The sequence below is a fragment of the Allobosea sp. FW305-C-101 genome (assembly GCF_058783685.1).
Map to the genome: position 1 here is coordinate 1059236 of NZ_JBYSYT010000002.1, position 56936 is coordinate 1116171.

Here is a 56936-nt window from a genome sequence, read left to right on the forward strand (position 1 = left end):
GGCGATGCCACTGCGCAATCGCGAGACGCCGCCGATCGACCTGACGAATGCGCCAACGGTCGACGTCTTCGTGCCCTCCTACAACGAGGAGCCGGAGCTGCTGGCGACGACGCTCTCGGCGGCGCTGGCGATGGACTACCCGCCGGACCGCCTGCAAATCTACCTGCTCGACGACGGCGCCACCGACGAGAAGTGCAATGCCGACGATTTCGCCGCGGCCAGCGCCGCCCGCGAGCGCCGCGCGACGCTGCAGAAGCTCTGCGAGGGGCTTGGGGTCAACTACCTCACCCGCGAGCGCAATATCAGCGCCAAGGCCGGCAATCTCAACAACGGCATCGCGCATTCCAAGGGCGATCTGATCGTCGTCTTCGACGCCGATCATGCTCCGGCACGCAGCTTCCTGACCGAAACGATCGGCTATTTCGGCCAGGACCCGAAGCTCTTCCTGGTCCAGACCCCGCATTTCTTCATCAACCCGGACCCGCTGGAGCGTAATCTCCAGACCTTCCGCTCGATGCCCTCCGAGAACGAGATGTTCTATGGCATCATCCAGCGCGGCCTCGACAAATGGGATGCCTCCTTCTTCTGCGGCTCGGCCGCGGTGCTCAGGCGGGCCGCGCTCGAGACCACGAACGGCTTCTCCGGGCGCAGCATCACCGAGGACGCGGAAACCGCGATCACGCTGCACGCCACCGGCTGGCACAGCGTCTATGTCGACAAGCCGCTGATCGCGGGGCTCCAGCCGGCGACCTTCACCAGCTTCATCGGCCAGCGCTCGCGCTGGGCGCAGGGCATGATGCAGATCCTCATGTTCCACCGCCCGATGTTCAAGCGCGGCCTCTCGCTGCCGCAGCGGCTCTGCTACTCGTCCTCGGCGCTGTTCTGGCTCTTCCCCTTCGCCCGGCTGACCTTCCTCGTCGCGCCGCTGTTCTACCTGTTCTTCGGCCTGGAGATCTTCGTCGCCTCCGGGCCCGAGTTCATCGCCTATGTGCTGAGCTACATGGTGGTGAACCTGATGATGCAGAACTACCTCTATGGCCGCTATCGCTGGCCCTGGATCTCGGAGCTCTACGAGTTCATCCAGTCGGTCTACCTGCTGCCGGCGGTGATCTCGGTCTTGCTCAACCCGAGCAAGCCGACCTTCAAGGTCACCGCCAAGAACGAGTCGCTGGAGACAAGGCGCGTCTCCGAACTCGGCCGGCCGTTCTTCATCATCTTCGCCGTGCTCACGCTCGGCCTCGTCGCGACTTACTGGCGCATCATCACGGAGCCCTACAACGCCGATATCACCTTCGTCGTCGGCATGTGGAACATCCTCAACCTGCTGATGGCGGGCTGCGCGCTCGGCGTCGTTTCCGAGCGCCCGGAAGGGCGCGGCGCACGGCGCTTTGCGGTGAAGCGCCGCGGCGAGATCAGCATCGACGGACGCAAGGCCCGGATCGTCACCGAAAACGTCTCCGTCGACGGCATCGCCGTCCGGGTGATGTCGAAGGAGTTCGACAAGCTGCCGATCGACACCGCCGGTGAGATTGCATTCGAGACCACGATCGACATGCCCGCGGGCGCGCTGCCCGTCCGTGTCCGGCGGCGCGAGCTGGACGACAAAGGCTTGCTGCTCGGCTGCAGCTATGAGCCGACCGAGCCCTTGCATAGCCGCGTCATCGCGGACCTCGCCTTCTCGGACGCCGAGAACTGGAGCCGCTTCCAGAAGGCCCGGCGCCACAACCCCGGCGTGATCCTGGGGACGCTGCGCTTCATGCGCCTCGCCATCTTTCAGGCAAGTCGCGGCCTTTCCTATTTCTTCGGCCTGTACCGCCTGTCCCGTTCGACCACCCGTCCGGGGGCTGCGGAATGACGCGCTTCCGATTTTCCACGCAGCTGGCCGCAATCGCCGCCTCGGCCTTGCTGACCGCCGCGCCGCTCCCGGCGCAGGAAGCCCCGCCCGCCCAGCCGGGGCCGGCGCCGTTCATGATCGCGCCGCCCGCGCAGGCTCCGGCGAGCCCTCCTCCGCCTGCGAGCTCCGCGCCTGCCGCAGCGCCGACGGAGAGCCCGGCAGCACCGCCCCCGGCCCTCCTGTTCAAGCCGCTCCTGCCGGCGGCGCGTGTCACGCTCGAAGGCGAGAGCGACATGCGCAACTGGGCGTTCTACCTGACGCAGGACGAGGCCGCCGCCGAGCTGAACCTCGATATCGCCTTCCAGAACGCGCTCGTGGTCATGCCGGAAGCCTCGCGCCTCACGGTCCGGATCAACGGCGAGCGCGTCAGCGAAATGCCGATCGCCTCGTCCGACCGGCTGAAGCGGACCTCCGTCGCCCTGCGCAAGGGCCTGCTCCGGGCAGGCCAGAACACGATCGGCTTCGAGGCCGTCCAGCGCCATCGCACCGATTGCACGGTCGGCTCGACCTATGAGCTCTGGACCCGCATCGACGGTGCCGGCACGCGCCTGAGCTTCAGGAATGCGAGCGCCCGGCCATCCGCCTTGCGCGGCATCGACGACCTCGCCGCCATCGGCGCCGATGAAGGCGGGCAGACGAACATCGTCATCGTCGCGCCCGGCGCCTCGCGCGGGGTTGCCGCCGGCAGCATCCTCGCCACCGCCCAGGCGCTCGCGCTGCGCGGCCGCTACGGGCAGGTCGCGGTGACGGTGGCCGAGCAAATGCCCGCGCGCATCCGGCCGGGCACGCTCACCGTCGCGCTCGGCACGAACGAGGAGATGCGCACGCTGCTCGGCACGCTCCCCGCCGAAGCGAACGGCCGCAGCTTCCTCGGCTTCGTGCCCGCGCAGAAAAGCGCCGATCTCCTGCTCGTCACCGGCGAGGGCTGGCCCGATCTCGAAGCTCTGATCGCGAAGCTCCTGACCGCGCCGGTATCCCGGCCCGCCAACATCAACCGCAAGACCATGGACACCGCGAGCTGGCACCTGCCGGACGCGCCCTTTATTTCCGACCGCCAGGCGATCCGCTTCTCCGAGCTCGGCATCCCCACGCAGGAATCAACCGGCCGGCGCATGCGCCTGCGCGCGGTCGTCGCGATGCCCGGCGATTTCTATGCCAACGCTTATGGCGAGGCGACGCTCTATCTCGACGGCGCCTATTCGCAGGAGGTCCTGCCCGGCGACAGCCATATCGAGATCTTCGTCAACGGCAATGTCGCGGCGACCGTGCCGCTCAATGCGGCGACGGGCGGGCTCTTCCAGCAATTCCCGATCACCATCCCGCTGCGGCATTTCCAGCCTGGCATCAACGAAATCTGGTTCGAGGCGGTGACGCTGACGAAGTCGGACCTCGCCTGCGGCCCCGGCGCGACGCTGCCGGGCAAGAGCCGCTTCGCCCTGTTCGACACCTCCGTCCTCTCCATGCCCGACTTCGCCAAGATCGGCGTCAGCCCCAACCTCGCGGCGATCGCCGGCACCGGCTTCCCTTATTCGGTCGCGTCGCGCGTCGCCCTGATCATGGGCCGGCAGGACACCGCCAATCTCAGCGCCGCGGCGACGCTGCTCGCGCGCATCGCGCGCAACGCCAGCCGGCCGCTCGCCGTCGATGTCGTGAGCAACCCCGCGCTGGTCGGGGACAGGCCGGCCCTGATCGTCGGCACCGCCGGCCAGATGCCCGCGGGACTGCTGCCGCGCGTCGGCATCGCCGACAATGTCCGCGCCACCTGGCCGCAGCGTGCCGATGCCGTGGTGGTGACGCCGGATGCCGAAGGCGCGGCCGTCTTCGACGCGGTCATCAACCGCCTCCAGGGCCGCGAGGCGACGCCCGAGGCCTCCGGCGGCGCGGCACCGACCACCGAAGCCGTCCGCGACCGCTGGCGCGGCTCGCTCGGCGGCCCGCTGGCCCGTTATTTCGTCGGCTTCGACCAGTGGCTCCAGAGCACCTTCGACCTCTCCTTCGCGCAGTTGCGCGCGCCGTCGCGCGCACCCACGCTCTACGAGCCAGCGGAGGGCACCGAACTCATCGCGGCCCAGGCCGCCGACCCGGAAACGCGGCAAGTCTGGACCGCCTTCATCGCGCGTCGCGACGAGACCCTGCAGAGTGCCGTCAGCCGCGTCGTCTCACCCGGCAACTGGGCCGGCATGGCCGGGCGGATCACCGCCTTCCGCGGCGCCCAGGACGCCCATGTCATCTCGGCCGACAAGACCTCCTTCGTCATGACCCGGCCGTTCAGCCTCACCAATATGCGGCTGGTCTTCGCCAACTGGATGTCCAGCAATATCGGCATCTACGCGCTGGCGCTGCTGCTTGCCTGCATCGGGCTGGGCATCGGAACCTCCCTGATGCTCGGGCGGTTGGGACGGCGATCATGAGATGGATTCTCGCAGCCATGGCAGCCGTCTTCCTCGGCCTCGTGCCGGGCGCATACGCGGCCATCCCCGCCGATGCCTGGACGCTCTACCGGCAGAAATTCGTGACGCCCGAGGGCCGCGTCGTCGACGATGTGAACGGCGGCATCAGCCATAGCGAGAGCCAGGGCTACGGCCTGCTGCTGGCCTGCCTCGCCGACGACCGCGCGACCTTTGCCAAGATCTTTGCCTTCACCCGCACGGAGCTTCTGATCCGCGACGACGGCCTCGCGGCCTGGCGCTGGGACCCGAAGGCGAGCCCCCATGTCACCGACATCAACAATGCCAGCGACGGCGATCTCCTGATCGCGCAGGCCCTGGCCTGCGCCGGTGCGCGCTGGAACATGCCGGCTCATACCGCAGCCGCCCGCCAGATCGCCAACGCGCTGGCCAAGGTCGCGCTCAGGCAACATGCCGGGCAGACCTGGCTGATGCCCGGCGCAGTGGGGTTCTCGGAGAAGGACCGGGCCGACGGGCCGGTGATCAATCCGTCCTACTGGGTGTTCGAAGCCTTTCCGGTGCTGGCCAAGCTGACCGGCGACCAGCGCTGGATGCAGGTGCAGGCCAGCGGGTTGAAGCTGCTCGACGACCTCGCCAAGCGGAAGATGCCGGCGCCCGAATGGCTCTCGATCAAGGCCGCTCCCAAGCCGGCCGAAGGGTTCCCGGCCCAGTTCGGCTACAACGCCATTCGTATTCCGCTTTACCTGTTGCGCGCGGGACTTGGCGACAAGGCGCGCCTTGCGCCGTTCCGCCAGGCCTGGGCCGATGGCACGGCCGTCGTCGATGTGGTCAGCGGCAAGCCGGTCGAGCCGCTGCCGGATGCGGGCTATCGCATCCTCTCCGCCGCGATGGCCTGCGCGCTCGATGGCACGCCGGTGCCGGCCGAGCTCAGGACATTCCAGCCCACCGCCTATTACCCTTCGACGCTGCATCTTCTCGCCCTCTCGATGCTCAGCGAGAGGTATCCGCAATGCCTGTGAAACCCGTCCTCATCGCCGTCACCGTCTCGGGCCTCGCCTTCTACGCGCTCGGCCGCTACGGCCACGACACCGCCTCGCGCGATCCGGCCCAGTCGATGATCCAGCCCGCGCTGGCACAGGCTCCGCAGCAATCGCCGCAGAGCCCGCCCGCTCCGGCAGCGAACGAAATCGCGCAAGCCGCGGCGCAGGACCGCCCGGCAGCGCCCCCATCGCCCGCGCCCAAGGTCGATGAGACCGCCTTGCGCTATTTTGCGGCGCAGGGCGATACCCGCCGCTACGAGGCCGAGCTCGCGCGGCTCAGGGCACTCTATCCGGAATGGAAGCCATCGACCGATCCCGCCTCCCAGGGGCAGGCCGGCGATCCCGAGCTCGAACGGATGTGGCGGCTCTTCGCCGAGGGCAAGCACGGTGAGGTCCGCGCTGCCATCGCCCAGCGTGGCAGTGCCGATCCGAACTGGCGCGCGCCCGCCGATCTCATCGCCCAGCTCGACGCGGCCGAGGCGCGCCAGCGCCTCGTCAACGCATCGAACGCCCGGCAATGGGAGCAAGTCATCCGCCTGGGCACCGAGACGCCGGCCCTGCTGACCTGCGCCAGCGTCGATGCGCTCTGGCGCGTCGCCGAGGCCTTCGTCCAGACCGGCAAGCCCGAGCGGGCCCGCGACGCCTATGCTTACGTCCTGACCAACTGCACCAACCCGGCGGAGCGCGCTGGCACGATGCAGAAGGCGCTCGCCATCCTGCCCGAGACTCTGGTCGATGCGCTTCTTGCCCAGGAGCGGCAGAACGAGTTCGCGAGCATCCGCGACGAGATCGCCCGGCGCCATATCGGCAAGGCCGCCGATGACCCGACCCAGAAGGCGACGGTCGCCGAGATCCAGCGTATCGAGGTCCTCGCCAACGCCGCGACCACGCCCGACGACGCCATCCTGCTCGGCTTCTACACCCTGCATCACGACGAGCCGGGCAAGGCCGCGACCTGGTTCCAAACGGCGTTGACGCGCAATGGCGGCGCCAAGGCGGCCGAGGGGGCCGTTCTCGCGCTGGGCGCGACCAAGAAATATCAGGAAGCCGAGACGCTCGGCGCCCAATGGCTGGAGGCCGGCGCAGCCAACCGCAAAGCCTATCTCGACGTCATCACCGCATTGCTGACCCAGGAGCCGCCGCCGCGTCTCGACCGCACGGTGGTCGAGCGCATCGCCCGGACGGTCGGGCAGGACAAATACGCGCCCGGCGCCGGCGCGCTCGGCTGGTATGCCTATAATGCCGGGCAGACCGCCCCAGCCGGAACCTGGTTCGAGACCGCGCTCTCCTGGGATCGCAACTATGAGCCTGCGGCCTACGGCCTGGCGCTGGTCCGCGAACGGCAGCGTGATCAGGCAGGACTTCGCGCGCTCGTCGCCGAATGGGGCAGCCGCTCGCAGCGGATCGCGGAGGTGCTCAATCCCCGCCGTGCGCGCCCGGCAGCGACCGCCGAGCGTCCCGTGGAAATCCGTGAAGTCCCGCGTCCGGACACGGTCGCCGAGCCGATCGGACAGCGTCCAGTTCCCAGGGCACGCACCCGCCGCGAAAGCCCGGTCGAGCGCGAGGAGGTGGCAACCGCCGGGCGCACGGCGGCGCCCCGCACCGTTAGCGGCAATTGCGGCAACGGCAGCTCCGGCGCTGCCGCCTTGCAGCGCGGCTGGTGCCTGCTCAATCTCAAGCGTCCGGTCGCCGCGGCTCAGGCCTTCGAGGCGGCGCGGCGCAGCGGCAATGCCGAGGTTGCGGCCGATGCCGCCACCGGCCTGACCTATGCGAAGATCCAGCAAGGCCTGACCAGCGAAGCTGTGGCCGCGGCCGGCGCCACCAACCTGCCGCCCGCACGTCGCCGGGAACTTGCCACCTTGCTCCTGTCGGAACGGTTCTATGCCCAGTACGACGCGAAGGATTTCAACGGCGCGCTGCTCACCCTGTCGGAACGGCGCCGGCACGCGCCCGAGACGACCGACCTGATGCTGATGCGTGGCTGGGCCTATTACAATCTCGGGCGCTACGACGATGCCGGACGCATCTTCGAGACCCTGTACAAGGTGAACAGGTCGTCCGAGGCCCTGTCGGGCATCACGGCGATCCGCGACGCCACCCGCCTCAACCGGTACTGAGGCGGGAATCGGCCACTTTCCGGGTGATGACGGCCGTTGCGACGGGGCGAAACGCCGGCACCAGATTGATCCGCGGCCGCGTCAACAGTATTCCTCTTGTCGACAAGAGGATTCCCCATGAAAGCCAACAAGACCAAGGCCGCGCCCGCCCCGGAGCGCAAGCGCGGCTCGGGCGTGAAATTCGTCTATGACCTGCTGCGCAATGAAATCCTCGATCTCGTCCTGCCGCCCGGCAGCCCGATCGACGAGGTGCAGCTTGCCGAGCGCTTCAGCATGTCGCGCACGCCGATCCGCGAGGCGCTGGTGCGTTTGGCCGGCGAAGGGCTGATCGACACGCTGCCGAACCGCTCGACCATGGTGGCGAATCTCGACTTCCTCAACATGTCGCCCTTCTTCGACGCGCTGACGCTGATGTACCGCGTGACGACCCAGCTTGCCGCGCAGAACCGTCGTCCGGCCGACCTGGAGGCGATCCAGGCCCGGCAGGCGGAATTCGCCGCCGCAGTGAAGGCGCAGGATGCCCTGGCGATGATCGCCACCAACGCCGCCTTCCATGCCGCCATCGCCGACGCCGGCCGCAACCCCTATTTCAACAGCCTGTTCAGCCGCCTTCTCGACGAGGGCCGCCGCTTTCTGCGGCTCTACTACCAGTCCTATGACGACCGGCTGCCCCAGCAATTCGTCGACGAGCATGAGGCCATGATCGCCGCGATCGTGGCGCGCGACATGGCGTTGGCCGATCGCCTGGGCAAGGCTCACGCCGAACAGATCGTTCAGCAGATTCAAAAGCTTATGATCGGAGAGGACAGACTCGACGTTACGCTCTGAGCTTTTTGCGTAATTCTTGTCGACAAAGAATATGCAAAGCGCTATAAAGCGCTCGGGAGGAGCGCGTCGCGTCGCGACGGGGTCTCCGCAGGAACGACAGCCAAAAGGAGACCGAGATGAAGGCCCAGATTTTCTCCGGCGTGATCCCCGCGCTGATGACCCCGTGCAAGGCGGACCGTACGCCCGATTTCGACGCGCTGGTGCGCAAGGGCAAGGAGCTGATCGCCGCCGGCATGTCCGCCGTCGTGTATTGCGGCTCGATGGGTGACTGGCCGCTCCTGACCGATGCCCAGCGGATGGAAGGCGTCGAGCGCCTGGTGAAGGCCGGCATCCCGGTCATCGTCGGCACCGGTGCGGTCAACACCGCTTCCGCCGTCGCCCATGCCGCCCACGCCCAGAAGGTCGGCGCCCAGGGCCTGATGGTGATCCCGCGCGTCCTCTCGCGCGGCTCGGTAATCACCGCCCAGAAGGCTCATTTCAAGGCGATCCTGACCGCTGCGCCGGGCCTGCCGGCCGTGATCTACAACAGCCCCTATTACGGCTTCGCCACCCGCGCCGACCTGTTCTTCGCGCTCCGCGCCGACCATCCGAACCTCGTCGGCTTCAAGGAATTCGGCGGTGCCGACGACATGCGCTATGCGGCCGAGAACATCACCAGCCGCGACGACGACGTCTCGCTGATGATCGGCATCGACACCACCGTCGTCCATGGCTACGTCAATTGCGGCGCGACCGGCGCGATCACCGGCATCGGCAATGTCCTGCCGAAGGAAGTGCTCCATCTCTGCAAGCTCTCGGTCGCCGCCGCTGCCGGCGACGCCGAGGCGCGCCGCCGCGCCCTGGAGCTGGAGCAGGCGCTCGGCATCCTCTCCTCCTTCGATGCGGGCCCGGACCTCGTCCTGTTCTTCAAGCACATGATGGTGATGAAGGGCGACGCGGAATACACGCTGCACTTCAACGAGACCGATGCGCTGAGCGACAGCCAGCGCGGCTATTGCGAAGCCCAGCTCAAGCTGTTCGACGCCTGGTATGCCGATTGGTCGAAGCAGGACGCCGTGCGGAAATACGCGGCCTGATCCTGCAACCCTGCGCGGCGGAAGACCTTCCGCCGCGCGTCGAAAAGCTCCATGCCGGGCGTGTCCGGGCGGCTCGCCGGCCGCGGACGACATTTCAGCCCGCATTCGTGAAACGCATCCGCAGATGGCCAAGCCCGATGTCATCGTCATAGGCGCCGGCGTGGTCGGCCTCTCCGCCGCGATCGCGGCGCAGGGGCGCGGCCTTGCGGTCACCGTACTGGACAAGACCGGGCCGGCCGCGGGCGCCTCCGCCGGCAATGCCGGTGCCTTCGCCTTCACCGACATCCTGCCGCTGGCCTCGCCCGGCATCCTGCGCAAGGCGCCGAAATGGCTCCTCGACCCGCTCGGGCCGCTTTCGGTGCCGCCGGCCTATGCGCTCCGGATCGCACCCTGGATGTTCCGCTTCTGGCGCGCCTGCTCTCCGGCCCGCGTCGCGCATTCCACGACGGCGCAGACCGCCCTGATGGACCTGTCCAAGGCGGAGCTCGAACCCTTCCTGCAGGAAACCGGCACCTTCAAGATGTTGCGCAAGGACGGCAATCTCCAGGTCTACGAGGGCAAGGCCGAGCTGGAGGCTTCCCTGCCCGGCTGGCAGGCCCGCGAGGAGCACGGCATCGCCTTCCGGCATCTCGACGCCGACGGCATGGCCGCGATCCAGCCCGGCCTCGCCCCGCGCTTCACCCACGGCACCTTCACCCCCGGCTGGTATTCGATCGCCGACCCGCAGGGCTATACGCTGGCGTTGGCCGAGCATTTCCGCGCCCGCGGCGGCATCATCGAGCGGCTTGAGGTCGAAAGCCTGCAGCCGCTCGGCGACGGCATAGCGGTCCATATCCGCGGCGGCCGCTCGCGCCAGGCCGCGCAGGTCGTCCTTGCGGCCGGTGCCTTCTCCCATCGCATCGCCCACAGCCTCGGCGAGCGCATCCCGCTCGAGACCGAGCGCGGCTACAACACCACGCTGCCGCCCGATGCCTTCGACCTGCGCACGCAGGTCACCTTCGGCGGCCACGGCTTCGTCGTCAGCCGGCTCTCGATCGGTATCCGCGTCGGCGGCGCCGTCGAGCTCGGCGGGCTCGACCTGCCCCCGAATTTTCGCCGCTCGGAGGCGATGCTGGCCAAGGCCCGCGCCTTCCTGCCCGGCCTCAGGCCCGATGACGGCGTGCAATGGATGGGCTTCCGCCCCTCGCTGCCGGACAGCCTGCCGGCGATCGGCCGCGCTCGCGCCACGCCGCGCGTGGTCTACGCCTTCGGTCATGGCCATCTCGGCCTGACGCAATCGGCCGGCACCGCCCGGCTCGTCGCCGATCTCTTGACCGATCGGCCCCCAGTTATCGATATCGCTTCCTTCTCACCGCAGCGCTTCTGAGAGACGAAGGCCATGGCCAGCCACACCTTCTCCTGCATCGACGGTCACACTTGCGGCAATCCGGTGCGCCTCGTCTCCGGCGGCGGCCCGCGGCTCGAAGGCAACACCATGCTGGAGAAGCGCGCGCATTTCCTGCGCGAGTTCGACTGGATCCGCACCGGCCTGATGTTCGAGCCGCGCGGCCACGACATGATGTCGGGCTCGATCCTCTACCCGCCGACCCGCCCCGATTGCGATGTCGCCGTGCTGTTCATCGAGACCTCCGGCTGCCTGCCGATGTGCGGCCACGGCACCATCGGCACCATCACCATGGGCATCGAGAATGGGCTGATCACCCCGCGCGAACCGGGCAGGCTCTCGATCGACGCCCCCGCCGGCAAGGTCGATATCAGCTACCGCCAGGAAGGTCGCTTCGTCGAGGAGGTTCGCCTGACCAATGTACCGGGCTTCCTCTATGCCGAGGGCCTGACGGCCGAGGTCGAGGGCCTCGGCGAGATCGTGGTCGATGTCGCCTATGGCGGCAATTTCTATGCCATCGTCGAGCCGCAGAAGAACTTCCGGGACATGGCCGACCATACCGCCGGCGAGCTGATCGGCTGGTCGCCGAAGCTGCGCGCCGCGCTGAACAAGAAATACGAGTTCGTCCATCCCGAGCACCCTGAGATCAAGGGGCTCAGCCACATCCAGTGGACCGGCAAGGCGACGAAGCCCGAGGCCCATGCCCGCAACGCCGTGTTCTATGGCGACAAGGCGATCGACCGCTCGCCCTGCGGCACCGGCACCTCGGCCCGCATGGCCCAGCTCGCTGCCAAGGGGAAGCTCGCGGTGGGCGACGAGTTCGTGCATGAATCGATCATCGGCTCGCTGTTCAAGGGCCGCGTCGAGGCTGCCGTGACCGTCGCCAACCGGCCCGCGATCATCCCTTCCATCGCCGGCTGGGCCCGGATGACCGGCTACAACACGATCTTCATCGACGATCGCGACCCCTTCGCCCACGGCTTCGTCGTGACGTAAGGGGGCTCCGCAGCTCGCTTCACTTCACAGAGTGCTTTTCTGTTCGATGCCTTAGGCATCGGCGACGATAACGCGCCCGACGACGTTGGACAGCGCGGTCAGAGCCGGCAACCGCCTCGCCTTCCTGTCGGTCACGATGGCGGAAACCCGGTCGAGCTCGCAGAAGCGAACGCGGCTCGTGACGCCGATCTTGGAATGGTCGGCAATCAGGACGACGCTGGCCGAATTGGCGACCATGGCCCGGGCGATCTCGGCGGTGTGCTCGAAGAAATTGGTCGCTGCGCCATCCACATCGACGCCAAAGGGCGACAGCAGCGCCACATCGGCCTTGAAGCGGTAGATGTCGTTGATCGTGGACGCGCCGCCGGTCTCCGGCGGCTCATGCACGATGGCGCCACCGAGCAGGAAGACGCGGCTGCCCATCCTCTGCTGGGTCGAGGCCATGCTGGTCGCAACCTGCAGCGAGTTCGTGAGGATGTTGAGCTCGGGAACGCTCTTCAGCTCCTCCGCCAGCGCCGCCGTTGTGGTCCCCCCGTCGAGAAACAACGTCTGGCCGCTTTTGATCAGGGCCAGCGCAGCCAGCGCGATAGCGCGCTTTTCCTGCAGCCGGACAGTGGAACGGGCGCCGTAGGACGCATCCTGCTCTGCGGGAAGGCTGACCGCACCACCGTGGATGCGCCGCAACCGGCCGTCCCGCTCCATGGCGACGAGATCGCGGCGGATCGACTCGTTCGAGACATCGAACTCCTGCGCGAGCCGCTCGACCGAAACGCTACCGAACGTCTCGAGAAGCGTGCCGATGCGCTGCTTTCGATCGCCTTGCCACATGTGCAATCGCCTCCTCCGCAACGCTCATGGCACCGCTCGGGGCGGCACACAACCAGAGCCCTCATGAATTACACATAAATACACATTGCCACAGATATCCACAAATGCTAAGCCATCTCCAGAGCGATCGGGGATCACGAATGCGCGCCGGGAACAATCAGGACGAGTGGCTGGCTTTCGCCCTCCAACTAGCGACGGAGAGCGGCGCGATCCTGCGCGAGGCAGCGACCGTGCGCCCCGATGTCGAGGTCAAGCCCGATCGCAGCTTCGTCACCGCACTCGACGCCCGCATCGAACGGCGCATGCGCGAGATGCTGGCCGACCGCTTTCCGAGCCACGGCATCATCGGCGAGGAGGAGGATCCCTCCGATCGCGATGCCGACCTGGTCTGGGTGCTCGATCCGATCGACGGCACCGCCGCCTTCATCGCCGGCCTGCCGGTCTACGGCTCGCTGATCGCGCTGATGCGGGAGGGTGAACCGATCCTGGGGATCATCGACCATCCGATCACCGGCGACCGCTGGATCGGCGTCAAGGGCAGCCCCACCACGCATAACGGCCGCCCCTGCCGCACCCGCGCCTGCGGCGCGCTCGGCGAGGCCATCCTGTCCGCCAGCAATCCCGACTTCTTCGACGCGGAAGAGACCCCGGCCCTCGACGCCATGCGCGCGGCGACCGCCTGGCGCATCTGGGGCGGCGCCTGCATGAGCTTCGGCCTGCTCGCGAGCGGGCGGACCGATGCCGCCTTCGACACGCGCCTGAAACTCTGGGATTTCGCACCCTTCCGCCCGATCATCGAAGGCGCCGGCGGCGTCATCACCGATTGGGACGGACGGCCGATCGACCACCAGACGGGCAAGCGCATCATGGCGGCCGGCGATCCGGCCCGCCATCGCGAGATGCTGGGACTCGTCGAGACCGCGATGAAGCGCTAAGCCGACTACAGAACATTCGCTCCGAGACGGCGCCGATCCGCCGGAGCTTCCTTTTGGAGGGGAACGCCATGGGTATCGCGATCGAGGATCTGGCCGTCGCCTATGGCGGGCAGCGCGTCATCGACGGGCTTGCGCTGACGATCGAGCCGGGCACGTTCTTCACGCTGCTCGGCCCGTCCGGCTGCGGCAAGACCACGCTCCTGCGCACCATCGCCGGCTTCGTCCCGGCCGAGCGCGGCCATATGCGCTTCGGCGGCACCGAGGTGACGCATCTGCCGCCGCACAAGCGCGATATCGGCATGTGCTTCCAGGACTACGCGCTCTTCCCGGACAAGACCGTCTTCGACAACGTCGCCTACGGCCTGCGCGCCCGCAAGCTGGCGGAGAGCGCGATCAAGCCCAAGGTTCAGGCAGCGCTGGAGCGTGTCGGCCTCGGCCATCTGGGCGCCCGTCATCCGGCCGCGCTCTCCGGCGGCCAGCGCCAGCGCGTCGCGCTCGCCCGCGCTCTCGTCATCCAGCCGAAGGTGCTGCTGATGGACGAGCCGCTCTCCAATCTCGACGCCAAGCTGCGCCTGCAGGTGCGCGAGACCATCGTCGAGCTCCAGCGCGAGGCGAAGATCACCACGGTCTTCGTCACCCATGACCGGGAGGAGGCACTCGCCATGTCCGACCGGATCGGCGTGATGAACCAGGGCCGGCTCGAGCAGGTCGGCACCCCCGCCCAGATCTACCGCGAGCCGCGCACCGGCTATGTCGCGGATTTCGTCGGCGGCGCCAATATCGTCGCGGTCGAGACCGCCGCGCGGCAGGCCGGCGAGACCGCGACCATCGCGCTCGACGGCGCCGCCATCACGGCCCGCGCCCCGGCCGCCCTCGCCGCCGGCAAGGCGAGGCTGGTGGCCCGCCCCGAGGACATCCTGCTGGCCGAGCCCGGCACGGCCGGCACGCTGCCGGGCAAGATCGCGCATCGCCAGTATCTCGGCGGCAAGACCAGCTACAAGGTCGCGCTCGACAGCGGCCGCGTGCTCGCGGTCGACCTGCAAAGCGGCGCGCATGACCGCTTCGAGCCCGGCGCGGCCGTCGGCCTCGGCTTCGACCCCGCCCGCACGCTGGTGCTCGCGTCATGACCCGCCAGTTCAGCTCGATCTGGTTCTGGTTCTCTGCGCTGGCGCTGGCGATCCTGGCCGTCTTCCTGCTCTATCCCCTGCTCAACGTCCTGACCGGCTCGATCGGCAGCGGCGGCCGCAACGGCTGGGTGACGCTCGCTGGCGACCCCAAATATTTCGCCGCCATCGTCAACACCATCGTGCTCGGCATCGCGGTGACGCTGACCACGACGCTGATCGGCGTGCCGCTCGCCTATTTCACGGCGCGTTTCGACTTTCCCGGCAAGGGCATCGTCGCGGTGCTGCCGCTGGTCACGCTGGTCATCCCCGAGGTCATCGCCGCCCAGACCTGGCTGATGATGCTCGGCAATAACGGCTTCATCACCCGTTGGCTCGGCGGCCACGGCATCGACATGCCGAGCTTCTACGGCTGGCCCGGCCTGATCACGGTGATGACCTTCACCTATTACACCTACACCTATATCGGCACGCTCGCCGCCATCCGCGGCTTCGACGTGCAGCTCGAGGAAGCTGCCCAAAGCCTCGGCACCTCGCCCGCCCGCTCGCGCCTCAACGTCATGCTGCCGGTGGTGCTGCCCTCGGTTCTCGCGAGCGCGCTCCTGGTCTTCACGCTGGTCGTCGGCAATTTCGCGACCGCCACCATCCTCGGCAGCCGCGTGCCGCTGCTCTCGGTCCTGACCTATCAGGCCGCCGTCGCCGAGGGCGGCTCCGACCCGGTGATGCAGTCGACGCTCGCCACCGTCTCGATCGCGCTCGTGATGATCGTGCTCTTCGTCCAGCGCTGGATCGTCTCGCGCGGCCGCCACGAGGTCACGCAAGGCCGCGGCGCCCGCGCCGAGAAGCTGCGTGGCCTGCCGGGCCTCTTCATCGGGCTTGCCGCCGGGCTCCTCGTCATCGTCTCGCTGCTGCCGCTGGGCTCGATCGTCGTCGGCGCCTTCACCGTCTCGCGCGGCCCGGTCATGCGCTGGGGCGAGTGGACCACGGCCCATGTCGAGCGCCTCGTCAGGATCGCGCCCGATCCGGTGATCAACACCCTGCTCTATTCAGCCGCCGCGACCGCGATCGGCATCACCTTCTCGGCCATCGTCAGCTACCTCATCGTCAAGAAGCGCAACATCCTGACGCCCGCGCTCGACTACCTGACGGCGCTGCCGCTGGCCCTCTCCGGCACGATCATCGGCATCGGCCTGATCATGTCCTTCAACACCGGCTTCCTGCCGCTCACCGGCACGGCCAGCATCATCGTGCTCGCCTATGTCGTGCGCCGCCTGCCCTTCGGCATCCGCAACTCGTCCTCGACGCTCTACAACATCCCGAACTCGATCGAGGAAGCCTCGATCAGCCTCGGCGTGCCACCGGTCTCGACCTTCTTCAAGGTCGTGCTGCCCTTGATGCTGCCGGCCGTCGCCGCCGCGGCGGTGCTGACCTGGACGACCACCGTCGCCGAGCTCTCGGCCTCGATCATCGTCTATTCCGGCGGGCGCGAGACCATGCCGATCCAGATCTACAAGCTGATCGACTCCAACCTGATGGCTCCTGCCTCGGCCTATGGGCTCGTGCTGGTCGCAGTGATCCTGATCCCGATCATCGTCGCGACCCGCGTCTTCAAGATCGACCTGTTCTCGTCGAAGAGCTGAACGAACCGAACAACACAAGGCCGGGCCGGCACCGCCTGCCGCCCGCGCTCAGAGGGGAAGGCGGAATGAAAGGAACGACCATGACCCACCTGATCGACCGCCGCACCGTGCTCGCCGGCCTCGCCGGCATGGCCGCCGCACCCGCATTCGCCCAGAGCGCCTCGGGCACCGTCGTGCTCTACACCTCCAACAACGCGCAGTCCGTCGATGCCGTGCTCGGCGTCGCCAAGGAGAAGCAGCCCAACCTGAAGATCAGCACGATCACCGGCGGCTCGGGCCAGCTGCTGCGCCGCATCGAGGCCGAGGCCGCCAAGCCCCAGGCCGACATCTTCTGGAGCTCCAGCGCCAATACGCTCGGCGCCTTCAAGCAGCTCTTCGAATCCTATGCCTCCCCGGCCGCGTCCGCCATTCCGGCCGCGCTGCGCCACCCGGAGAACCTCTGGACCGCCTCGAACGTCCATCTCGTCGTGGCGATGATCAACAAGAACCAGCTCGGCGGGAAGCCAGCGCCGAAGACCTGGAAGGACCTGATCGACCCCGCCTTCAAGGGCAAGATCATCATCGCCGACCCCGCCAACAGCTCGACCGCCTTCACCATCCTCTGGGGCGTCGACAAGCTGATGGGTCCGGACGGCCTCAAGGCGCTCGCCGCGAACCTGACCGTCTCCAGCGCCGCCTCGACGGTGCTGCGCGCCGTCGGCCAGGGCGAGTTCGCCATGGGCCTGACCTTCGAGTCGAACGCCTATGCCTATGTCGCCGGCGGCCAGCGCGAGATCTCGCTGCTCTACCCGGCCGAGGGCACCTTCTCGACGCCGGAGTTCCAGGTGCTGGTCAAGGGCGCGCCGGCCGGCGCCGCCGCCAAGGCGGCGTATGACCTGATGCTGTCGAAGGAAGCGCAGATCGCCCTGCTGGAGAACGCCTTCCGCCGCCCGAGCCGCAGCGACATCGACGTCTCCAAGCATGTCGAATTGCCCGCCATGGAAAGCGTCAAGGTCTTCGCCATCGACGAGGACGAGGCCGCCGCCAAGCGCGACGAGTTCCTCAAGCGCTGGCAGTCCTACGGCACCGCCACGAAGTAAGCGGGCCGCCGCTTCGGCAGGTCCGGAACGGGGCGGTATCGCAACAGCTCTCAGGCGCCTCCGGGCGCCTGATTTCGTTTGAGGAGCCGCCCGGTTGAAGCCACCTCACTGCGCTTCGTCCTCGCCCCGGCGGATCAGGAAGACCGCGGCGCCCGCACTCATCAGCGCGAGGCAGAACCAGGTCAGCGCATAGATCAGGTGCGTGTTGCGAAAGCTGACCTGGGTCATGCCGCCCTGCGGCAGCGGGCCGGGTTCGGAAGATGTGTCGGCATCGACGAAATAGGGTGCGACCACGCCCAGCCCTCGCGCTGTCGCGATCCCGGCGACATCCCGCGAATACCAGCGGCCGGCAGCGGGATCGTTGCTGCGCAGGAAGCCGCCACCGGGCTCACTCAGACGCAACAGGCCGACCACCTTCGTGTCTGCCGCCCGCCGCTCGCTCGCGTTGCGCCGGTCCTCCGGCACGAAGCCGCGGTTGACCAGCACGGTGAAGCCGGCATCGCTGCGGAACGGCGCCATCACCCAGAAGCCGGGCCCGCGCTCCGTCACCGCCATGGTCAGCGTCTCCGGTGCATCGAGATAGCGGCCTTGCAGCAAGACGCGGCGGTATTCGTCGGTGGCTGCGCTGATCTTCGACCACTCCGCCGACCCCGGCGCCGCGACGGGGGCAGCATGAATCCGTGCTGCGACGCGGGCGATCAGGTCGAGCTTCCAGCTGCGGCGTTCAATCTGCCAGATCCCGAGCCCGGCGAAGACCAGTGCAAACACACCAAGCGCGGTCGCAAAGACAAACCGGGCCACTCGCGGACGGCGCCTCACTCCTGTTTCCAGCGGCGTCATCGTCGCGCTTCCAGAGGCTGCTGGGCTGCTCGCTGTGGGGAGGCGAATGGCGGTATTTTCGAGAACCGGAGCGGAGCGCACATCGGTACGTAAGCGCCGGAAGCGCAGGAAACACCGTCAGTCGGCCGCCACAGCAGAGCGGGCAAGCGGGCTCTCACATCCTGTGCATGTCCGGCATCATGTTGGTGTTGAGGTGGTACATCACCCACAGGGAGCCGGCGAGCACGATCACCACGATGACGATGGTGAAGATCAGGCCCATCATGTTCCAGCCGCCCTCGGAACGGCCGTTCATGTGCAGGAAATAGACCATGTGCACGACGATCTGCACGGCCGCGAAGGCCATGATCACGATCGCCGTCAGCGTCGCGTTCCCCAGCACGTCGTTCATGACGAGCCAGAACGGGATCGCCGTCAGGACGACCGAGAGCAGGAAGCCGGTGACATAGCCGCGCAGGCTGCCATGCGGGGCATGGTCGTCGCCATGGGCGCCATGCGGCTCGGCGTGCGGGTCGACGTGGCTTTGGGAACCGCTCATTTCAGCACGCCCATCAGATAGACGAAGGTGAAGACGCCGATCCAGATGACGTCGAGGAAGTGCCAGAACATCGAGAGGCACAGCAGCCGGCGCCGGTTGGCCTCGATCAGCCCGCGCTTCGAAACCTGCACCATCAGCACCGTCAGCCAGATCAGGCCGAAGGTGACGTGCAGGCCGTGGGTGCCCACCAGCGTGAAGAACGAGGACAGGAAGGCGCTGCGCATCGGCGTCGCGCCTTCGCGGATGAGATGCGCGAACTCGTAGAGCTCGATCGCCAGGAAGGCGAGGCCGAAGAGCCCGGTGACGAGGAGCCAACGCTGCATCAGCGCCTGCTTGCCCTTGTCCATGGCCAGCATGGCAAAGCCGTAGGTGATCGAGGAGAACAGGAGCATCGCCGTGTTGACCGCGACCAGCCTGAGATCGAACAGGTCGGCCCCTGAAGGTCCCGCCGCGTAGTTGCGCCCGAGCACGCCATAAGTCGCGAAGAGGACTGCGAAGATCAGGCAGTCGCTCATCAGGTAGAGCCAGAAGCCGAGCATGGTCGAGCCGCCGGAATGGGCGTGCTCGTCCCCGGTGACGTAGAATGCCGGAACGCTCGCGGCCTGTGCCTGTGCTTTCGCCTTGGCCATCATCGCCCCTCAGGCCCGTCCGAGCTGTCGGCTGCGCGCTTCTTCTTCTTGCACGATCGCCTCAGTGGGAATGTGGAAGTCGCGGTCGTAGTTGAAGCTATGCGCGATCGCGGTCGCGACCACGCCGACGAAGGTCAGCGCCGCCAGCCACCAGATGTACCAGATCAGCGCGAAGCCGCAGATCGTGGCGAGCCCGGCGATGATCACGCCAGCGCCCGTGTTCCGGGGCATGTGGATCGGCCTGAAGCCGCCGAGCGGGCGCCGGTAGCCGCGCTTCTTCATGTCGGCCCAGGCATCGAGTTCATGCACGATCGGCGTGAACGCGAAATTATAGGCCGGCGGCGGCGAGGAGGTCGACCATTCCAGCGTGCGCCCGTCCCATGGGTCGCCGGTCGTGTCGCGCAATGGCTCGCGCCTGATGATGCTGACCGCGATCTGGATGATGAAGCAGAGGATGCCGAGCGCGATCAGCACGGCGCCGAAGGCCGCGATCACGAACCAGATCTGCAGCGAGGGGTCCTCGAAGCGGCTGAGACGCCGCGTCACGCCCATCAGGCCGAGAATATAGAGCGGCATGAAGGCGACGTAGAAGCCGATCACCCAGAACCAGAAGGAGAGCAGGCCCCAGAACTTATCGAGCTTGAAGCCGAAAGCCTTGGGGAACCAGTAGGCGATGCCGGCGAAGACGCCGAAGACCACGCCGCCGATGATGACGTTGTGGAAATGGGCGATCAGGAACAGGCTGTTATGCAGGATGAAATCGGCCGGCGGCACGGCGAGCATCACACCGGTCATGCCGCCGATGACGAAGGTGATCATGAAGGCGAGCAGCCACAGCATCGGCAATTCGAAGCGGATGCGACCGCGATACATTGTGAACAGCCAGTTGAAGATCTTCGCGCCCGTCGGGATCGAGATGATCATCGTCGTGATGCCGAAGAAGGAATTCACGCTGGCGCCGGAGCCCATCGTGAAGAAATGGTGCAGCCAGACGAGATAGGACAGGATGGTGATGACCACCGTCGCATAGACCATCGAGGCATAGCCGAAGAGGCGCTTGCCGCAGAAGGTCGAGGCCACCTCCGAATAAACGCCGAAGATCGGCAGGATCAGGATGTAGACCTCCGGGTGGCCCCAGATCCAGATCAGGTTCACGTACATCATCGGGTTGCCGCCGAGATCGTTCGTGAAGAAATTCGTGCCGACATAGCGGTCGAGCGTGAGCAGCGCGAGCGTGGCCGCCAGGATCGGGAAGGTCGCGACGATCAGCACGTTGGTGCACAGCGACGTCCAGGTGAAGACCGGCATCTTCATCATGTCCATGCCGGGCGCGCGCATCTTCACGATGGTCGCGATCAGGTTGACGCCGGACAGGGTCGTGCCCACGCCCGCGATCTGCAGGGCCCATAGGTAGTAGTCCATGCCCACCCCGGGCGAGTAGGCGGCCCCCGAGAGCGGCGGATAGGCGAGCCAGCCGACCTTGGCGAATTCGCCGACGAAGAGCGACATCATCACCAGCACGGCGCCGCCGACCGTCATCCAGAACGAGAAATTGTTGAGGAACGGGAAGGCGACGTCGCGCGCGCCGATCTGCAGCGGCACGACATAGTTCATCAGGCCGGTGACGAAGGGCATCGCCACGAAGAAGATCATGATCACGCCATGCGCCGTGAAGATCTGGTCGTAATGGTGCGGCGGCAGGTAGCCCTCATTGCCGGCAAAGGCGATCGCCTGCTGGCCGCGCATCATCAGCGCGTCGGCGAAGCCGCGCAGCAGCATGATCACGCCGAGGATCATGTACATGATCCCGATCTTCTTGTGGTCCACGCTGGTGAACCACTCATGCCAGAGATAACCCCAGAGCCTGTAGCGGGTGACCAGCGCGACGAGCGCGAGGCCGCCGAGCGCCACCACGGCGAAGGTCCCGATCAGGATCGGCTCGTGATAGGGGATCGCTTCAAGGGTGAAGCGGCCGAAGATCAGCTTCCACCAGTCGGGATAGGTCATCGCTCACTCGCCTAGTTGGCGGCGCGGGCGGTGACGCCCGCGGTGCCGTAGACATCGGTCGGCGTGCAGATCGCCGTCACGAACGGGCGCGGCGGCATCGGCTGCCCGCCCCGGCGCACGCTCTTGTCGTATTCGAGCTGCGCGACGATATGGATGCCCTCCTTGCCGCCGCCGCCCTTGGCGTCCAGCGCCATCATGTCGCGCGTGCACATCTTGGCCCGGTCGACGCACATGTTGAGGACGGCGCTGAACAGATCGGACGGGATGTCGCGGAAATAGCGCACAGCCTCGCGCTCGCTCGGGCGCTCCAGCACGAGATATTCCTCGCGCCCGAGCGTGCTGCCGTTGCGGATCGCGCCCTGCACCCAGTCGCCGAAGCCCTTGTCGTCGACGCCGCGGAAGCGGAAGCGCATGTCGGAGAAGCCGGCGCCGCTGTAATTGGCCGAGAAGCCCTCGAACTCGCCGGCATGGTTGATCACGGCGTTGAGCTTGGTCTGCATGCCCGGCATCGCGTAGATCTGGCCGGCAAGCGCGGGAATGAAGAGCGAGTTCATCACCGAGGACGAGGTGATGCGGAACTCGATCGGCTGATCGACCGGCGCCACCACCTCGTTGAGCGAGGCGATGCCCTGCGCCGGGTAGAGGAACAGCCATTTCCAGTCGAGCGCGACGACCTGGATGACGAGTGGTTCCTTCTTGACCCCGTTGCCGCCGGCCTTGGCCTCGACCACCGGCTTGCTGGCGCTGATCCGGTTGAGCGGGCGATAGGGATCGAGCAGATGCGTGCCCATCCAGGTCATGGCGCCCAGGATGACGATGATCAGCAGCGGCACCGACCAGATCACCACCTCCAGCGGCAGCGAGTGGTTCCAGTCCGGGTCGTAGCTCGCCTTGGCCGAGGCGCGGTAGCGCCAGGCGAAGAAGATCGTCAGCGCCATCACCGGCACGATGACCAGCAACATCAGCGCCGTCGAGGCGAGCAGGAGGTTTCGCTGCTGCAACGCAACATCGCCGGATGGGCCGAGCAGGACCATCTGGCAGCCGCCGAGCAGCGCGAACAACGGCAAAATCGATAGAGTTCGAAAGATTCTCAAGAGACTCGAGACCTCCCTGATCCGGGACCGCCGTTCTCTATTCCCATTCTCCCGCACTGCACATCGGACAATCTGTCCCATTGCGGCGGTTTGACGGGTGGCTTCTATCCACCGTATCCATTTGCAGGAGGTGCGGGCAAGTCCGGTTCTGACGGCCGGCCCGCCAAAGAGGAATTCGCGGTCATGAGCGCTGACGCGGCGAGCCGTTCATCGAGTCACAAGACAGGCGAGCACGGCCACGGCCATGTGGCACCGACCGATATCGCGCTCGGCGTCATCATCGGGCGAACCTCGGAATATTTCGACTTCTTCGTCTTCGGGCTGGGCTGCGTGCTGGTCTTCCCCGAGCTGGTCTTCCCCTTCGCCGACCGACTGACCGGTACGCTCTACGCCTTCGGCATCTTCGCGCTGGCCTTCGTCACCCGTCCGATCGGCTCGGTGCTGTTCTTCGCGATCGACCGGCGCTACGGCCGCGGGACCAAGCTCACGGCCGCGCTCTTCCTGCTCGGCGGCTCGACGGCGGCGATTGCCTTCCTGCCGGGCTATGCGACGCTCGGCATCTGGTCGATCGTCATCCTCGCCGGCTTCCGCCTGCTGCAGGGCATCGCGCTCGGCGGCGCCTGGGATGGCCTGTCCTCCTTGCTCGCCCTCAACGCTCCGCCGAACCGCCGCGGCTGGTACGCGATGCTTCCGCAGCTCGGCGCGCCCTTCGGCTTCATCCTCGCCGCCGGTCTCTTCGCCTATTTCGAGGGCGCGCTCTCCAGGGAGGACTTCCTCAGCTGGGGCTGGCGCTATCCGTTCTTCGTCGCGCTGACGATCAATGTCGTCGCGCTCTTCGCCCGCCTGCGCATGGTCGCGACCCCTGAATTCGCCGAGCTGATGCAGACCCGCGAATTGATGCCGGTTCCGGTGGTGGAGCTCATCCGCGTCCACGGCAGCACGCTCATCCTCGGCGCCTTCGTCCCCCTGGCGAGCTTCGCGCTCTTCCACCTCGTCACCATCTTCCCGGTCAGCTGGATCAACCTTTTCACCAACCGTTCGGTCTCGGAGTTCCTGCTGGTGCAGAGCGCGGGCGCCGTCGTCGGCGCCGGCGCGGTCGTGACCTCCGGCCTGATCGCCGACCAGATCGGCCGCCGCAACACGCTCCTGCTCTCGGGCGGCATGATCGCGCTGTTCAGCCTGTCCAGCATCGTCGCGCCGCTGCTCTTCGGCGACAGCCTCGCCGGCCAGACGATCTATGTCATCGTCGGCTTCGGCCTGCTCGGCCTCGCCTATGGCCAGACCGCCGGCGCGGTCGCGTCGAGCTTCAAGCCGCAATACCGCTATACCGGCGCAGCCCTGACCTCCGACCTCGCCTGGCTGATCGGCGCCGGCTTCGCCCCGCTGGTGGCGCTGACGCTGTCCAGCGCCTTCGGTCTCGCCTGGGTCGGGCTCTACCTGCTCTCCGGCGCGCTCTGCACGCTGGCGGCTCTGTGGATCGATCGGCGGCTGGAAGCGCGCTACGAATAGCGCGCCACGTCCGTCTCAGCCCTGCCGATACAGGAAACGGTCCGGCTGGACCGGCTCCTCGCGCAGGCCCATGCGCTGCACCCGGTAGAGATGCTTGGTGAAGGCCAGCGCATCGGCGCGCGAAAGTTCGCGGCCCCGATAATAGGCCTCCATCTCGACCCGTACGGCCTCCGGCGGATGGCGCGCGATCTTGCCGGCGACCTCGCGGGCCGTCGCCATCAGGGCATCCGGCGCGACGACCCTGTTGACCAGACGATGCGACAGGGCCTCCTCGGCCTCCATCGGCTCGCCGGTCAGAAGCATCCACATCGCGACCGTATGCGGCAGTTGCAGGCCGAGCCGCGAGGTGCCGCCAGCCCCGCCCATGCCATAGGCGATCTCGGGGAAGCCGAATTTCGCGTTGGTCGAGGCGATCCGGATATCGGTCAGCGAGAGCAGGTAGATCATGCCCTGCCCGAGGCACCAGCCATTGACCGCGCCGATGATCGGCTTGAAGCGCTCCAACGCGAGAACGTCGCGCGACCAGGAAAAATCATGCGGCGTCTCGCCCTCGCCATTATGCGGCCAGAGATGATCGGCGAGCTCGTCGCGCGAGGTGGTGCCGCGCTTGTAGCTGGTCTTGATGTCGTCGCCGGCGCAGAAGCCGCGCTCGCCCGCCCCGGTCAGGATGCCGCAGCGGATCGAGGTGTCCGCCAGGAAGTCCTTCAGCGCGAGGAAGAGCTCCTTGTGGATCATCGGATTGGTCGGGTTCACCGACCCGTTCTCGATGGTGAAGACGGCGATGTCGCCATCCTTCTCGTAGCGAAGCGGCAAGGCGGTTCTCCTTCGGCGCGGAAACTCGAAACGGAAACGATTCAGCCGGCGAGCCAGCCGCGGGACAGCCGGTCATAGGCGCCGGCGCGCAGGTCCTCCCGCTCGCCGACGATGACGTGCTTGGCGACCTTCTCGGACGGGGTTTTCGGCAGGCTCGCGCGGAATTCGAGGAAGCGCGGCACCTTGAACGGCGCGAGATGCGCGCTGCAATGCGCGAAGAAGCCGTCGACATCGAAGGCATCGGCCGCGACGCCCGGCTTCAGCACGATGCAGGCCTTCACCTCCTGCCCGCGATCGATATCCGGGACGGGAATCGCCGCGGCTTCGAGGATATCCTGCCAGCCGAGCATCACCGCCTCGACCTCGCGCGCCGCGATATTCTCGCCCGAGCGGCGGATCATGTCCTTGATCCGCCCGACGATATAGTGGAAGCCGCGCTCGTCGCGCCGGAACAGATCGCCAGTGCGGAACCAGCCGCCCTCGCGGAAGCTGTCGGCATTGGCTTCGGGCTTGTTCCAGTAGCCCTGCAGGATGCCGGGGCCGCGAATCCACAATTCGCCGATCTCGCCGGGGGGAACCTCGTTGCCGTCCTCGTCGCGAACAGCCGCTTCGCGAAAGGGCGAGGCGATGCCGCAGGTGCCGGAGCCGACCATCGAGGTCGCGCCATAGGGCGTGAACAGCGCCGAGCCGACCTCGGTCATGCCGAAGCTCTCGCGCGCCACCACGTTGAAACGCTCCTCCAGCTCGGCATGCATGTTCTTCCGCAGGCCGAAGACCGAGACCATCTTCAGCGGGATATCGCGGTCATCCGGCCGCGGCGCCTGCTTCAGGACGATCTGCGGGAAGATGCAGTATTCGATACCGTAACGCCGAACCCAGTCGAGGAAATTGGTGCCCGAGGCCTTGGCCGCAACGAAGAGCGTGCCCTTCAGGCGCATCGCCATCAGCAGCAGCCATTGCGGGTCCATGTAGTAGAAGGGCTGGGCCGCGATGACATGCTTGACGATGCCGTTGGCGCGCATCGCCGCGACCCGGCCGAGCGTCAGCCAGTAGCGATGGCTGAGCATGCAGCCCTTGGGAAAGCCGGTCGTGCCCGAGGTGTACTGGATGTTGATGAGGTCATCGAGTTCCGGCTCCCGCGTCGGGACGAAATCCGCCGCCGGGGTCGCGGCCAGCTTTTCCCAGTCGCCCGCACCACCGACGACGATCGGCCTGGCGAAAGCCGCGAGATCCCTGACCTCCGGCGCCTCACCGATCTCGGCCAGCACGCCGGCCTCGATCACGATCGTCTCCGCACCGCTATCGGTCAGCACATAGGCGACCTCACGCGGGGTATAGCGGACATTGACCGGCACCATGATCGCGCCGATCCGCGCCAGCGCTAGCCAGGTCAGCGGAAAGGCCGGAATGTTCGGCAGCATCACGCCGACGCGGTCGCCGAAGCCGATGCCGCGCGCCGCCAGCCCCGCCGCGAGCGAACGCGTCTTCTCGGCAAGCTCGCGATAACTCAGGACGATGCCCGCCTCGAAGAAATTCGCCGCCGGGGCATCGCCCATTTCGGCGGCACAAGCCTCGATGAAGGCCGCGAGATTGCGCGGGAACGGCTCGGCCTCGATCAGCGCGCGCAACTCCGCGGCTTCCTGCAATTCCCTATCCATCGGCCTGTTCCGTCCTGAGCCGGCGCAAGCCGGCGCTGCGCGCGATTTCCGCGATGCCGAGCCCGACCATCGACATCGCCACCATCACGCAGGCGGCGGCGGCGACGGTCGGGTCGAGCCTGAGATTGAGGTCGTTCCAGATCCGGAGCGGCAGGGTCTCGATCGCTCCGGAGACGAAGAGCGTGATGATCAGGTCGTCGAAGGAAGCGAAGAAGGCGAACATCGCTCCGGCCAGAATCGCGGGCCTGAGCGCCGGCAATGTGACCAGCAGGAAGCTCCGCCACGGCCCGGCGCCAAGCACGCGCGCCGCGCGCTCGATCGTCTCGTCGAGATTGCGCAGGGCCGCGCTGACCACGACAATGACATAGGGCACAGCGACAACCGTATGAGCGAGGACCAGCGTGGTCAGGCTCTCCAGCCATTTCAGCCGCGCGAACAGCATGAACATGCCGAGCGCGATGACGATGCCGGGCACGATCAAGGGCGCGATCGCGAGCCCGTAGAGCAATCCGGCGCCCGGCAGACGATGGCGCACGATCGCCAATGCGCTGGCCGTCCCGATGGCGACCGACAGGATCGTCACGAGCACGCCGATCTTGACGCTGAGCCAGAGCGCCCCGCTCCAGGACGCATCGGTGAACAGCACGCGGTACCAGCGCAGCGACCAGGCGCTTGGCGGGAAGCTCAGGATCTCCGACTCGTTGAAGGAGAGCGGGATCAGGACGACCAGCGGAAACAGCAGGAAGAACACGATCGCGCAGAACCAGAGGGCGAGCGCGATGCGGACGAGGCGGGGGCTCATCGCGCACCTCCGTAGAGATTGCGCTCCGGCACCAGCCAGCGCAGCAGCGCGACTGCGGCGATCGTCGTCGCCAGCAGCACGAGCGCCATGGCGGAAGCCGCCGTCCAGTCGTTCATCTGGTGGACCTGGAGGTCAATCAGGTTGGCGATGGTGCGGTGGCGCGGCCCGCCGAGCAGCGCTGGCGTGATGTAGAAGCCGAGCGAGAGGATGAAGAGCAGCATCGCAGCCGCGACGATGCCGGGCTTCGTCATCGGCAGGTAGACATGCCAGAAGGCTCGCCAGGGCGAGGCCCCCAGCACGCGCGCCGCCCGGACCAGCCCCGCATCGAGCTCGGTCATCACGCCGACCAGCGTCAGGATCGCGACCGGCAGCAGGATCTGCACCATGCCGAGATGCACGGCCAATGGCGTGAACATGAAGCGCTGCGGCTCGGAGGTGATCCCGAGCCAGATCAGCGAGGCGTTGAGCAGCCCCTCGCGCCCGAGCACAAGCGACCATGTGTAGGTGCGCACGAGCACGCTGGTCCAGAACGGCAAGAGCACCAGCGCGAGATAGATGCCCCGCCGCGAGGCCGGTTGGCCGGCAATGAAGCAGGCGGCGGGATAGCCGAGGACGAGGCAGATCAGCGTTACGCTTAGCGCGAGCTTCAGCGTGTTCAGGAAGACCACCGCGAAGACGGGCGAGGACATCAGCCAGCTGACGCCGGCCCATGCCCCGCCCTTGCCCGCAAACGAGATCCGCATGATCTCGACGAACGGGACCACGAAGAAGATCGCGAAGAGCAGCAGGAGCGGCGCGGCCAGAAGCGGCGCCACCATCGACTTCCTGAGCACGTTACCTGTCCCCGGCCCTTGACCCTCAGCTCAGTAGCCAGGCGGCCCAGCGCTCGGTCAGCTTCGGCCGGTGCTCGCTCCAGTATTCCGGATTGAACGAATACTGCACCGCGACATTGTCCGGATGGATCGGCAGGATTTTCGCAAGCGCCGGATCGACCTTCTCGATCAGGCCGGGCGCGAAGCCGGGATAAGGCGAATCCTGCAGGAGCTGGACGCCCTTGTCGGGATCGAGGCGCGTCTTCATGTAACGCATCGCCTCCTTGGGGTGCTTGGCGCCCTTCGGCACCGCCCAGTAGGAGAGCTGGAGCGCCCCGCCGTTCCAGACGATGTCGACCGGCTTGCCCTCCTTCTTGAGCGGCGGTACGCGCCCATTCCAGACCGTGCCCATCACCGCCTCGCCATCGACGAGGAGCTGGACCTGCTGGGCGCCGGTCGTCCACCAGGCCGCGACATGGCGCTTGATCTGGTCGAGCTTCTTGAAGGCGCGCTCGACATCGAGCGGATAGAGTTTGTCGGCCGGCACGCCGTCGGCGAGCAGCGCGAATTCAAGGTTCTGCACCGGCGAATCCTGCAGCGCGCGCGGCCCCGGAAAGGTCTTCACGTCCCAGAAATCGGCCCAGGATTTCGGCGCCTTCCCGCCGAACTTGTCGGTGCGATAGGCGATCACGGTCGAGAAGGTCGAGGTGACCATGCCGTATTTCTGGCGGGCGATCGGCGGCAGCTTGTTGTCGGGATCGACGATCGACCAGTCGATTTCGGTCAGCCAGTTGTTCTTCACGGCCTCGATCATGTCGGCCCCGCCCATCTCGGTCAGGTCCCATTCCATGTTGCCGGTCTCGACCATCGCCTTGAGCTTGGCGAGCGAGACGGGCGCCGTGGCGCGAACGCCAACTCCGGTCTCGGCGGTGAAGGGCTTCTCGTAGATCCGCTCCAGCGACTTGGCGAGGCTGCCGCCCGAGCCGTTGACGGTGATCGTCACGGCCTGCGCGCGGGCGCTCGCGCCCATTGCGGTCAACGCGGCGCCACCCAATGCCAGGCGGCCCATGTCACGTCTCGTCACTGCGGTCATCGTTCGTTCCCTCCCCTTGTTATGTCGTGGAATCGATCGTCAGCCGTCGAGGAACGCGGCCCTTTCCAGGCTGAATCCTAGCGTCACCGGCGCACCGGCGACCGGCCCGTCGCCGCCATGGCGGCGCTGCTCCTGCACGATCACGCGCCCGGCCTTCTCGGTCTCGACGACATAGCGGTAACTGCCGCCATGGAAGGCGACGTCGCCGATCCGCCCGGCGAGCGCAGGCGCAGCCCCGGCCTCCGCGACCCGCGTGAAATGTTCCGGCCGTAGTGCCACCCGCCCGCGCCAGCCTTCCGGCAAGCGAGTCGGCGCAGGTACATCCGCACCCGCGAAGGCGAGACGTCCCCCAGTCAGCTCGGCGGGCAGGAAATTGGTCTCGCCGACGAATTGCGCGACGAAGGCATTGCTGGGACTGTCATAGACTGCGGCCGGCGCGCCGATCTGCTCGATGCGCCCCTCGCTCATCACCACGATCCGGTCGGACATCGCGAGCGCTTCGCCCTGGTCATGCGTGACATAGATCACCGTGCAGCCGATGCGGCGCTGCACCTCCTTGATCTCGTCCTGCATCGCTTCGCGCAGCTTGAGATCGAGCGCGCCGAGCGGCTCGTCCATCAGCAGCACGCGCGGCTCGAACACGATGGCACGGGCGCAGGCGACACGCTGGCGCTGGCCGCCGGAGAGTTCATGCGGCTTGCGCCCGCCATAGCCCGCGAGCCGGACCATCGCCAGCGCCTGCTCGGCCCGCGCATGGCGTTCGGCCTTCGGCACGCCCCGCATCCGCAGCGGAAAGGCGACATTGTCGCGGACATCCATATGCGGGAACAGCGAATAGCTCTGGAAGACCATGCCGACATTGCGCTTCTCGGTCGGCAGGCGGGTGATCGAGACGCCGTCGATCAGCACGTCGCCGGCGCTGGGCTCGATGAAGCCGGCAAGGATGTTGAGCGCCGTCGTCTTGCCGGAGCCGGAAGGTCCGAGGAAGGTGACGAACTCCCCGCCCACGATATCCAGCGAGAATTCCCGGAGCGCCTCGACCGGCCCGTAGTGCTTCGTGATCCCGGCAAAGGAGATCGGCGCCCCGCCTGTGGAGGCCTGCAACCCTTTCGCGCCGCGATGTGCTAGAGATGGGTGCATCACGATCCTGAAACTGATATCAATGTCAGTATGTGAATCGGAGACGAGACGTGTCAAGCGGCCATCCATCCGCAACGCAGGCGAACGAAGCCCTCGACGCGGCCAGAATGGCCGTTAGCGCAACCGCCGGCTCAAGCGAGCCGCGAGCCGCAACCTCCGGCTTCAGCCTGCCCGAAGCCATGCGGGCCGAGCTCGAAGTCGCGCCGAAACTGTCCCGCTCGGAGATGACCCGCCGAAAGCTGATGATCGCGGCGGCGGAATTGATCCAGGATGCAGGCTTCGGCGGGCTCAAGGTCGCCGATATCTGCAAGCGCGCCGATTTCGCCCACGGCACCTTCTACCTGCACTGGAAGGACAAGCGTGGCGTCGCACATGACGTGCTCACCGCCTTCATGGAAGCAATTCGCGCGCACCGGCCGCAGCGCCAGCCCGGCCAGAGCTTCTACCAGCGCCTCGTCGTCGGCCATCTCTACTATATCGACCTCTATCGCCGGAATATCGGCCTGATGCGCTGCCAGGGGCAGCTCGCCGACGAGCTCGACGAGTTTGCCGCGATCGGGCTCAAGGCCAATCTCGCTCTGGCCCATCGTGTCCTGCGCGCAGCGGAGCGCGAGGAGCCCTCGCTAGCGGCACAGCCACTCCCCCAGCGCCTCGCGACGGCGCTGGGCTGCATCGCCATGGTCGACAAGCTCCTGCACGAGGTTTTCGCCCGCGGCCTCGCCCTCGGCCTCAGCGATGACGACTTCGCCGGGACGCTCTCGCTGAGCTGGCACCGTTCCCTGCTCGGCCGCGATCCCTGATCGCAGCGTCGAGCGCTAGGCCGCCTGCGGCTGCTCCTGCGGCGCCAGATAGGCGCTCTGGAAGGTCTCCATCACATGCCCGACCATGTCGCGTGCGACATGGAGCTGATCGTCCTGGAAAGCGAGCGCCCGGGGCGAGTTGAGCACGATCTCGTAGCTCGGGAAGTAGTCGACGAAATCGAAGCGGCGGAACAATTCCTCCGCCACCGCCCGCAGCACCGATTTCGAGGCGCTGTTGGCGACGATGACATCGGCATCCTTGAAGGTCGCGCCGAACGGCACCGGCGAGACCGTGACGACGAAGCGCATCTCCGGATAGCAGTGCTCGCGGATCAGCCCGATGATGTCGAGCATGTCGGCCAGCGTCGCATCATAGCCGTAATCGACGAAGCGGAAGCGCTCCGGCATGCGCTGCAGCCAGACCGGGCCGGGATGGGCGTTCATCGCGATGCCCGTCTCGGCGTCGAGCCAGGTCTCCGTCAGGCCGAGCGTGAAGAAGCAGACGCGCGCCTGCCTGATCTGCGCGGTGGCAGCGGTGAGGCGCTGGCGGTTGGCGAGCGCCGTCTCGCGATCGAGCAACTTCAGACCGCTGGCTTGTGGATCGAACCACTGCCCGGGGGCAAGTTCGATCAGCCCCTCGTCCGGATAGCTCTCGCCGAGCAGGACGCGCTTGATCTCGTGCGTCATGGAGCGCACCGAGTACTTGTTCAGCGCGCCCCGGCTGAGCTGGCCGCGATCGGCCCCGCCGCCGCGCCCGCTTTCCTCGTTCCAGCTCTCGAAATGCTCAGCCGGCACGCCATGGCCTTCGAGCAGCAGCGGCAGGCCGCGCGCCATCAGGATATTCTCGACCTCGCGCGCGAAGCAGGAGCCCATGGTGAAGATCGGCTCGGACGGATCGAGCCTGAACTTCGACTTGTGCTCCACCGCGACATAGTCGCCCGTGGTCAGGCGCTCCCTCGCCATCTTCTCGGGCTTGCCCGAGGTCCAGCCGCGCACGGGATTGCCGCGCATGATCGAGAGGGCCGTGCCCGCATCGTATTCGATCTTCATGATCGTCTCCTGGTTCGTGGAAGCCGATAGCCGGAGGGCCTTCGCGCCTCTGCGAAGGCCGTTCATGAGCCCTGGCCAGCCTCACATCCGGTGGGGAATGCCGTTCCGGTCGAGGAAGCCGCGCATCCGGTCGTAGGAGCCGGCATAGCTCTTCGCGAGGCCGTTCAGCGCCGCCTCCTGATAGACCGCGCGCCAGCCGCCCTCGGCGAGCGCGGCCTCCGGCACGACCGGAATCTTCAGCGTCTCGGCCAGCTCCTGGCTGCGCGTGTCATAGGCGACGAGCACGCCGGGCACGCCATGTGCGACGGCCGGCAGCACGCCATGGACGCGATAACCGACGGCCAAATCTTGCGAGCGTGCGAAGGCGTCGTAATGTTCGACATCGAAGAACGAGAACAATTGCTTCTCGTAGATCCGGCGCATCGCGGCATCGTCCGCCCCGTTCCACCAGCCGGTGCGGGTGAATTCGGCGACGGCCTTCTCCTTGGCCGCGGGATCGCGCAGGAAGAACGCCTTTTCCTCCTGCTCGCCATGCGAGGACATCACCATCTCGCTTTGGGCATCGACCTTGAGCAGGGCCGCCTTCTGGTTGCGCAGATAGGCTTCCGGATCGGCAGTATAGCTCTTGTCGGCCTCGCGGCGCAGGCTGAACGCGACCTTGCGGATCTCGCGCTGGTCGGGGACGCGGATCTGGAGGTCGCGATTGCGGGTGCGGAAGATCGAGGGGCAGCCGACCACTTCGACATTGCGGATGCCGTTCTGCCGGAGCGTCTCGGCGCTGAAGGCCCCGCGCACGCCGATGGCGGCCGAGCGCTCGGCGACGATCGACCAGAAGCGCTTCGAGCCCTCCGACAATTCGATCCGGCGGTTCTGGCTCGCCTGCGCGCCGACGCCGATGGCATAGACCGGCAGCTTGACCTTCTCCAGCACCTCAACGGCGCGGAACCAATCCATGCTCTCATGGATGAAGTTCGAGCCGCGCACGAAGACGAAATCGAACTCGGTGGCATAGCGCGCGATGTCGGCCTCTGTCGGCGACATGATCTTCATCGGCTCCAGATGCGCGTAGTCGAGGAGCTTCAGCGTCGAATCGTAGACGATCATGTCGCCGATATTGAAGTAGTCGCTGAGCAGCTTCTCCATCGGCGCGCGATACCAGCGCACCTTGTCATGGTCGTAGACCTCACCCGCCGGATAGATCACCAGCGCCCGCAAGGCTTTTGTCTTCGACACCGGGCGCAATTCCGAACCGGGCGCGAGCGCGCCGGTGCGGGCATCAGCAACCGCGATCGAACGCAATCGTGTCTCCGGCAGGGCCGGCAACGGAATCGCGATCTCCGCCACGGTCGCATCGCCGGTGACGAGCGCGCCTGGATTGATCGTGGCGTAATCCTGCCCGTCGAGCAGCAGGCGCAGCGACGGCCAGCTTCCTCCCGGCTCGCGAGCGACGAGGACGACGACCTGCTGCGTGGTGGCGCGCAGGATCTTCATGGTCTGCACGGCCTGGCTGGCCGGGAGCGGATGCGCTGGCGCATTCATGGATTGTCCTTCACGATGCGAACCTTGATGCGGACGAGATCGCGCTGCGGGCCGATCTTGCAGTCGGCGACATGCATCTTGGTCATGAACAGAAAGGGCGTGTCGCCCGTGGTTTCGAAATTGCGCGAGGGCGAGGCAGGGTCCGCGATGGCGCCGTAGCCATAGCGATCGCGGTCGCCGCAATCCTTGCTCCACATCGTCGGATGCGTGACGAGCGTCTGCAGCGGCGACCAGCTCACGAGGTCATTCGACCAGCTATAGGCGACGCGCCCGCCGGCGATGCCCTGGCGCGGATCGGGGCCGAGATGAAACAGCGCAAGCCATTGCCCGCTCGCCTCGTGCCGCGTGACCGAGCCGACCGTCGTCGGCAGGTGCCTGAGCGGCTGGCATGGCCGCGCCTGACTCAGGTCGTCGCGATAGGGATCGACGGCGGGGATCGTGAAATCCTGCCCGTCGAAAGCGCGCCACGCCGTCGCGTCCTTGATATCCGTAGAGCGGAACAGGCAGACGCCATTCTTCTGGCCCTCGCCGCCCGTCGTCGCGATCAGCGCATACCAGGCGCCGTCCTTCTCGACGATGTTCGAGGGATTGAAGAAACCGCGATGCCGACCCTGCCCGACATCCTGCTTGTAGGGCGGTGCCGCCACCAAGGGACGCGGCTCGTCGGTCCTGAAGCTGCGCCCGCCATCATCCGAGCGGGCGGCGGTGACGACATTGTACCAGCAGCTCATCGCCTCCTTGAAGCGGCAGGCGCCGGGATGCTTGTCGGCATGATATTCGGCATGGATCAGCGCCTCGACATGGCGCCCGTCGCCGGTCCATGTCGCGGCGATCCAGCTCTTGTCGCTGAACGCGCTCGGATCGGCGCTGTTCTTGGCCTCGAAGGAAACGGAGCAGCTCTTGCGGATCGAGGCGAGGTCGGCGCCGATCAACGGGCGATTGCGGTAATGGCTGGCGAAGGCGACGACCTCGCCCTTGTCGTTGCGGAAGGCGCGCAGCGGCGCATCCGGCAGGTCCCATTGCTCGCAGCGCTCGCGCGCCCAGGAGACAACCGTCTCCTCCTTCGCATCGGGTGCGAGTTCAAGCCGATAGCCCTGCGCCATCGCGGGCGCCGCCAGCAGCAGACAGGCCGCCGACAGCACCGCGCGCAGGGTGCGGGCGCTCCTCATGCCACCTTCCTTTCCGGCGCGGGCGCCGATTGGGCAGCCGCGGTCGGCTTGACCATCTTGTGGTCGACCTTGTTCTCGCTGAGGAAGGCGCTCATCGCGCGATAGACCTGCCCGTAGGCCGCATTGAAGCGATCGAAGCGCGCCTGCTCCCAATAGTCTTCCAGTCGAAAGTCCTGCCCGCCGAAGACGTCGACGCTCGGGATCTTGAACGTATCCGCGAACTCGACGGTGCGGCTGTCATAGGTGAAGTAGATCGAGGGCGTGCCGTTCGCGAGCGCCATCAGGTTGCCGTGCAGGCGGTAGCCGAGCACGAGGTCGAGCCCGCGCACCAGCCGCTCGTATTCCGCAACCACGTCGGAATAGAACATCCGGGTCTGGTAGAGCCGCTCGACCTGCTCATCGAGATACCAGTTATTGGCCCATTCATTGGCGCGCAGCGCCGTCATCGCCTGCGCCTGCTGGTCGATCGTGCCGAGCGCGAGCTTCTTCTCCTCGACCTCACCTTGCGACATCAGCGTGACCTCGAAACGATCCGCCATCGCCTTCACCAGCGAGCGGTGGAAGGTGAGATAGCGCTTGATGTCCTGCGCATAGGTCTTCGAGACCTCGCGCCGCAGCGTGACGCCGGCGGTCTTGATTTGCTCCAGCGGCGGCAGGCGGATGGCGAGGTTGGGATCGTTGTTCCGGAACGCCGTCGGGCAACCGATGATGCGGACATTCCTGATGCCGAGATCGTTCAGCACCTCCGCCGAATAGGTGCCGCGCACGCCGAGCGAGGCGGTCGAGTCCGCAATGAGCTTGAGGACGGTCTTGGTATCCTCGCTCAGCTCCAGCTTGCCGCTGACCGGCGCCTGCGCGCCGATGCCGAAGGCGATGACCGGAATCTTCAACCGGCGCAGCACCTCCGCCGCCTTCGACCAGTTCATCTGCGCATGGACATAATTGGAGCCGCGCAGGAAGACGTAATCGTACTCGGCATTGAGCCGGTCGATCATCGCGGGGTCGACGCGGTCGATCGGCAATTCGTCGAGCTTCTCGAAATTGAGCAGCTTCAGCGAGGAATCGAAGACGAAGGCGTCGCCGATATTGTGGTAGTGCTCGATATGGCTCTGCAGATCGGCATGGCGATACCAGCGGACATTGTCGTGGTCATAGACCTCCCCGGAGGGGCTGATGACGAGGATGCGGGCCATGGTCGGGTCTCCCCTGTTGTTTCGTTATGGTTTCAGGCGATCATCGCAGCGTGGTCCTGCCGCGTGGCGGCAGGCTTGCTGCGTTCCGCCAACAGGCGGCGGTAGAGGTCGAGATGCGTCCCGGCGCATTCGACATGGCTCATCGGCTGCTTGATGCCGCCGCGCAGCCGCTCCCACAGACCGGGCTCGGTCAGCGCGCGCGTCATGCAGTCGACGAGGTCTTCCGGGCTGCCGGGCCGGAAATGCAGGCCGTCGATCTCGTCGGTGATCTTCTCGGCCATGCCACCGAGATTGCTCGCCAGGATCGGGCGGCCGTGGAAGAACGCCTCCTGGATCACGATCGGCGAGTTCTCCCACCAGACCGAGGGCATCACCATCCAGTCGACCGAGCGCATCAGGTTCGGCATCTCGCGGTTCTGGAAGGCGCCGCAGAAACGCACGCGCCGGCCGGCCGCCTCGACGAGCTTGGCGAACTTGTCCTGATAGGCCTGCGGCTGGCGTTCCAGATTGCCGCCATAGACCAGCAGGATCGAATCCTCGCCCCAGATTTTTTCCGGGATGCGTGTCACCGCATCGATCAGCACGTCGGCGCCCTTGTAGGGCGTGAGCTGGCCGAAATAGGCGAAGCGCGAGCGCCGTCCCTTGCCCTCCGGTAAGGGCCGTGGCGGCGCGGCGGCGGCCACGTCGATGCCGTTCTCGATCACCGAGAAACGCTCCTCGGCGAGACCCCAGTCGACATAGCGGTCGACGAGGAAGCGGCTCGGCGAGACGAAATGGTCGGCGAGCCCCAACATGCCCTTGATGAAGGTCTCGCGGGCGAGGAAGCGAGCCGGCGAGATGTCCGGGAAGCAGGCGTTGCAGTCGGTGGGCGACGACCGGTAGCAGAGCTTGAAGGCGCCGGTCTTCACCATCTGGCCGTGGTGGTGGCAGATCGAGAGATATTCGTGGAAGGTCACCACGATCAGCGCATCCGGCAGCGCATCGCGGACCGCGAACAGGCATTCGAGGCCGAGCCCGATGAAATGGTGGAAATGCACCACGTCGGGCTTCAGGTCGTTCAGCACGCGCACGAAATCGCGGTCGATCTCCTCCGTCGCCCGGTTCGAGATCAGGAAGTGGTCGTAATCCTCGGCGTAGTAGAGCAATTCGCCGCCGCGCTGGCGCAGGCTCATCAAGGCCGTGCCGGCATGGCGCGGCGTCGGCGCGCCGACGCGGGCGAGGAAATGGGAATCGACGCCCTCGCCCGCCTGCAAGCCCTTGTGCAGGTTGTAGGAGGCCACCTCCGCGCCTCCCAGAGATAGCGAAGGGTGGCCGTGCGATATCACGAGAACCCGCATCCTCAGCCTTTCATGTTGGAGATGGCGAGCGCCCAGCGCCGGTCGAAGCTGGTGCGGTCGGCGAGCTGCGCGAGCGCGCCGGCATGGGGCGTCGCGGTCTCCGCGTCGTCGACGGCATAGACCTCGACATCCGGCACCCAGAGCGAGGGCGAGCCCGCCATCCGGAGCTTGAGGCAGAGATCGAGCCCCTTCTCCGCCGTGGTGAAATAGTTACGGGCGAAGCCGCCGACCTCGATGAAGGCGGCGCGCGACAGCACGCAGCACTCGCTGGCGCCGGCGGCGACCTCCATCGGGCCGAGATTGCCGACCGCCTCAAGGGGGTAGCCGACGAAGCGGTTGGCGATGCGCCGGCTCGCCCCCTCGCCTTCCAGCCAGGCGCCGGCCCAGCGGATGGAGTCATCCTCGAACAGCAAGGTCGGGCTCGCGACGCATTGGCCGCCGCGCGCCCGATAGGCCCGCTCCAGCCGGCCGAGCCAGCCGGGCATGCGAATCTGCGCAGAACCCGACAACAGCGCGACGGTATTGAAGCGGCAGGCGCGCACGCCCGCCTCCAGCGCATCGCAGGCATCCTCGACGCCCTCCACCGCGACGAGGCGCACCGACAAGCCATAGAAGCGCGCCAGCCGCCGCGCTTCGGCGCCGACGCGGTCGAAGCTCTCGGAGGGCGCGGCGAGCACGATCGGCAGGGGCCGCGCCTCAGGGTCCATCGCGAGCAATGCGAACAGCGCCGACAATTCACGGTGCCGATGATCGAGCCCGATGACGAGGCCTAGCGGGGCCTCGGGATCGAAGCTGCCGACATCGAGCGTTTCCGCGGCGCGCGGCGGGGCGATCTCGGCTGCCTGCAAAGCCGGCGCGATCTGTCGCTCGACCACGGCATTGGCGGTCGAGGAGCGCGGATCGAGCAGGCCGAGCACGCGCTCAAGCGCGCGACGCGCCGGGGCACGATTGGGTTCGAGCGGCAGGAAGGCCGGGCCCGTGCCCTGAACCTCGAAGGCGAGATGGAGCGGCTGGCCGGCTTCCGGCAGCAGCTTCGGCGCGAAGACGATGAAACCGTGATTGTTGCGGCGAGAGGCCAGAGCCGGGCCGAAGCGCGGGTCCTCCATGAAGGCCGCCGTCACGTCGGCGCGCTGTACCCGCGTCCACACACGGTCGACGGCGCAGGACTGGCCGCCGCTGCGCAGCGAGACGCCACCGACCCGGCGCTCGGGATCGAACAGCCAGCCGATGATCAGCACGCCCGTGCCTTCGACCACCGTGACCGAGTCGATGCCGGCCCGCACCGGCTCCTCCAGCAGGCAGACCGTGTCGCGGCCGTCGAAGCGCTGCGAAGCGCGCTTCAGCTTGTCAGCCGTGGCCTGGGGCGCCGAGCCGCGCTGCAAACCGTCGCGCAGATGGCCGGGCACGGTGATCGGCTCCAGCAGGACATGGCGCTCATAGACTTCGAGCGCGCGCCAGCCGTCATTACCGCGGAAATAGAGCCGCTCGATTTCGCCGGGGTGCTGGGCGTGGCAATCCTCCAGCAGGCCGAAGAAGCCGCGCGCGCCCTCGCCGAGATCGTCGCGCTCGAAGGTCCCGGTTTCGAGATGGGCCGGCGACAATCCACCATGCGAGATCAGCAGCTTCACGCGCCCGGCGGCGAAATGCGAGGTCCAGCCCTGCAGGAAGATGCCGCCGCCCGAGCCTGCGACCTCGTCGAGCTTGCCCATCACCTCGACGAAGCCACCCGGCCGCGCCACGGTCTGCAGCAGCATCGCCACCGCCCGCAGGCGGCGCGGATTGGGCGCACCCGTCAGCAGCACTTCGAGCAGGCCGTCGACCACGCTCGGGAAGGCCTGGCCAGCATCGTCGGCAAGCTCGGAGAGGAAGGCCTGCAGGGGCTGCGGCTTGGGCGCCAGGATCAGGCGTAGCGGCCGGCCGGGGCGGCCGATCAGGAGGGCACCGGTGCCGCTATCGTCGACGCTGGGCGCCGGCGCCAGGCACAGGAAGCCGGTGGCTGCCGAAGGCTCGGAGCCGGGCCGGCGCCAGCTCAGCACCATCGTCTGGGCACGGTTGCGCGGATTACCGTCGACCGCGACCGGCACCTTAGCCGGAATGGCGTCGCAATGGCTGCGGACGAGGATCGCGTTCTCGCCGAGCGGCGTCCAGGAGACGGTCGGCGCCGGCGCGATCGCGGTCCTCTCGGGAACGATGACCTCGCTCATGCCTCAGCCTCCCCACAAGGTGACGGCGAGCGTGACGAAGGACATCACCGCGGCGAGCGCCGAGAGGAAGCCGAGAATGACGGTGACCTGCCGGAGCGGCGCCCGCGCCTCCTTGCGGATCGCATCCAATCGCTCGTCGAAGCCGCGCAAGGTGCCGTCGAAGCGCAATTGGAAGACGTCGAGCTCGCCGAGCCGGCGCACGATCTCGCTCTGGCTCTCGGTCTCCGCCTTGGTCGCCTCGGCCAGCGCATGATTCTCTTCGAGCCGCGCCGCGATGCGGTCGAGCTTTTCGTTGAGCTCCTTCTGGGCAAGCTGGGCGCGCCGGTTGAGCACGATCAGCATCTCGACCTTGTCGAAGAAGCGCGCCAGCGGCACAGCGATTGCCGCCTCCGCCGCCAATTCGTCCGCCGCCGGCAGGCGCAGTTCCAGCTCCACGCCTGTTGCCGCGGAGACACCGACGACCGTCAGCCGGGCGCGTGCTGCGAGCAGAGCCTCGTCGAGATCGATCGAGAAGGCGTGCTTGCCGTCGCCGATGCCGTTGCGGCGCAGGTCGATGCGGCTCTGGTCGGCCTTGGTTTCCGCGACGACCTTGCCGTCCAGGGAGATCCTGACGGTGATCGCTTCGTCGGGGCGGGCCTCGTCCCAGATCCAGCCATGCAGGCGGCTGCCGTCGAGGGCATCGACCCGTCCGTTCAGGCGGGCGGGGTTGACGTTAGGCAGGCGGACTTCGTTGTCCTGATGTTGAGCCGTGGTCATGCGGCCTCCGCGAGCTTGAGGTCATCGAAGAGGGCGAGGTGGCGGCCGGCGCAGTCGGCTAGCGTCGGCTGCTCGGCAATGCCGTGGACGAGGCGCTGCCAGAGGCCGGCCTCCTCCATCGCCCGGCGCAAGGTGCGGGCCAGCGCCGCCGGATCGCCCGGCCGGACATGCAGCCCGTCGATCTCGTCGCGCACCATCTCGGCCATGCCGCCGATAGCGCTGACGATCGGCGGGCGGCGGTGCTGGAAGGCTTCCTGGATGACGAGTGGCGCGTTCTCCCACCAGATCGAGGGCATCACCACCCAGTCGATTTCGGCCATCAGGCCCGGCACCTCGTCGCGGGAATAGGCCCCGCAATGGGTGACGACGCCCTCGGCTCCCGCGAGCGCGCTGTCGAACGCGCTGGTGAAGGCCTCGCTCTGGAACGGCGCGCCGCCATGGATGCGCAGCGAGAATTCGGTCTCGCCGGACGCGCGCAGCAACTGCGCGGCCTGCAGCAGCGGCAGCACGCCCTTCCAGGGGTTGAGATTGCCGAAATAGCCGAAGCTGGCGCGACGGCCGCTCGCCTGCCGGTGCGGCGCCGCCTCCTGCGCCGGCCGCGCATTGGCGATGACTTCGATCCGCTCTCCGGGCAGGCCCCAGTCGACATAGCGCTGGCGCAGGAAGCGGCTCGGCGCGACGAAGCGGTCGACGACGGCCAGATGCGTCTTGATGAAGCGCTCGCGCAGCAGGAAACGGTCCGAGCCGATCTCGGGGAAGCAGCCATGGCAGGCCGAGGGCGAGGAACCGTTACAGCGTTGGCGGTCTCCCGGCCGCACCATCAAACCGTCATGGTGGCAGATCGGGTAGTAGTCGTGCAGCGTCATCACGATCGCGGCCTGCGGCAGCAGCCGGCGCGCCAGCGTCAGGAACTCGGCGCCGATCAGCACGAGATGGTGGACGTGGATCACGTCCGGCCGGAACTCCTCCAGCAGCGTCGCGAGATCCTGCAACGTGCCGTAATGGTCGATCTGGCTCATGTGAAAGCGGTCGTAATGCTGGCTCCACAGCACCACGTCCTCGCCGATCGCCTGCAGTGCCGTACCCGGATGCGGCCCGCGATGCATCGCATTGGTCGCACCGAGAAACAGCACCTCGCAACCCTGCTCGCGATAGGCCTGCGTCAGGTCATGCGCGAAAATCTCGGTGCCGCCCGGATGCAGCGACGGGTGGTTATGCGCGACGACGAGGATGCGCCGGCTCATGCCACGCCTCCCGGTCCCTTGCCCCCCGGTTTCGTCGCGATCAGCAGGTCCTGGTAATGCGCCGCGCTGATGCCGCGCCAATGGCCCGGGCGCAGTGCCTCGACGGTGAGCCCGGCCTCAGCCGTCTGTTCCAGCAGGAAGCGGCTGTCGATGCCGGCGGCCGCCAGCGGCGCCTCGTCGATCGCGTACCAGCCCGGCCCGTCCTGCCAGCGCTTGAACGACAGGCGCTCCTGGCCGGTCGCCGCGCCGTCGATCGCGAAAGCAGTGAGGAACAGGCGCCCGCCCGGCGAGAGCAGGCGCGCCGCCTCCTGCAGATAGACCACGAGTTCCTCAGGCGGCAGATGCGTCGCGACCGAGGTCATCGTCACGAAGTCGAAGCTGCCATTGGCGAAACCGAAGCGAACCTCGAGGCCCGGCAACGAGCCGGCCGGATTATAGAGCGGGTGAGCGATGTCGAGCCGCTGGAAGCGGAAGCGCGGATAGGCCGGCGTGATCGTCTGCGCGCACCACAGGATGCCCTCCATGACAGGATCGACGCCGTCATAGCTACCACGCGCGGGGTCGAGATATTGCGTCAACGGCACCGCCATGCGGCCGATGCCGCAGCCGATGTCGAACACGCGCTCATGCGGCTTCAGCCGGCCGATCCGGATGAAATGGCCGAGGAACTCGGCGCCGATGGCGCGATAATCGCCGTCGCCGACGAAGATCGAGTCCGGCGGAGGGTGCGGCATGAAGCGGTTGCTCTGCAGCGAGGCCAGGAGCCAGTCGAGCTCGGGCCCGGCGGAGGCTTCCGCGGGAACTGGCTCCGGTGCGATCTGTCTCAGGGCAGTCATGCGGCGGTCGCTCTCCTGAAGGTGAAGCGGGGGACAAGGTCGGGCTCGGCAGGCGCAGGCGCCGGCAGGGCAAGCTCAGGCGCGGAGGTCTCGAAGGCCTGCATCAGCGCCTCGATCTGGGCGCCCCAGCGTTGGCTCTGGAGCCAGGCGTTGTGCTGGGAAGCGGCGCCGCGCGTGTAATCGGTGCTGCGCGCGATCGATTGCCGTTCAAGGTGGTAGAGCGCGACATCCGGGACATAGAGGATGCCGAAGCCGGCGCGCCTGATCTTGAGGCAGAGATCGCTGTCCTCGTAATCGCCGATGACATAGCTCTCGTCGAAGCCACCAAGCGCCGCGTAGAGATCGCGCGCCATCACGATGCAGGCGCCTGTGACACCCGGCACCGGTCGCTCGATAGTGGCCGGCGCATAGCTTCCGGGCATGCCCTTGAAGTAATGATGGTTGAGCCAGGTGCCTTTACTGTCGCGCTTGAAGAGCAAACCGGCATGCTGCAGCGAGTTGTCGTCGTAGAGTAGTTTCGGACCGACAGCGCCGACCCGTGCGCGACGGTCGAGCCGGGCCATCAAGCCCTCCAGCCAGCCATTACCGGTCGGGATCACGTCGGAATTGACGAGGGCGAGCACCTCGCCGCGCGCCACGGCAGCGCCGGCATTGCAGGCGGCCGAGAAGCCGCCATTGCGCCGCATCGCGACGAGCTGCATCGGCAGGCCATAGGCGAGATGCAGGCCGCCGAGCAGATGCGCGACCTCGGCCTCGTGCTCGGGCGAATCGAGCACATAGATCAGCTCGGCATTCTCCGTGAACCACGGGTCGCCGGCGAAGGCCGCGACCTGCACGCGCAGGAAATCATAGACGCGGTAGAGCGGGATCACGACCGAAGCCTTCGGCCGCGCCAATGGCTGTCCATACGCCTTGACGACCGGCTCCGGCCGGCTGTCGCGCAGATCCTCCTGGCAGGCGGCGAGGATCGGCGCGAGCGTCGTCTCAATCATCTCCGCGGTCAGGTATTGCGGCGGGATCGCCGCCAGCGCCCGCGCCCGGATCGTCACCGGATCGGCCGGCTGTACCGGCGGCCGCAATGTCAGCGTCGTCCCGGATTTCAGCTTGATCTCGCAACGCGGCTGCAGCACCGGCGCACCGCCGGCATAGTCCGGAGCGAAGCCGGCGAAGCCCGTGGCGGCGCGGGTCTCGCCATCCGCCCCGGTCGGCAGGCGCACGGGGAAGCGCTGCAAACGCGACAGCATCGCGATCGGCTCGCCATTGCCGCGATGGAGCAGCACTTCTTCGAGTAGATCGTCGGGGTCACGCAGCCAGCCGCCGATCAGCAATCCGGCCCGGTTGCAGACGGCGAGGTCGAGCTCGGCCGCAGGCAGGTCGTCGCTGCGGCGGACATGCTGGACGGCGAGCGGCACGCGCCGCTGCATCTCGATCGCCAGCAGGCGGCCCTGCTCGGACAGGCCAGCGAGCTGCTCGACCACCCAATTACGCAACCCGTCGCGACTCGCGGCCTTTCCGGCCCACCAGCGACCAAGCGACGGCGCGGATTGCCGGCCGGGCAGCGCACGCAACACCAGCGAGCGCTCGCCCTGCAAGATCAGCAGCCCGCCGCCACGGCTCGGCGGCGCATCCAGCACGAGATGGACCTCGCGCTTGCCGCTGCGGTCGGCCGCTCCGAGGCGTGACTTGAGATCGAGGCGCGTCAGTCCGGCGCCATCGAGGCGGGCAACACCCTGCAAGGCACCGAACGCGGCGGGCACCGCCGTCTCGAACAGCCACTGCCCGTCGACCAGCACCGCGGTCGGCTGCATCGCGATGGGCTTCGGGAACAGCGTCAGCAGGAACTGGCGCAGGAAGGACAGGTAATTCGGGATCGCGGCGAGGCCGAACAGCGGCGGCCAGGCACGGACCAGCGCATTGGCGAGCGTCAGGCGCGCCTGCGGCGTCAAGTCCTTGAGGATTTCAGCCGGATCGGCAAGGCCGTGGACGAGCGTCGGATCGAAGCCGGCCGTCACCTCGCCTTGCGGGCCGTGATCCGAGAGCGTCGCGACGACATGGTCATGGCCGGACGAACGGAAAGCGACGGCGAGCCGCTCGCGCCCGTCGCGCAAACCGAGCGAGATCGAGGCCGCGGGCAGGCGCCGGCCGCCAGCCGTGAGCGCGATCGCGGACTTGCCGAAGGGCGAGGCCTCCAGCGTCCAGCAGAGCAGGAAGACCGAGCCGCCGAGGCGGTGGAGTTCGAGCTGGGCAGGTGGTGTCGTCGCCATCGCGACAGGCGCGAGAGAAAGCATTGGGGGCGTTCCTGCGGCACGGAGAATCCCGGAGCGCTTGCGGAAAACGGGGGGGCGCTTTCCGGGGGCGTCGCGCTCCGGGAGCTGCAAACCCCTCATCCAGCCATCGGCCCGACGAGGGGTCGCATCAGGATCAGGCAACCGTGAAGTAGGAGTTCGGGTCGGCCTGAACGTCGTCGGCGGAGACACCGACCAGGGTCAGGGTGTCGCCATTGCCGAGATCGACGACGGTGTTGCCGCCGACGGTGGTGGCACGCGCCGCGACATCTTCCGCCGAGCTGATGCCCGTGCCGTTGATGTCGGACGCGATCTGCAGCAGGTCCGAGCCGGTCTCGAAATCGAGGACGACATCGTTGCCGCCGCCACCCTCGAACACGAAGGTGTCGCTGCCCGCGCCGCCATGCAGGATGTCGTTGCCGGCACCGCCGAACAGCATGTCGTCGCCATTGCCACCCTGTAGGATGTCGTCGCCGGCACCGCCATTGAGGATGTCGGCCCCGTCACCGCCCTGCAGGACGTCATTGCCGGCGCCACCTTGGAGGATGTCGTCGCCCGGCCCGCCCTGCAGGATATCGTTGCCCTCGCCGCCGATCAGGACATCGTCGCCGTTATTGCCGCGCAGGATGTCGTCGCCGGCGCCACCGGTGAGGATGTCGTTGCCCTCGCCGCCGAACAGGGCGTCATTACCCTCGTCGCCGGACAGGACATCGTCGCCGAGCCCGCCGAAGAGGGTATCATTACCCTCGCCGCCGAACAGGGCATCGTTGCCGCCGTCACCGAACAGCGTGTCGTCGCCTTCCTCGCCGAACAGGGAATCGACCTGATCCCCACCCTTGACGATGTCATCGCCGGCTCCGGCGAGAATCACGTCACTGAAACGACTCCCAATCAAAAAGTCGTCGAATGCACTTCCTTCGATCGTTGCCATACGGCACCTCCTGGGCGATCTGGTGAACCTGGAATGTTCGGCGGCCGCACCGCAGAACGAGAAGACCAGGACATTTCCGGCAGCGATCAACAGATCAGGCCGCCGCTCGACCACACGAGAATTGCTCAATAGATGCGCTGCAGCAAGGAATTTATTGTGACGATTTTGCGATGCAGCATAATTTAGACTTTATTTTACAATCGATATTCTATCGATAATCGTCGAGAATTACTTTCAAAATCGAAACATGATCGAAATAACCAGCTGCACCGCCCAAAAAGCGCGCTCAATCCTCGCGGAAGGCCCGGTTGAAGCTGTCGGTGATCGGCGAGAGCAGGTAGTCGACCGCGCGGCGTGCGCCGTTGACGATCATCACCTCGGCGGTCATCCCGGCATGCAGCGAGACCTTGTAGTCGCGCAGGCTGTCGGGATCGATCTCCGCCCGCACCACGAAATAGGGCGCGCCGGTCTTCTCGTCGATCAATTGGTCCGGCGCGACATAGCTCACCTTGGCCTGCAAGGGCGGCAGCAGGCGCGAGTTGAAGGCCGTCAATCGCACGCGCGTCGTGGAACCGATCTTCACCGCATCGATGTCGCGCGGATCGACCTTGGCCTCGACGATCAGCGGCTCATGCTCCGGCACGATGTCGAGGATCGCCTCGCCCGCCGCGATCACGCTGCCGGCGGTGCGCATCCGGATATTGGCGACGACGCCTTCCTGCGGCGAGGTCACCACCAGCCGGCGCAGCACATCCTCGGCCTGCACGATGCGCTCGGTCACCTCGGAGAGCAGGAGCTGGGCTTCCTGGATCTCCCCGCCGATATCGTTCTGCCGTTCGAGGCTGATCGAGAGGATTTCGAGATTGGCGCCAGCGACCGCCTGCTCGGCCTTGGCCTTGCGGGCGGTGAGTTCGCCGGCCTTGCCGGACAACTCGCTCTGCTTGGTCTGGAGCTCGACGAGCTGGCTGCGCTTGGCGTAGCGCTTCTCGTAGAGCTCGGCCATGATCCTGGCTTCCTCGTCGATCAGCGAACGCTGCTGCGTCGTGGCGTCGATCTGGGCCTTCAGCGCATCGGATTCGGCTTGATGCTGTTCGATGACGCGCTGCTGGATATGGACCTTGCCGTCATGGACCTGCGCGCGGGACTTGAACAGGCCCTGTTCCGACCGCAACACCTCGCGCGCGATCGGCGAAACCATCTGCGCGATATCGGCGGGAAAGACGATCTCGGCCGCGCTCGTCTGCTCGGCCCGCAGACGCGCGAGCTTGGCTTCGAGCCCGATGCGCTTGGCCTGCAATTGCTGCAATTCAGCACGCTGCCGCGCATCCTCCAGCCGCAAGAGCGGCTCGCCCCTGGCGACGCGCTCGCCCTCGGCCTTGAGCAAGGTCTTGAGGATGCCGCCTTCGAGATGGCTGATCGTCTTGCGCTTGCTGTCGACAGCGACAAGGCCGGGCGAGACGGCGGCATTGTCGAGCCGCGCGGTCACCGCCCAGGCGCCGAACCCGCCAAAGCCGACGCCGATCGCGGCGACGCCGGCCAGCACGAGATTGCGCAGGCTGGGCATGCGCTCCTCGGGAATCTCCGGCTCGATCTGCACTGTCAGCGAATGTTCGGGGCGTTTGATCAGGGAACGTCCGGTCATGCCTTCACCTCGCGAACCGGGGCCGGAGCATTGGCAGCAGGTTCGAGCTCGACCCGTCCGCCGGGTGTGATCATGCCGGCGATGTCACCGCGCGGGCCGAATTGCTGGACGCGGCCCTCGCGCAGCACGAGCAGCTTATCGACGACCTGCATCACCGAGGGGCGATGCGCGATCAGCACGACGATGGCGCCGCTGTCGCGCGCTGCCGCGATGGCGCGGATCAGGCTCTGCTCGCCCTCGGCATCGAGATTGGCATTGGGCTCGTCGAGCACGATCAGGCGCGGCATGCCGTAAAGCGCCCGTGCCAGGCCGATGCGCTGGCGCTGGCCGCCGGAGAGGTTGAAGTCGCTGTCGGCGACATTGGTGTCGTAACCGAGCGGCAGGCGGCCAATCAGCTCGTGCACGCCGGCGATGCGCGCCGCCTCCAGGATAGCATGCGGATCGGGCTCGCGCATCCGGGCGATGTTCTCGGCGATCGTGCCGTTGAGCAGCGAGACCGATTGTGGGAGATAGCCGGCCATCGCGCCGAAGGAGCCGCGCTCCCACAGATAGGTGCTGTGCCCGTCGAGATAGACGCCGCCGACATTGGGCCGGAGCACGCCGACGAGCAGGCGCGCCAGCGTCGACTTGCCAGCGCCGGACGGGCCGACCACGCCGAGCACCTCGCCGGGCTGCAACGAGAAGGAGACGCTCTTGATGACCGTCAGCTCCTGCCCCGCGGGCGCGTAGATCACGCGGTCGACCACGAGATCGCCCTGGCAGGGCGGCGTCGGCACCGTCTGGCGCTGTGAGCTGCGGCCGAGCACGAGCTCGCGCACGCGCTTCCAGGCGGCGGCGGCGAGAACCCACTGCCGCCAGTCGGTGATCATCGAATCGAACGGAGCCAGCAGGCGCCCGAGCAGGATGCTCGCGGCCATCAGCGTGCCCGCGGTGACTTCGTTGCGGATGATCAGGATGGCCCCGGTCGCATAGACCGCGAGCTGCATCGTCATGCGCGAGGAGCGCGTCACGGCGGCAATGAACTTGCCGCGCCGCGTGCCCATGTCGAGCTGCTCGATCATCGCCAGTTGCTGGCCGCGCCAGCGCCGGGCGAGCGCCGGCAGCATGCCCATGGCCTCGATCGTCTCGGCATGGCGCAGGCTTGCGCCGACCTCGTTGATGCTGGCGACGCCGGCCTCGTTCGCCTCCTTCATCACCCGGCGGGTCAGCATGTCCGAGAGCACGCCGAGCAGCAGCAGGATGATCAGCGAGGCGAGGCCGACCAGCCCATAGACCGGGTGCAGGGCGAACAGCACGGCGAGGAAGATCGGCGACCACGCTGCCTCCAGCGGCGTCGCGATCGCCGAGCTCGCGATGAAGAAGCGGATGTCGTTGAGGTCGCGGATCGCCTGCGTCGCCTGGCCCGAGCCCTTCTCCAGCGAGGAGCTCACGGCCGCCTGCAAAGCCGGCAAATTGAGCTTGCGCGCGAAGATGCTCGCCATCGCCTGGAAGGTCAGCGAGCGGATGAACTCGATCGTGCCGTACAGCACGAGCGCCCCGACAGCGATCACCAGGAGCATCGTCAGCGTGTCATGGCTGCGGCTGACGATCACGCGGTCCTGCACCTGCATCATGAACAGCGGGACCGTCAGCAGCAGCAGGTTCACGCACAGGCTGAGGAACCCCGCATAGCTCAGGCCGCCGACGAACGAGCGCTGGAGATTCCGGATCAGGGCGTCGGGCGCCGGCGTCACCGCCTTCATGCAAGGCTCCAAGAATGAGGGTGCGTTGGGTCCGAGAGAGAGCTGCGGGAAAACCCCGTCATCGGGCTTGCAACGAGACATGGAGGGAGTGTCAAGATTATGACAGATTAGAAGCGTAGCTCACCGACTCACATTGAAGCAAATAAGGCTGAACTATGAGAAATTTTGAATTTCGAACTAGTTTCTGCGCATCCAAAGAATACTACAATCTTATCTATTAGCTAACGTAGGTGGCATGTGCTTTGCCTATAGGCTTCCAACCACAACAAAGAGGCAAAAGAGATGGATTGTTTAATTTTCGATCAGGTGGGGTAAGGAATGCACTTTAAATTGCACGGCGGCGAGCAATTCACAGGCAGTTCCCTGAACGGCCACCATCCGGCGAATGGTTCCGGTGCCCTCGAAGAGGTCCCCGATCGCCGAATTTCCCCTTTTGACCTGGCGCGGGTGATCGAACGGGTCAGCCGGCGCTTCCTCGACTACCTCCGGCTTGAGTTGGCCAAGCTCGGCATCGACGACATCTCACCATCGCAAGTGATGGTGCTGATGACGATCGGACAAGGCGAGATCGCCGTCCGCGATCTGCTTGACCGCGGCCATTACGGCGGCTCGAACGCCTCCTATAATCTCAAGCAGCTCGTCGAGAACGGCTATCTCGACCGCGGGGCCTCACCGCGCGATCGCCGGCAGGCCCGCATCTCGCTATCCCTGAAGGGGCAGATGCTGTGCGAGCGGCTGCGCCTGCTCGACGAGGCCAGCCAGTTCGGCCAGCGGCTGGAGAGCAACCGCGACACCGACCTGAACACGACCCACGAAACCCTGCGCCAACTCGAACAGTGGTGGAACGACGCGCTCCGCTACGGCGGAGTGCTGCTCGCATCATGCATGTCCTATTCGTTCATCGCGCAGGATCTGGTCAATTCGCTGCTCTGATCGGCAGCCTCGTCGCGGAGGGCATCGAGGTCACGCTGATCACCGAACGTCCGGCGCAGGAGGCGCCGGGCGTTCGCCAGCTCGTCTATTCCGTGGACGAGAGCACGACCCAGCACCCGGCGCTCGCGGCGACCGAGTATCACCTGCGCACGGGTGAGGCGGCGGCGCGCCTGATGGAGCACCTGAGACGCAGCGACCCACCCGATGTCGTCCTCGGCCATATCGGCTGGGGCGGCATGCTCTTCGCCCGCGACGCGCTGCCCGATGCGACGCTGATCGGCTATTGCGAATATTACTACCGCAGCACGGATTCCGACCTCGATTTCGGCATCGAGGCGCCCGTGCCGGCTGCCGATCGCCAGCGCGTGCGCATGCGCAACGCCGCCCAGCTTCTCGCGCTCGACACGCTCGACGCGGCCTATGCGCCGACGCAATGGCAGCGCCGGCAATATCCGGCCGCCTATCGCCAGCGTATCGCCGTCTGCCATGACGGCATCGACACCCGCTTCTGCCAGCCCGATGCCGATGCCCGTTTCGTCCTGCCGGATGGCCGCGTGCTCACACCGGGCATGCCGGTCGTGACCTTCGTCGCCCGCGATCTCGATCCCTATCGCGGCTATCCCGAATTCATGCGCGCCGCGGCGGTCCTTGCAGCCCGCCGCCCCGATGCGCTCTTCGTCGTGGTCGGCGGCGACGGCTCCGGCTATGGCCGCCCCCGCTCCGACGGCAACAGCTGGCGTGAGGCGATGCTGGCCGAGACCGGGCTCGGCGACCGGATCGTCCATATTCCCTGGCTCGCCCATGAGCAGCTGGTCCGCCTGTTTCAGGTCTCGGCCGCCCATGTCTATCTCAGCGTCCCCTTCGTCCTGTCCTGGTCACTGCTGGAGGCGATGGCCTGCGGCTGCCTTGTCGTCGGCTCGGACACCGAACCGGTGAAGGAGGTGATCCGCGACGGCGCCAACGGCCTGCTCGTCCCGTTCCATGACGCTGATGCGCTGGCGGAACGCATCGCGGAAGCGTTGGCAAGCTCGGCGCTGTTGCGGCCGCTGCGCCGCGCCGCACGGGAAACCGTGATCGCCGGTTACGAGCGCGAGCGCTGCATCGCCCGCCAGACCGGCTGGATCCATCAGTTCGGCGACTAAGGTCCAGCGTTCACGCAGCAGCCGTTCCGGCAAAATCGAGAGCCGCCGTCCGAATCGTCTCCGCGAAGTCCTGCGCGACGGCGGACCGAAAGCGGCCTGCGCCCCAGATGATCGCGATATCGTAGGTCACCGACGGCCTGAGCGGCCGCACCTCGACGCCCTTGCCGCGATATTCCTCGGCCGTGAACGGATCGACCACCGAAAGCCCCGCCCCCGCTGCGACCAGCCCGCAGGCGATCATCGACAACGGCGTCTCGACCCGGGTCTGGCGCGCGACGCGATGGGCCGAGAACAGGGCATCGATGCGGTAGCGCAATTGCGTCGACTGCTCGAGCGAGATGAACGGCTCGTCGACGAAATCCTCCGGCGCCAGCACGGCCTTGGCCGCGAGCCTGTGCCCGGTCGGCAGCACGGCGACGGGCGCCATCGCCGACAGAATCTCGATATCGATCCCCGGAAAGTCGAGCGGCAGCTGCGCGAAGCCCAGTTCGCAGAAGCCCGAGGTGACCCAATCCACCACCTGCGAGGAGATGCTTCCGTAGATCGCGATCTCCAGGTCCGGCTTTTGCTTGAGATAGCGACCGACGACCCGCGGCAGGAACCCGACATTGAAGGCCGGCAGCGCCGCGACACGCAATGACCCCGCCCGCCCGTCGCGCAGGTTGCGGGCGGCGTTCTCGATACGCTCCAGCCCGACGAACTGACGCTCAACTTCACGATAAAGCGAGAGCGCCTCATTCGTGGGTACGAGCCGCGCGCCACGCTTCACGAAAAGCGGCAGCCCAAGCGCATATTGCAGGTCCTGGATCAATCGCGTCACCGCAGGCTGCGTGACGTTGAGCGCCTGCGCCGCCGCGGTGATGCCGCCGGTCACGATCACCGTCCGGAAAGCCTCGATCTGGCGCGGGTTCAGCATGGTCGATCCTCATTTGAATCGAACATAACATTTCAGCATGGACTGCGCGAAACATTCGATTTGACCAGTTCGAAAACTGCCCCGAACCTAACGGCATCACTCGAAAACGAGGAGGGGATACCGTGAAGCTCGCCATCACATTCGCTCTGGTTACCGGAACCGCGCTCGCCGGCTCCGCCGCTTTCGCCCAGCAGAAGACGCTATATGTCGCCGGCTATGGCGGCTCCTACGAACAGACCATGCGCAAGGAGGTCATCCCGGCCTTCGAGAAACAGGCCAACGTCAAGATCGAGTATGTCGCCGGCAACTCGACCGACACGCTCGCCAAACTGCAGGCGCAGAAGGGCAACCAGCAGATCGACGTCGCGATCGTCGATGACGGCCCAGCCTATCAGGCGGTGGCGCTCGGCTTTTGCGGCACGCTGACCGATGGCGCGGTCTACAAGGACGTCGCGCCGGTGATGAAGTTCAAGTCGAACAAGGGCGTCGGGCTCGGCCTCGTCGGCACCGGCCTGTTCTACAACAAGAAGGTCTTCGACGAGAACAAATGGCCGGCGCCCACCTCGTGGACCGACCTGAAGTCGAAGACCTATGGCAAGAAGATCGTCAGCCCCCCGATCAACAACACCTATGGCCTGCACGCCCTGATCGCCTTCGCGCAGATCGGCGGCGGCGGCGAGAACAATATCGAGCCGGGCTTCGAGGCCTTCAAGAAGGACATCAACCCGAACATCGTCGCCTATGAGCCCTCGCCGGCGAAGATGACGGAGCTCTTCCAGAACGGACAGGCCGTGCTCGGCGTCTGGGGCTCGGGCCGCGTCAAGGCCTTCGCCGATACCGGCTTCCCGGTCGAGTTCGTCTATCCGAAGGAAGGCGGCTTCGCGCTCGGCGTCGCCGCCTGCCCGGTCGATGGCTCGAAAAACGCGGCCGAGGCCAATGCCTTCATCCAGTTCATGCTCTCGCCCGCGATCCAGAAGGTGATGGCGACCGGCGCCGGCTTCGGTCCCGCCAACATGACGGTGACGTTGACGCCCGACGAGCAGAAGGGCCTGCCCTATGGTGAGGACGTGAAGAAGCTCAAGGCGGTCGACTGGGACGTCGTCAACGCCAAGCGCGAGGAATGGACCCGCCGCTGGAACCGCGAGGTCGAGCGGTAAGGCCGGCTCTAAGCCGTCATTCTCGGGCGTCGCCTAGCGACGACCCGAGAATCTCGTGACGGTTCGCGAGCCCGGCTGGCACGAGATGGTCGGGTCAAGCCCGACCATGACGCCCCGTGCTCGATCAGAAATCGCCTTGGAGCCCAAGAAAGCCTCTGGAGCCCATGTCCCATCTCGTTCTCGAAGGCCTCGGCAAGTCCTACGGCACGGCGGTCGCCGTCGAGGGGCTCGACCTGATGGTCGCCCGCGGCGAGTTCATCTCGCTGCTCGGCCCTTCCGGCTGCGGCAAGACCACGACGCTGCAGATGATTGCCGGCTTCGTGCCGGTAGATCGCGGCCGCATCCTGCTCGACGGCAACGATCTCGGCGGCGTCGCCCCCAATAAGCGCGGCCTCGGCATCGTCTTCCAGAGCTACGCACTCTTTCCGCATATGACCGTGGCGCAGAACATCGCCTTCGGCCTCGAAATGCGGGGCGTCGAGAAGGCGGAGCGCGAGAAGCGCACGCTGGAAGCCATGGCGCTGGTCGGTTTGAAGGGCTTCGAGGACCGCTATCCCCGCCGCATGTCGGGCGGCCAGCAGCAGCGCGTAGCGCTCGCCCGTGCGCTGGTGATCCGGCCCTCGCTGCTGCTGCTCGACGAGCCCCTCTCCAATCTCGACGCCAAATTGCGCGAGGAGATGCAAGGGGAGTTGCGCCAGATCCAGCGCTCGATCGGCACGACCACGATCCTCGTCACCCATGACCAGCACGAGGCGATGGCGCTGTCCGACCGCATCGTCGTGATGAATCGCGGCCGCGTCGAGCAGATCGGCGCACCCGATGCCGTCTATGGCACGCCCGATACCGCCTTCGTCGCGAACTTCCTCGGCAAGACCAATGTCCTCGAAGCGATCGGAGATGGACGCGGCCATGTCACGATCGAGGCCCTGTCCGTGCCGCTGGCCGATGCTCCTTCAGGCACACTGCGCATCGCGGTCCGTCCCGAGCGCCTCGGCTTCGCAGCGGAAGGGGCACCCGGCTTCACCGCCCGCGTCACCTCGCGCGTCTTCCAGGGCGCGCATTGGCTGCTGACCGCCGAGAGCGTCGCCGGCCCGGTCACCCTGATCCGGCACAATGACGGCACGCCCGTCCCCGGCGAAGGCGAGAGCGTGAAGCTGAGCTTCGGCGCAGGCGACGCCGCTCTGCTTGCGGAGGGCGCAGGCTCATGAGCCCGGACGCCTCCGCCCGCGCGACGCCCTATTGGCTGACGGGACCTGCGCTCGCCGTCTTCCTCGCCCTCGTCATCATCCCGCTGGGGATGACCGTGCTGCTCGCATTCTACGACTGGGGCCAGTACAAGGGCATCGTCGCCGAGTTCACCCTGAAGAATTTCCGCGAGATCTTCAGCGACAGCTATTTCCTCGAAGTCTTCCTGCGCACGCTGCGCATTTCCGTATTGGTGACGCTGTTCGCGATCCTGATCGGCGTGCCCGAGGCCTATATCCTCAACCGCATGTCGCCGGCCTGGCGCGGCCTCTGCCTGCTTGCGATCCTCGGCCCGCTGCTGGTCTCGGTCGTGGCGCGCACGCTCGGCTGGGCGCTGCTGCTCGGTTCGAACGGGCTGGTCAATCGTGGACTGATGTCGCTTGGCCTGATCGGCCAGCCGCTCGAGTTCATGTTCACCGAGACCGGCGTGGTGATCGCGCTCGTCCATGTCCTGATCCCCTTCATGATCCTCGCGGTCTGGGCCTCGCTGCAGCGGCTCGACCCGCAGATCGAGAATGCCGCGCTCTCGCTCGGCGCCTCCCGCCTCACCATCTGGCGGCGCGTGATCCTGCCGCAGATCGTGCCGGGCATCCTCTCGGGTTCGATCATCGTCTTCGCGCTGGCCGCCAGCGCCTTTGCTTCGCCGGCGATCATCGGCGGCAGGCGGCTCAAGGTCGCGGCGACGCTCGCCTATGACGAGTTCCTGAACACGCTGAACTGGCCGCTCGGCGCCGCCGTCGCCGTGCTGCTGCTCGCCGCCTTGGTGATCCTCACCGTCGGCGCCAACCGGCTGGTCGAGCGCCGCTATTCACAGGTGTTCGAATGAGCCGCAACGGTCCCTTCGCCATCCTGTTCCACACGCTTTTCGTCATCTTCATGCTGGCGCCGCTGGTCGTGGTCTGCCTCGTCGCCTTCACGCCGGAGGGCTATCTCTCGCTGCCCGGCCGGGTCTGGAGCCTGCGCTGGTTCAGGGCGATCCTCGACTATCCCGAGTTCCTGCGCGCCTTCCGGGATTCGCTCTGGCTGGCGGCACTCTCCTCGACCGTCGCGATCGGGTTGGCCGTCCCCGCCGCGCTCGCCATCGCCCGCTATCGCTTTCCCGGCCGCGAGGCCATGACGGCCCTGTTCATGTCGCCGCTGATGGTCCCCCATGTCGTCCTGGGCATCGCCTTCCTGCGCTTCTTCACGCAGATCGGCCTCTCCGGGACCTTCCTCGGGCTGGTGCTGAGCCATATCATCGTGATCATTCCCTTCGCGCTCAGGCTCGTGCTCGCCGCCTCCTACGGCATCGACCGGCGCATCGAGCATGCCGCGATCTCTCTCGGCGCGAGCCCCGCCGTGGTCTTCCGGCGGGTGACGCTGCCGCTGATCCTGCCCGGCGTCGTCTCGGGCTGGCTGCTCGCCGCGATCAATTCCTTCGACGAGGTGACGATGACCGTCTTCATCGCCTCGCCCGCCACCACCACGCTCCCCGTCCGGATGTTCCTCTACATCCAGGACAATATCGACCCGCTCATCGCAGCCGTTTCCGCCTGCCTGATCGCCCTGACCGCTATCCTGCTGATGGCGCTGGACAGGCTCTTCGGGCTCGACCGGCTGTTCGTCGGAACCGGAAAAGGCTGACGCCAGTGTCCACTCTCCCCAAAGAACCCGATGTCGCCGTGATCGGCGGCGGCGTGGTCGGCGGCGCCATCGCGCTCGGCCTTGCCCGCAGCGGTGCCAAGGTCGCGATCCTCGACGAAGGCGACACCGCGTTGCGGGCCTCGCGCGGCAATTTCGCGCTGGTCTGGGTGCAGTCCAAGGGTTTTGGCATGCCCGATTATGCGCTCTGGTCGCGCCGCTCCGCCGATAGCTGGCACGAACTCGCCGCGACGCTTGCCGGCGAGACCGGGATCGACGTCGCCCATAGCCAGCCCGGCGGCTTCATGCTCTGCCTGTCGGAGGAGGAGCTCAACAAGCGCGTCGACGCGATGCGCCGCCTTCATAACAGCCGGCCGCTGACCGATTTCCCCTATGAGGTGCTCGACCATGCCGAGACGAAGCGGCGCCTGCCCGCCATCGGCAAGGACGTGGTCGGCTCGCTCTATTCCCCGCTCGACGGCCATGTGAATTCGCTGAAGCTGTTCCGGGCTTTGCGCGAGGCGACGGTCCGGCGCGGCGTCGGCTACCGTCCGAACAGCCCGGTCGAAACGATCGTGCCCCGGGATGGCGGCTTCGCCATCACCGGCCCCTGGGGCGAGATGCGCACCGGCAAAATCGTGCTCTGCGCCGGCCTCGGCAATGCCAGGCTCGCGCCCATGGTCGGGCTCGATGCGCCCGTGAAGCCGAGCAAGGGCCAGATCATCGTCACCGAGAAGACCGACCCCTTCCTGCACAACCCGATGGTCACGGTCCGGCAGACCGACGAGGGCGGCGTGATGATCGGCGACAGCCAGGAGGATCGCGGCTTCGATACCGTCGTCGGCCAGCCGATCCTCTCGACCATGGCGGAACGGGCCGTGAAGATGTTCCCGCGCCTCGCCGGCCTCAAC

47 protein-coding genes (2 of these 47 running past the window's edge) are annotated in these 56936 nt (G+C 66.8%); 21 read left to right on the top strand and 26 right to left on the bottom strand.

The window, feature by feature from the left end:
• The 8 genes from bcsA to AC3WMA_RS12735 form a co-directional block, all read left to right on the top strand.
• Positions 1 to 1855, top strand: the 3' portion of a protein-coding gene (gene bcsA, locus AC3WMA_RS12700) for a UDP-forming cellulose synthase catalytic subunit (protein WP_492285710.1). It extends 329 nt beyond the left edge of the window; the window shows 1855 of its 2184 coding nt (coding positions 330-2184); the start codon falls outside the window, past its left edge; its stop codon occupies positions 1853 to 1855.
• Positions 1852 to 4305: a cellulose biosynthesis cyclic di-GMP-binding regulatory protein BcsB gene (locus tag AC3WMA_RS12705; protein WP_492285711.1), complete on the top strand. Its 2454-nt coding sequence runs from the start codon at positions 1852 to 1854 to the stop codon at positions 4303 to 4305. Before bcsA ends, AC3WMA_RS12705 begins: the two co-directional genes overlap by 4 nt.
• Positions 4302 to 5321 carry a family 8 glycosyl hydrolase gene (locus AC3WMA_RS12710; protein ID WP_492285712.1) on the top strand — a complete coding sequence of 340 codons (1020 nt, stop codon included), beginning with the start codon at positions 4302 to 4304 and terminating at the stop codon, positions 5319 to 5321. The genes AC3WMA_RS12705 and AC3WMA_RS12710 overlap by 4 nt, the downstream gene beginning before the upstream one ends.
• Positions 5312 to 7459 (top strand): tetratricopeptide repeat protein, encoded by a 2148-nt coding sequence (locus tag AC3WMA_RS12715; RefSeq protein WP_492285713.1) that lies wholly within the window; start codon positions 5312 to 5314, stop codon positions 7457 to 7459. The genes AC3WMA_RS12710 and AC3WMA_RS12715 overlap by 10 nt, the downstream gene beginning before the upstream one ends.
• Before the next feature lie 117 nt (positions 7460 to 7576).
• Positions 7577 to 8287 carry a GntR family transcriptional regulator gene (locus tag AC3WMA_RS12720; RefSeq protein WP_492285714.1) on the top strand — a complete coding sequence of 237 codons (711 nt, stop codon included), beginning with the start codon at positions 7577 to 7579 and terminating at the stop codon, positions 8285 to 8287.
• A gap of 116 nt (positions 8288 to 8403) precedes the next feature.
• A complete protein-coding gene (locus AC3WMA_RS12725) occupies positions 8404 to 9363 on the top strand; it encodes a dihydrodipicolinate synthase family protein (RefSeq protein ID WP_492285715.1) in 960 nt (319 codons plus the stop codon).
• Positions 9364 to 9487: 124 nt separating this feature from the next.
• Positions 9488 to 10729 carry an NAD(P)/FAD-dependent oxidoreductase gene (locus tag AC3WMA_RS12730; protein ID WP_492285716.1) on the top strand — a complete coding sequence of 414 codons (1242 nt, stop codon included), beginning with the start codon at positions 9488 to 9490 and terminating at the stop codon, positions 10727 to 10729.
• A 12-nt stretch (positions 10730 to 10741) separates the two neighbouring features.
• Positions 10742 to 11743, top strand: coding sequence for a 4-hydroxyproline epimerase (locus AC3WMA_RS12735; protein ID WP_492285717.1), 1002 nt, complete (start codon positions 10742 to 10744; stop codon positions 11741 to 11743).
• Between the two features lie 51 nt (positions 11744 to 11794).
• Here the strand turns inward: AC3WMA_RS12735 and AC3WMA_RS12740 are convergent, their stop codons facing one another.
• Positions 11795 to 12571 (bottom strand): DeoR/GlpR family DNA-binding transcription regulator, encoded by a 777-nt coding sequence (locus tag AC3WMA_RS12740; protein WP_492285718.1) that lies wholly within the window; start codon positions 12569 to 12571, stop codon positions 11795 to 11797.
• A gap of 140 nt (positions 12572 to 12711) precedes the next feature.
• Here AC3WMA_RS12740 and AC3WMA_RS12745 point away from each other — a divergent pair, with 140 nt between their 5' ends.
• The 4 genes from AC3WMA_RS12745 (at position 12712) to AC3WMA_RS12760 (ending at position 17349) form a co-directional block, all read left to right on the top strand.
• Complete coding sequence (locus AC3WMA_RS12745) at positions 12712 to 13506, top strand: inositol monophosphatase family protein (protein ID WP_492285719.1); 795 nt, start codon at positions 12712 to 12714, stop codon at positions 13504 to 13506.
• 68 nt (positions 13507 to 13574) lie between these two features.
• Complete coding sequence (locus tag AC3WMA_RS12750) at positions 13575 to 14633, top strand: ABC transporter ATP-binding protein (RefSeq protein WP_492285720.1); 1059 nt, start codon at positions 13575 to 13577, stop codon at positions 14631 to 14633.
• Complete coding sequence (locus AC3WMA_RS12755; protein WP_492285721.1) at positions 14630 to 16270, top strand: ABC transporter permease; 1641 nt, start codon at positions 14630 to 14632, stop codon at positions 16268 to 16270. Before AC3WMA_RS12750 ends, AC3WMA_RS12755 begins: the two co-directional genes overlap by 4 nt.
• 80 nt (positions 16271 to 16350) lie before the next feature.
• Positions 16351 to 17349, top strand: coding sequence for an extracellular solute-binding protein (locus AC3WMA_RS12760; RefSeq protein ID WP_336810448.1), 999 nt, complete (start codon positions 16351 to 16353; stop codon positions 17347 to 17349).
• A gap of 105 nt (positions 17350 to 17454) precedes the next feature.
• Here the strand turns inward: AC3WMA_RS12760 and AC3WMA_RS12765 are convergent, their stop codons facing one another.
• From AC3WMA_RS12765 to cyoA, 5 genes are all read right to left on the bottom strand, one after another.
• Entirely contained in the window at positions 17455 to 18189 is a 735-nt protein-coding gene (locus tag AC3WMA_RS12765; protein ID WP_492285722.1) for an SURF1 family protein, read from the bottom strand.
• 154 nt (positions 18190 to 18343) lie between these two features.
• Entirely contained in the window at positions 18344 to 18727 is a 384-nt protein-coding gene (gene cyoD, locus AC3WMA_RS12770; protein WP_492285723.1) for a cytochrome o ubiquinol oxidase subunit IV, read from the bottom strand.
• Positions 18724 to 19356 carry a cytochrome o ubiquinol oxidase subunit III gene (cyoC, locus tag AC3WMA_RS12775; protein ID WP_492285724.1) on the bottom strand — a complete coding sequence of 211 codons (633 nt, stop codon included), beginning with the start codon at positions 19354 to 19356 and terminating at the stop codon, positions 18724 to 18726. The genes cyoD and cyoC overlap by 4 nt, the downstream gene beginning before the upstream one ends.
• Before the next feature lie 9 nt (positions 19357 to 19365).
• Positions 19366 to 21363 (bottom strand): cytochrome o ubiquinol oxidase subunit I, encoded by a 1998-nt coding sequence (gene cyoB / locus AC3WMA_RS12780; RefSeq protein WP_492285725.1) that lies wholly within the window; start codon positions 21361 to 21363, stop codon positions 19366 to 19368.
• Positions 21364 to 21374: 11 nt separating this feature from the next.
• Positions 21375 to 22457, bottom strand: coding sequence for a ubiquinol oxidase subunit II (gene cyoA / locus AC3WMA_RS12785; RefSeq protein WP_492285726.1), 1083 nt, complete (start codon positions 22455 to 22457; stop codon positions 21375 to 21377).
• A gap of 183 nt (positions 22458 to 22640) precedes the next feature.
• Between cyoA and AC3WMA_RS12790 the strand changes: the two genes are divergently transcribed.
• Positions 22641 to 23966: an MFS transporter gene (locus tag AC3WMA_RS12790; protein WP_492285727.1), complete on the top strand. Its 1326-nt coding sequence runs from the start codon at positions 22641 to 22643 to the stop codon at positions 23964 to 23966.
• A gap of 15 nt (positions 23967 to 23981) precedes the next feature.
• On the opposite strand, the gene AC3WMA_RS12795 is transcribed toward AC3WMA_RS12790, so the two are convergent.
• Genes AC3WMA_RS12795 through AC3WMA_RS12820 form a run of 6 tightly spaced genes read right to left on the bottom strand, consistent with a single transcriptional unit; the run spans position 23982 to position 30248 of the window.
• Positions 23982 to 24779: an enoyl-CoA hydratase/isomerase family protein gene (locus tag AC3WMA_RS12795; RefSeq protein WP_492285728.1), complete on the bottom strand. Its 798-nt coding sequence runs from the start codon at positions 24777 to 24779 to the stop codon at positions 23982 to 23984.
• Positions 24780 to 24820: 41 nt separating this feature from the next.
• Positions 24821 to 26437, bottom strand: a complete 1617-nt coding sequence (locus tag AC3WMA_RS12800; RefSeq protein ID WP_492285729.1) for a class I adenylate-forming enzyme family protein — start codon at positions 26435 to 26437, stop codon at positions 24821 to 24823.
• Positions 26430 to 27239 carry an ABC transporter permease gene (locus AC3WMA_RS12805; RefSeq protein ID WP_492285730.1) on the bottom strand — a complete coding sequence of 270 codons (810 nt, stop codon included), beginning with the start codon at positions 27237 to 27239 and terminating at the stop codon, positions 26430 to 26432. Before AC3WMA_RS12805 ends, AC3WMA_RS12800 begins: the two co-directional genes overlap by 8 nt.
• Positions 27236 to 28072 (bottom strand): ABC transporter permease, encoded by an 837-nt coding sequence (locus AC3WMA_RS12810; RefSeq protein ID WP_492285731.1) that lies wholly within the window; start codon positions 28070 to 28072, stop codon positions 27236 to 27238. Before AC3WMA_RS12810 ends, AC3WMA_RS12805 begins: the two co-directional genes overlap by 4 nt.
• 25 nt (positions 28073 to 28097) lie before the next feature.
• Positions 28098 to 29144, bottom strand: a complete 1047-nt coding sequence (locus AC3WMA_RS12815; protein ID WP_492285732.1) for an ABC transporter substrate-binding protein — start codon at positions 29142 to 29144, stop codon at positions 28098 to 28100.
• Between the two features lie 39 nt (positions 29145 to 29183).
• Positions 29184 to 30248 carry an ABC transporter ATP-binding protein gene (locus AC3WMA_RS12820; RefSeq protein WP_492285733.1) on the bottom strand — a complete coding sequence of 355 codons (1065 nt, stop codon included), beginning with the start codon at positions 30246 to 30248 and terminating at the stop codon, positions 29184 to 29186.
• Positions 30249 to 30391: 143 nt separating this feature from the next.
• On the opposite strand from AC3WMA_RS12820, the gene AC3WMA_RS12825 reads away from it, so the two are divergent.
• Entirely contained in the window at positions 30392 to 31084 is a 693-nt protein-coding gene (locus AC3WMA_RS12825; RefSeq protein WP_492285734.1) for a TetR/AcrR family transcriptional regulator, read from the top strand.
• 15 nt (positions 31085 to 31099) lie between these two features.
• Here the strand turns inward: AC3WMA_RS12825 and AC3WMA_RS12830 are convergent, their stop codons facing one another.
• The 13 genes from AC3WMA_RS12830 to AC3WMA_RS12890 form a co-directional block, all read right to left on the bottom strand.
• Positions 31100 to 32134 (bottom strand): GSCFA domain-containing protein, encoded by a 1035-nt coding sequence (locus AC3WMA_RS12830; RefSeq protein WP_492285735.1) that lies wholly within the window; start codon positions 32132 to 32134, stop codon positions 31100 to 31102.
• Between the two features lie 81 nt (positions 32135 to 32215).
• Positions 32216 to 33673: a polysaccharide pyruvyl transferase family protein gene (locus AC3WMA_RS12835; protein ID WP_492285736.1), complete on the bottom strand. Its 1458-nt coding sequence runs from the start codon at positions 33671 to 33673 to the stop codon at positions 32216 to 32218.
• Positions 33670 to 34842 (bottom strand): hypothetical protein, encoded by a 1173-nt coding sequence (locus AC3WMA_RS12840; RefSeq protein WP_492285737.1) that lies wholly within the window; start codon positions 34840 to 34842, stop codon positions 33670 to 33672. The genes AC3WMA_RS12835 and AC3WMA_RS12840 overlap by 4 nt, the downstream gene beginning before the upstream one ends.
• Positions 34839 to 36035, bottom strand: a complete 1197-nt coding sequence (locus tag AC3WMA_RS12845) for a polysaccharide pyruvyl transferase family protein (protein WP_492285738.1) — start codon at positions 36033 to 36035, stop codon at positions 34839 to 34841. Before AC3WMA_RS12845 ends, AC3WMA_RS12840 begins: the two co-directional genes overlap by 4 nt.
• Positions 36036 to 36067: 32 nt before the next feature.
• Entirely contained in the window at positions 36068 to 37372 is a 1305-nt protein-coding gene (locus AC3WMA_RS12850; protein ID WP_492285739.1) for a glycosyltransferase family 4 protein, read from the bottom strand.
• A 2-nt stretch (positions 37373 to 37374) separates the two neighbouring features.
• Positions 37375 to 39576, bottom strand: coding sequence for a glycosyltransferase family 2 protein (locus tag AC3WMA_RS12855; protein ID WP_492285740.1), 2202 nt, complete (start codon positions 39574 to 39576; stop codon positions 37375 to 37377).
• Between the two features lie 3 nt (positions 39577 to 39579).
• Entirely contained in the window at positions 39580 to 40332 is a 753-nt protein-coding gene (locus AC3WMA_RS12860) for a hypothetical protein (RefSeq protein WP_492285741.1), read from the bottom strand.
• Positions 40329 to 41576, bottom strand: coding sequence for a glycosyltransferase family 4 protein (locus tag AC3WMA_RS12865; protein WP_492285742.1), 1248 nt, complete (start codon positions 41574 to 41576; stop codon positions 40329 to 40331). The genes AC3WMA_RS12860 and AC3WMA_RS12865 overlap by 4 nt, the downstream gene beginning before the upstream one ends.
• Positions 41573 to 42412, bottom strand: a complete 840-nt coding sequence (locus AC3WMA_RS12870; RefSeq protein WP_492285743.1) for a class I SAM-dependent methyltransferase — start codon at positions 42410 to 42412, stop codon at positions 41573 to 41575. Before AC3WMA_RS12870 ends, AC3WMA_RS12865 begins: the two co-directional genes overlap by 4 nt.
• Positions 42409 to 44700 carry a glycosyltransferase gene (locus AC3WMA_RS12875; RefSeq protein WP_492285744.1) on the bottom strand — a complete coding sequence of 764 codons (2292 nt, stop codon included), beginning with the start codon at positions 44698 to 44700 and terminating at the stop codon, positions 42409 to 42411. Before AC3WMA_RS12875 ends, AC3WMA_RS12870 begins: the two co-directional genes overlap by 4 nt.
• Positions 44701 to 44833: 133 nt before the next feature.
• Positions 44834 to 45628, bottom strand: coding sequence for a calcium-binding protein (locus tag AC3WMA_RS12880; protein ID WP_492285745.1), 795 nt, complete (start codon positions 45626 to 45628; stop codon positions 44834 to 44836).
• Positions 45629 to 45914: 286 nt separating this feature from the next.
• Positions 45915 to 47270 (bottom strand): HlyD family type I secretion periplasmic adaptor subunit, encoded by a 1356-nt coding sequence (locus tag AC3WMA_RS12885; RefSeq protein ID WP_492285746.1) that lies wholly within the window; start codon positions 47268 to 47270, stop codon positions 45915 to 45917.
• Positions 47267 to 49012 (bottom strand): type I secretion system permease/ATPase, encoded by a 1746-nt coding sequence (locus tag AC3WMA_RS12890; protein ID WP_492285747.1) that lies wholly within the window; start codon positions 49010 to 49012, stop codon positions 47267 to 47269. The genes AC3WMA_RS12885 and AC3WMA_RS12890 overlap by 4 nt, the downstream gene beginning before the upstream one ends.
• Before the next feature lie 330 nt (positions 49013 to 49342).
• Between AC3WMA_RS12890 and AC3WMA_RS12895 the strand changes: the two genes are divergently transcribed.
• Together AC3WMA_RS12895 and AC3WMA_RS12900 are read left to right on the top strand one after the other, a co-directional pair.
• A complete protein-coding gene (locus AC3WMA_RS12895; RefSeq protein ID WP_492285748.1) occupies positions 49343 to 49945 on the top strand; it encodes a MarR family transcriptional regulator in 603 nt (200 codons plus the stop codon).
• Positions 49894 to 51087 carry a glycosyltransferase gene (locus AC3WMA_RS12900; protein ID WP_492285749.1) on the top strand — a complete coding sequence of 398 codons (1194 nt, stop codon included), beginning with the start codon at positions 49894 to 49896 and terminating at the stop codon, positions 51085 to 51087. Before AC3WMA_RS12895 ends, AC3WMA_RS12900 begins: the two co-directional genes overlap by 52 nt.
• A 10-nt stretch (positions 51088 to 51097) precedes the next feature.
• Here AC3WMA_RS12900 and AC3WMA_RS12905 read toward each other — a convergent pair whose 3' ends face one another.
• Complete coding sequence (locus AC3WMA_RS12905; protein WP_492285750.1) at positions 51098 to 52003, bottom strand: LysR substrate-binding domain-containing protein; 906 nt, start codon at positions 52001 to 52003, stop codon at positions 51098 to 51100.
• Positions 52004 to 52125: 122 nt separating this feature from the next.
• On the opposite strand from AC3WMA_RS12905, the gene AC3WMA_RS12910 reads away from it, so the two are divergent.
• From AC3WMA_RS12910 to AC3WMA_RS12930, 5 genes are all read left to right on the top strand, one after another.
• Positions 52126 to 53160, top strand: a complete 1035-nt coding sequence (locus tag AC3WMA_RS12910; RefSeq protein ID WP_492285751.1) for an ABC transporter substrate-binding protein — start codon at positions 52126 to 52128, stop codon at positions 53158 to 53160.
• A 164-nt stretch (positions 53161 to 53324) separates the two neighbouring features.
• Positions 53325 to 54368 carry an ABC transporter ATP-binding protein gene (locus AC3WMA_RS12915; protein ID WP_492285752.1) on the top strand — a complete coding sequence of 348 codons (1044 nt, stop codon included), beginning with the start codon at positions 53325 to 53327 and terminating at the stop codon, positions 54366 to 54368.
• Entirely contained in the window at positions 54365 to 55231 is an 867-nt protein-coding gene (locus AC3WMA_RS12920; protein ID WP_492285753.1) for an ABC transporter permease, read from the top strand. Before AC3WMA_RS12915 ends, AC3WMA_RS12920 begins: the two co-directional genes overlap by 4 nt.
• A complete protein-coding gene (locus tag AC3WMA_RS12925) occupies positions 55228 to 56028 on the top strand; it encodes an ABC transporter permease (protein WP_492285754.1) in 801 nt (266 codons plus the stop codon). Before AC3WMA_RS12920 ends, AC3WMA_RS12925 begins: the two co-directional genes overlap by 4 nt.
• Positions 56029 to 56033: 5 nt before the next feature.
• Positions 56034 to 56936, top strand: partial view of an NAD(P)/FAD-dependent oxidoreductase gene (locus tag AC3WMA_RS12930; protein ID WP_492285755.1) — the 5' portion only. Its footprint extends 225 nt past the window's final position; only the first 903 of its 1128 coding nucleotides appear in the window; the start codon lies at positions 56034 to 56036; its stop codon lies beyond the right edge, outside the window.

What these genes read in the sequence shown, in the direction of transcription:
- AC3WMA_RS12835 (WP_492285736.1), bottom strand. Translation starts at nt 33,673, where the DNA reads ATGAATGCGCCAGCGCATCCGCTCCCGGCCAGCCAGGCCGTGCAGACC.
- AC3WMA_RS12865 (WP_492285742.1), bottom strand. Translation starts at nt 41,576, where the DNA reads ATGAGCCGGCGCATCCTCGTCGTCGCGCATAACCACCCGTCGCTGCAT.
- AC3WMA_RS12715 (WP_492285713.1), top strand. Translation starts at nt 5,312, where the DNA reads ATGCCTGTGAAACCCGTCCTCATCGCCGTCACCGTCTCGGGCCTCGCC.
- AC3WMA_RS12735 (WP_492285717.1), top strand. Translation starts at nt 10,742, where the DNA reads ATGGCCAGCCACACCTTCTCCTGCATCGACGGTCACACTTGCGGCAAT.
- AC3WMA_RS12755 (WP_492285721.1), top strand. Translation starts at nt 14,630, where the DNA reads ATGACCCGCCAGTTCAGCTCGATCTGGTTCTGGTTCTCTGCGCTGGCG.
- AC3WMA_RS12925 (WP_492285754.1), top strand. Translation starts at nt 55,228, where the DNA reads ATGAGCCGCAACGGTCCCTTCGCCATCCTGTTCCACACGCTTTTCGTC.
- AC3WMA_RS12745 (WP_492285719.1), top strand. Translation starts at nt 12,712, where the DNA reads ATGCGCGCCGGGAACAATCAGGACGAGTGGCTGGCTTTCGCCCTCCAA.
- AC3WMA_RS12920 (WP_492285753.1), top strand. Translation starts at nt 54,365, where the DNA reads ATGAGCCCGGACGCCTCCGCCCGCGCGACGCCCTATTGGCTGACGGGA.
- AC3WMA_RS12880 (WP_492285745.1), bottom strand. Translation starts at nt 45,628, where the DNA reads ATGGCAACGATCGAAGGAAGTGCATTCGACGACTTTTTGATTGGGAGT.
- AC3WMA_RS12725 (WP_492285715.1), top strand. Translation starts at nt 8,404, where the DNA reads ATGAAGGCCCAGATTTTCTCCGGCGTGATCCCCGCGCTGATGACCCCG.
- AC3WMA_RS12915 (WP_492285752.1), top strand. Translation starts at nt 53,325, where the DNA reads ATGTCCCATCTCGTTCTCGAAGGCCTCGGCAAGTCCTACGGCACGGCG.
- AC3WMA_RS12890 (WP_492285747.1), bottom strand. Translation starts at nt 49,012, where the DNA reads ATGAAGGCGGTGACGCCGGCGCCCGACGCCCTGATCCGGAATCTCCAG.
- AC3WMA_RS12860 (WP_492285741.1), bottom strand. Translation starts at nt 40,332, where the DNA reads ATGACCACGGCTCAACATCAGGACAACGAAGTCCGCCTGCCTAACGTC.
- cyoC (WP_492285724.1), bottom strand. Translation starts at nt 19,356, where the DNA reads ATGGCCAAGGCGAAAGCACAGGCACAGGCCGCGAGCGTTCCGGCATTC.
- AC3WMA_RS12805 (WP_492285730.1), bottom strand. Translation starts at nt 27,239, where the DNA reads ATGAGCCCCCGCCTCGTCCGCATCGCGCTCGCCCTCTGGTTCTGCGCG.
- AC3WMA_RS12840 (WP_492285737.1), bottom strand. Translation starts at nt 34,842, where the DNA reads ATGAGGAGCGCCCGCACCCTGCGCGCGGTGCTGTCGGCGGCCTGTCTG.
- AC3WMA_RS12830 (WP_492285735.1), bottom strand. Translation starts at nt 32,134, where the DNA reads ATGAAGATCGAATACGATGCGGGCACGGCCCTCTCGATCATGCGCGGC.
- AC3WMA_RS12730 (WP_492285716.1), top strand. Translation starts at nt 9,488, where the DNA reads ATGGCCAAGCCCGATGTCATCGTCATAGGCGCCGGCGTGGTCGGCCTC.
- cyoD (WP_492285723.1), bottom strand. Translation starts at nt 18,727, where the DNA reads ATGAGCGGTTCCCAAAGCCACGTCGACCCGCACGCCGAGCCGCATGGC.
- AC3WMA_RS12720 (WP_492285714.1), top strand. Translation starts at nt 7,577, where the DNA reads ATGAAAGCCAACAAGACCAAGGCCGCGCCCGCCCCGGAGCGCAAGCGC.
- AC3WMA_RS12750 (WP_492285720.1), top strand. Translation starts at nt 13,575, where the DNA reads ATGGGTATCGCGATCGAGGATCTGGCCGTCGCCTATGGCGGGCAGCGC.
- AC3WMA_RS12875 (WP_492285744.1), bottom strand. Translation starts at nt 44,700, where the DNA reads ATGCTTTCTCTCGCGCCTGTCGCGATGGCGACGACACCACCTGCCCAG.
- AC3WMA_RS12790 (WP_492285727.1), top strand. Translation starts at nt 22,641, where the DNA reads ATGAGCGCTGACGCGGCGAGCCGTTCATCGAGTCACAAGACAGGCGAG.
- AC3WMA_RS12760 (WP_336810448.1), top strand. Translation starts at nt 16,351, where the DNA reads ATGACCCACCTGATCGACCGCCGCACCGTGCTCGCCGGCCTCGCCGGC.
- AC3WMA_RS12740 (WP_492285718.1), bottom strand. Translation starts at nt 12,571, where the DNA reads ATGTGGCAAGGCGATCGAAAGCAGCGCATCGGCACGCTTCTCGAGACG.
- AC3WMA_RS12855 (WP_492285740.1), bottom strand. Translation starts at nt 39,576, where the DNA reads ATGAGCGAGGTCATCGTTCCCGAGAGGACCGCGATCGCGCCGGCGCCG.
- AC3WMA_RS12800 (WP_492285729.1), bottom strand. Translation starts at nt 26,437, where the DNA reads ATGGATAGGGAATTGCAGGAAGCCGCGGAGTTGCGCGCGCTGATCGAG.
- AC3WMA_RS12710 (WP_492285712.1), top strand. Translation starts at nt 4,302, where the DNA reads ATGAGATGGATTCTCGCAGCCATGGCAGCCGTCTTCCTCGGCCTCGTG.
- AC3WMA_RS12815 (WP_492285732.1), bottom strand. Translation starts at nt 29,144, where the DNA reads ATGACCGCAGTGACGAGACGTGACATGGGCCGCCTGGCATTGGGTGGC.
- AC3WMA_RS12885 (WP_492285746.1), bottom strand. Translation starts at nt 47,270, where the DNA reads ATGACCGGACGTTCCCTGATCAAACGCCCCGAACATTCGCTGACAGTG.
- AC3WMA_RS12825 (WP_492285734.1), top strand. Translation starts at nt 30,392, where the DNA reads ATGGCCGTTAGCGCAACCGCCGGCTCAAGCGAGCCGCGAGCCGCAACC.
- AC3WMA_RS12765 (WP_492285722.1), bottom strand. Translation starts at nt 18,189, where the DNA reads ATGACGCCGCTGGAAACAGGAGTGAGGCGCCGTCCGCGAGTGGCCCGG.
- AC3WMA_RS12845 (WP_492285738.1), bottom strand. Translation starts at nt 36,035, where the DNA reads ATGGCCCGCATCCTCGTCATCAGCCCCTCCGGGGAGGTCTATGACCAC.
- cyoB (WP_492285725.1), bottom strand. Translation starts at nt 21,363, where the DNA reads ATGACCTATCCCGACTGGTGGAAGCTGATCTTCGGCCGCTTCACCCTT.
- AC3WMA_RS12870 (WP_492285743.1), bottom strand. Translation starts at nt 42,412, where the DNA reads ATGACTGCCCTGAGACAGATCGCACCGGAGCCAGTTCCCGCGGAAGCC.
- AC3WMA_RS12705 (WP_492285711.1), top strand. Translation starts at nt 1,852, where the DNA reads ATGACGCGCTTCCGATTTTCCACGCAGCTGGCCGCAATCGCCGCCTCG.
- AC3WMA_RS12850 (WP_492285739.1), bottom strand. Translation starts at nt 37,372, where the DNA reads ATGCGGGTTCTCGTGATATCGCACGGCCACCCTTCGCTATCTCTGGGA.
- AC3WMA_RS12905 (WP_492285750.1), bottom strand. Translation starts at nt 52,003, where the DNA reads ATGCTGAACCCGCGCCAGATCGAGGCTTTCCGGACGGTGATCGTGACC.
- AC3WMA_RS12900 (WP_492285749.1), top strand. Translation starts at nt 49,894, where the DNA reads ATGCATGTCCTATTCGTTCATCGCGCAGGATCTGGTCAATTCGCTGCT.